The sequence below is a fragment of the Streptomyces sp. NPDC037054 genome, from assembly GCF_055606745.1.
The window spans coordinates 397,825-455,495 of sequence record NZ_JBVJSJ010000003.1; the positions used below are offsets into that span (position 1 = coordinate 397,825).

Consider the following 57,671-nt stretch of genomic DNA (forward strand, 5'->3'; position numbering starts at 1 on the left):
GGGCGGGACCGGGGTCGAGGCGGGGGAGACCGGCGAGGATGTCGGCCGTCCGCAGCCCGAGGCAGGCCGGGACGATCAGCACGTCCCAGAACCGCCCGGCGGCCAGGAGATGGACGCCCGTGCTGCCGTTCTGCCAGTCGTTCTTGCAGGAGCGCGGGTTCCGTGCGGCGGCGGCCAGCCACTCCGTCGCGTTCACCCATTGAGTCAGTGGCATCGCGGACCTCCTGTGTGACGTCTGCGCCCCCTGGCGCGGCAGGCACGGGCCGACTGGCCGGATCGGATCGCAGGATCGTGTCGGCCGGTCCGCCGAACAGGTGCGAGGGGGCGGGGGATGCCCCATGCAACGGCCCGCGCGGGACCATGACCAGAGGGGGCGCGGGCCGTTCACCGCATGGAGCGAGCGCCAGCGCACGGAGGGGGCAGATATATGCAGACGTGCGCCGTCGCGTGCTCCTGACGTCAGCCGACCGGGGGCATCTCGGAGGGGCGCGAGTCGAGGCCCGGGCGCCGGTTGACCCAGGCGCCGCGCGTGAAGTCGGGAACGGCGACCGGACTGCCGCCCGCGGTGAGGGACTTGACGCTCAGCGGAATGGGGGAGCACCAGGCGGCGGAGTCGTACACGTCGATGTCCGGGACGAGCCCCGCGCGCATGAGCTGCACTGTGCGCCACTGCAGGATGTAGTCCATGCCGCCGTGACCGCCGTTGTTGGCCGCGTCGTCACCGATCTTCGTCCAGAGCCAGTGGTCGAACTCCTTGCGGTACGAGGCGAAGTCGGCCCAGGCGTGCTTGGTGTGATCGGGCTCGACGTAGACGCGCGCGCCGGTGGAGGACGTCCCGGCGTAGTCCTCGAGGATGCCGCGGGTTCCGGCGAGGGTGTTGATCCGGCTGTACGGGCGGGGCGAGCTGACGTCGTGCTCGGCGCGGATCACCCGGCCCTTGTCCGTGTCGATGAGACAGGTGATCAGATCGCCGTTGACGTAGGTCTCCTTCCAGGACGGGTGGGACCTGTCGACGAAGCGCGCACGGTAGTCCGCGAGGCCCCTGGGCTCCGTGGCCGTGGCCCGCAGCGTCGTCATGCGGTCGCCGCGGTTGATGTCCATGGCGGCGGCGATGGGGGCGAGACCGTGCATCGGGTAGAACGACGCGATGCTGCGGGTGTGCCAGAGCCGTCGCCACGCGTCGGTGTAGTAGGTGTCGGAGAACAGCAGGGCGCGCAGGTCGTGCAGGTAGCCGCCGTGCCCGTTGGTGATGTCCCCGAACAGCCCGTCGTGCGCCATTTTCAGCATGGCCAGCTCGTTGCGGCCGTAGCTGCAGTTCTCGGCGAGCATCAGGTGTCTGCGGGTGCGTTCGCAGGTGTCGACGAGGTCCCACAGCTCGTCCAGCTCGGTGGCGACGGGCAGTTCGACGACGACGTGCTTGCCCGCGAGCAGCGCGGCTCTGCCCTGCTCGTAGTGGAACTCCCACGGGGTGGCGATGTAGACGAGGTCGATGTCGTCGCGGCGCAGCATCCGCTCGTAGGCGGTGGCGCTGCCTCCGTACTCGGCGGGCCGCGGTTTGCCCAGGGAGACCAGCCGGTCGGCGGTGCGCCTGGCGCGGTCGGCGCGGATGTCGCAGACCGCGGTGACCGTGCAGCCGGGAACCGCGGACCAGCCGCTGCTCATTCCTGATCCGCGGTTGCCCAGTCCGATCATGCCGACGCGTACCGTCGGGTGGGGATCGAAGGCGACGTTGATCATCGACTTCTGCCCGCTGCGGCGGCTCGGATCGCGGTCGCCCTCGGGCGGGCGCGAGGACGAGGCGGGGGCCGTGGGGGTCGCGGCGGCGGGGGAGGCACCGGCGAGCCCGGCCAGGGACGCGCCGGTGACCAGGGCTCCGCCCATGACGGAACGACGGGAGACTTCGGGGATCTCGGGCATGCGTACGACGCTCCTCGTGAGTGACCGGCAGCTCCTGCGCAACGACTCTGACGATCCGGCAACTGGGTGTCAATAGTTGCTCATTGAGAGGTGTGAAGAATCAAAAACAAGCATCTGGTGACACGTTGAGTGCGCGGTCCCCGCCGAGCCGCCGGTCCCCCGGCCCTTGACCTCAGCTCCTGTCCGGCCCGCCATCGTTCGCCATGGACCTCCACAGCTCCACCGTCGTCTCCTCCAACTGGTCGAAACGGCGGGTGATGCGGGTCAGGACCGAAGGGGAGGACGTCGCTTCGTAGCGCAGGGCGAGTACGCCCATCGCCTCCCAGTGCCGCATCGCGGCCTCGTGCAGGTCGAGGGTCGCCCGCGAGGCGCCTGCGGCCTCCAGGGAGCGGGCCATGAGTGTGAGGCTGGGGACCGCGTACAGGACCGAGGCGTGGTGGAAGAGACGGCGGGCGCCGTGGGCGGCGCGCTCGGGCGGGCCGGCGAAACACTCCTCGCACAGGGCCTGGTAGCGGCGGATCGCCTCGCGGAATCGGGCCTCGGCGAAGAAGCGCTCCGACTGGCGCGTCAGGGCGCCGCTCAACTCCCCGGCCCCGGACCGAGACGCGTCGGGAGGCGACACGGCGTAGAAGAAGCCCATCGCGTCGTGGGCCTCGCTCTTGATCCGGTCGGAGGCCGACCGGGCCAGGTCGGCGAGCGTGACCACGGCGCGGCAGCTGAACGGCTTCAGGTCGACCACGAGGGTGTCGTGGACCTCGACATGGCCGTGGTCGGCGGCGACGGTGTCGACGACGACCGCGTGCAGGTAGGGCGCGTTGTCGCGGTACACGTCGGCGTAGTTGAGGTGAGCCGTGTTGACCCACACGACGACCGCCCGGTGCCGCTGAACAAGCGCGGCGAGCTGCGCGCCCATGGCGTCGAAGTCGATGGGCTCCTTGTGCACCGTGAAGCCCGACCGCTCCATGCCCAGCGCGCCGGCCTCCTCGACCGGGAAGATGTACTCCGGGTAGCCCGACTCGTCCAGGCCCGCCTGGAACAGGTAGCCGTCGCCCCGCTCGAAGACGGCCTGTTCCCCGACCGGGCGGCCGGCGAGGGAGGCGAGGACCGAGTAGCTTCCGGTCAGACAGTTGACGGCGGTGCCGTCGTACCGCTCGACGATGTGACTCTGCATCGGTGTCAGCCCCGCAGTTCGAGCGTGCAGCACTTCACGCTGCCGCCGGCCTTGAGAAGTTCGGTCAGGTCCACTCCGATCGGCTCGAAGCCCCGCTCGGCGAGCTGCCGCGCGAGCCCCGTGGCCGCCTTGGGCAGCAGCACGTGCCGGCCGTCGGAGAACATGTTCAGGCCGAACACCGCCGCGTCCTCGTCGCTCGCCAGGATCGCGTCCGGGAACATCTCGCGCAGCACGGCCCGGCTGCCCTCGGAGAACGCCTGCGGGTAGTACGCCACCTCGTCGTCGGACAGCACCGACAGCGCCGTGTCCAGGTGGTAGTACGACGGGTTCACCAGCCGCAGACTGGTCACGGGCAGCCCGAAGAACTCCTGGGCCTCGAAGTGCGACCGCTGGTCGGTGCGGAAGCCGGTGCCGGCGAGCAGCCGCCGGCCCACGACCAGGTAGTCGCCCTCGCCCTCGTTGATGTGTTCCGGCCAGTGCAGCTCCTCGAAACCCTGCCGCCGGAACCACTCCAGATAGGCGGGGCCCTCCGCGGTGCGCTCGACGTGCCGGAAGCGGGCGCCGAGCACCTTGCCGTCGACGACGGTGGCGCCGTTGGCGGCGAAGACCATGTCGGGCAGCCCGGGCACCGGCGCGATGTCCAGCACGGTGTGGCCCAGCTCCCGGTACAGGGCGCGCAGCCCCTCCCACTGGCGCAGGGCGAGCCCGCCGTCCACGGGCTTGCCCGGGTGCATCCACGGGTTGATGGAATAGGTGACGTCGAAATGACTCGGGGGGCACATCAGGAGCCGGCGCGGGGTCGCCGTGCGGGTCCTGTGCTGTGTGACGGACTGGGTCCCAGTCATGGGTGCTGCTCTCCTGAGTAGGGGAAACGAGACGTGCTGAGGTCTTCATCGCCGCTGTCTGCGGGCGCGGCATCACCGCTGTGCGCGGGCGCGGCGCGGGAGACGGCGGTGGCCACGAGGCGGCCGTCCGCGCCGCTGAGGTCGAGGAACCGCCAGCCGGGCGCCGCCCGCGGGTCCGTGAGGTCGAGTTCGCGCAGGCGCCCGAGCGTCGTGACCCCCACCTTCACCAGGGCCTCCTTGCGCACCCACAGGCGCAGGAAGGCCCGGGCCGGGTCCGGGTCGCCGTGCACCGCCGCGAGTTCGGCCGGGGCCAGGGTTCGGGCGGCGATCCGCGGGTCGAACACGGCCGCCGAGGCGTCCTCCACGTCCACACCGACCGGGCCCGGGCCCGCCGCCGCGGCGACGAAGCCCGCGGCGTGGGAGAGGCTGACGCCGATACCGGGACGGCCGGGCAGGTAGGGCCTGCCGTGGTCCTCGCCGCCGCAGTCGCCGCAGGTCTGTCCCAGCGTCAGGGAGTCCGGTGGCGCGCCGGTCACCCGCGCCGCGCACAGCCGCGCCAGGACGTGCGCGGCCAGGAAGTCGTCACGGCGGGGACCGGCGGGCAGCCGCGCGGCCCGCGCCCGCTCGTACGGGGCGAGCCCGACCTCGTCCACGAGCGGCAGGACGTCGGCCGTCGCACGGACCATGACGAGCGGACCGGCGACCGGCCCCGAAGGCCCGCGCCGGGCCAGGCCGATGCCGCGGTCGCCACCGAGGACCAGGGCGGTACGGGGCACGTTCATCTCCGTTCAGAGCAGTGGAGCGAGAGGGCCGGGGCGAGCGGGCCGAGCAGCACCGTCCGCCCTCGGGGCAGTGCCGTCGGGCGGGCGCGGGCTAGCGGCTGCCGCGCGGCGCCGCCGGGTCGAGCGCGTGCAGCGCCTTGCCCAGCAGGTCGCCGATCTCACGGGCGGGACCGGCCTTCATCATGGCCAGGTGGGCGCAGGCGATCCGGTGCTCCACCAACTCGCCCTCGACATACGGCACCCACGGCTCGCTTACCGAATGGGGCCGGTCCGGTTCGAGCGCGGCGACGAAGTGCAGCACGTCGCCCCGGAACCGGGCGGGACGGAACTGGGCGCGCAGCCGGATCAGGTTCTCCACGACCGTCAGCAGCCGGCCCGCGTCGGGGACGACCTGGCGCACGTCGGCGATCTCCGCCTCGATGAGCCGCCGCATCTCCTCCGGCTCCAGCTCCTCGTCGGTGCCGACCATCACCGTGTCCAGCATCGCGAGCAGTTCGACCTCGTCGCCCTCGGCCTGGAGCCGGGTGGCCAGCGAGTGGGCGACCAGACCGCCGAAGGACCAGCCGAGCAGCCGGTACGGTCCGTGCGGGCGGACCGCACGGATGTGCCGCAGATAGTCGTCGAGCAACTCCTCGTAGGAACCGGGCAGTTCGTCGTCCGAGGCGACACCGCGCGCCTGCAGCGCGTACACCGGCTGGTCGGCGTCGAGCCTGCGCATCAGGGCGGCGTAGCTCCAGCTGAGCCCGAATCCGGGGTGGAAGCAGAACAGCGGGGGCCTGTCGCCCCGGGTGCGCAGCGGCAGCAGGACGGCGAAGTCGTCGGCCGGGATACTCCCGGACGCGGCACCGTCCCGGCGCAGCCGCTGCGCCAGCCCTTCGACGGTCGGCGTCTCGAACAGATCGCGGACGGTCACCTCGGCGCGCAGCTTCGCGCAGACGCGGCCGACGAGCCGGATCGCCATGAGCGAGTGCCCGCCGAGGTCGAAGAAACTGTCGGTGGCCGACACCCGGTCCAGGCCGAGCGCCTCGGCGAACAACGCCGCGAGGGCGATCTCGTCGGGCGTGCCCGGCGCCCGGCCCTCGGAGGTGCCGAAGCCGGGGGCGGGGAGCCGGCCCCGGTCCAGCTTGCCGCTGGGCGACAGCGGCAGCACGTCCAGGGGCACGACGGCCGCCGGAACCATGTACTCGGGCAGCAGGCGGGCGGCGGCGGCGCGCAGCCGCGCCGGGTCGGGCACCGCGCCCCGTGCGGGAGTGACGTAGCCGACGAGCCGGCGTTCGCCGTGCCCGTCCTCGTGCAGGACGACGACGGCCTGCGCCACCTCCGGCTGCTCGGCGAGGACCGCCTCGACCTCGCTGGGCTCGATGCGGAACCCGCGCAGCTTGACCTGGTCGTCGGAGCGGCCGACGTACCTCAGCTGCCCGTCGGGGCGGCGCAGCACCACGTCCCCGGAGCGGTACATGCGCGCGCCGGGCGGCCCGAAGGGGTCGGTCACGAAGCGGGACTCGGTGAGTTCCGGGCGGTGCAGATAGCCCTGGGCGACGCCGGCGCCCGCGATGTACAACTCGCCGGGCACGCCGACGGGCACCGGCCGCATCCGGTCGTCCAGGACGTACAGCCGGGTGTTGCGCAGCGGGCGGCCGATGGGCGGCGTGTCCTCCTCGGCCGTGCCCTCGCCGTGGCGGCCGCTGGTGGAGGCGCTGGCGTACACGGTCGTCTCGGTCGGTCCGTACGCGTTGACCAGCCGGGCCCCCGGCACGGCGGCACGCAGCCGCGCGGCGACCTGAGCGGACAGTGCCTCGCCCGCGAGAACGAGGTAGTCGGCGCGCAGGTCGGGGGCGCTGTCGGTGATCAGCCGGGCCAGGACCGAGGGGACGCCGCTGACGAGCGTGCCCCGCCACGCGCCGCGCTCGCCGATCTCCAGAAGGTCGCGGACGATCTCGATGGAGCCGCCGTTGAGGAGCGGTCCGAGGATCTCGAACACGGACACGTCGAAGTTGAGGGAGGTCGCGGCGAGCACCCGGTCGAGGCCGGCACCGAAGGCCTCCCCCGCCCACGCGGCGAGGTTGACGACGTTGCGGTGCGTGACGGGCACGCCCTTGGGCCGCCCGGTGGAACCGGAGGTGAAGATGACGTACGCCGTGTGGTCCGCGGTCACCTCCCGCCGGAACGTGCCGTCGTCCGGCGAGTCCAGGACGGCCGCGACCGCGGCGTCGTCCAGCAGGAGCACCGACGGCGCGCCGGACCCGGCCGGGAGCCCGGCCACGGCGGACGACTCGGTGACCACCAGGGCGGGGGCGGCGTCCTCCACCATGAACGCCAGCCGCTGCGCCGGGTAGACCGGGTCGAGCGGCACGTAGGCGGCACCCGCCTTGAGCACGGCGAGCACGGCGACGACGACGGCGGGGGAGCGGTGCAGCGAGATGCCCACGAACGAGCCGGGGCCCGCACCGCGCTCGGCGAGCAGCCGCGCCAGACGGGCCGAACGCCGGTCCAGGTCACGGTAGGTGAGGCTCTCGCCGCGGCACACGACGGCGGTGGCGTCGCCCCGCCGGGCGGCCTGCCGGGCGAACAGGGAGACGACGGTGTCGTCGGTGAGCGGCGCGCCGGTGTCGTTCCAGTGGTGCAAAACCCGCTGTCGTTCCGCGTCGTCCATCAACTCGACGTCCGTGAGCGGGAGTCCGGGGTCGGCGGCGACCCCGGCCAGCAGGTGGGCCAGGTGGTCCGCGAGGGCGCGCACGGTGTCCTCGTCGAACCGCTCGGTGTCGTACTCGACGAACACCCGGACGTCGTCGTCCGACTCCTCGAAGGTCAGCATCAGTTCGAAGGCGGCCGTCGCGTTGGCGACCGGAATCGACTCGACGAGCAGCCCGTCCCCCGCTGCCGCAGCGGCACTGGTCCGCAGGTGGTTCAGGCCCAGCTGGAACACCGGTTGCCGGCCCGCCGAGCGGGGCGGGTTGAGGGCGTGGACGAGCTCGTGGAAGGGCACGCCCTGGTGCCGCAGCGCCTGGAAGGTGCGGCCCTGCACGGTCCGCAGCAGCGGCAGGAAACCCTCGCCGGTGTCGAACCTGGCGCGCAGCGGCATGGTGTTGACCGTCAGCGCGACCAGCCCCTCGGAGCCCGCCTCCAGCCGCGTGGACAGGGGAACGCCGAGCACGATGTCGCTCTCGCCGGTGTAGCGGCCGAAGAGCGCGAAGGCACCCGCGGCCAGCACGGAGAACAGGCTGCCGCGGTGCTCGTCGGCGAGCGCGCGCAGCCGCGCCACGAGGGGGGCGGGCAGGTCACGGCGGTGCGTGGCCGCGTGCCGGCGCGTGGTGCCGCCCAGCCGGGCCATGGGCAGGTCGAGGGTGGCGGGGGCGCCGTCGAGTTCGGCGCGCCAGTGGTCCAGGGCCCGCGCCCGGCGGCGTTCGGAGCCCCCGCCGGCCGCGGCGGCGACGTGCTCGCCGTAGCGGAGGGCGGGCGGCGCGAGCGGGCTCGGCCGGCCCTCGGCGCACGCCCGGTACAGCGCCTCGAACTCGCGCGCGAGGACCTCCAGGGAGTGACCGTCGGCGACACTGTGGTGCAGCACGAGCAGGAGTACGTGCCGCTGCTCGCCGAGCCGGTACAGGGTGGCCCGCAGGAGCGGCGCCCGGTCGAGGCGGAACGGCCGGTCCTGCGCCTCGGTGAAGCGCCGGCCGAGGACGGCGTCGGTGACGTCCTGGCCCGAGGCGGCGAGGTCGACGTCCTCGACGGTGACGGTCACGGCGTCGCTGATCACCTGCGCCGCGACGCCCTCGCGCTCGACGATGCCCACCCGCAGCGCCTCGTGCCGCGCGGTCAGTTCGACGAGCGCGGCCTCGAGGGCGCCGCGGTCGAGCGGTCCGGTGAGCCGGAGCGCCAGGGCGAGGTTGTGGGTGCCGGGCCGGCCGTGCGCCGTCTCGGCGAACAGCACGCTCTCCTGGGCGGGGAGCAGGGGGAGGCAGCTGGCCTCGTGGGTCATGGGAAGTCCCGTCGGCAGGGGCGGGCAGCGGTGCGGTGAGCGCGGGGGTCCGGGCGGTGCGGTGCGGGCCGCGCTCCGGGAGGCACGGCCCGCGGTCGGACTACGCCCGGCGGGGCGTGTTCGGGTCCGTGGCGAGGATCTCGGCCGCGCGGGCCGCGAAGTCCTCCAGCGTCTCGTCCGTCGTCGCGGCGGACACGTACATCGGCTCCTCGATGTCCGGAGCCAGGTGGTAACCGGCTTCGCGCATGCCCCGGTACAGCGTCGTGTACGGCGAGTGCGCCTGCGCGGCGACGTCGGCCTTGACGCGGATCGGCGAACCCTGCGGGACGAAGATGAACGCGAAGATGCTGCCGGTCCGGGTGAAGGTGAAGTCGAGCCCCTTCGCGTCCCTGTGGCGCTTTACGGCGGCCTCCAGCAGCGCGCCCTTGCGCTCCAGCTCCTCGTAGAAACCGGGAGCCGCCAGCACGTCGAGGGTGGCGAGGCCGGCCGCCATGGTCAGCGGGTTGCCGGACAGGGTGCCGCCCTGGAGGACCCGCTCCTCGTCGAGCAGCCGCATGATGTCGCGCCGTCCGCCGAACGCGCCGACGGGCGTGCCACCACCGATGATCTTGCCGAAGGCGGTGAGGTCGGGAGCGACGCCGAGCAGGTTGCTCGCGGGGCCGTAAGTGAGCCGGAAGCCGGTGATGACCTCGTCGAAGACGAGCACCGCGCCCTCGCGGTCGCAGATGCGCCGCAGGTCGGCGAGGAAACCGTCCTCGGGCAGCACGAGGGACATGTTGCAGGCGACCGGCTCGACGACGACGGCCCCGATCTCGCCGGGGCGCTCGGCGAACGCCCGCTCCACGCTCGCGGTGTCGTTGTACTCCGCGAACACGTTGGAGCGCATGGCGGCCGGGTCGAGCCCCGCCTCGCGCATGCGCGTCTCGTCCTTGTTCTGCACCAGGTCGAAGTGGCCGTGGTAGCCGCCGTTGAAGCGCAGCACTCCGGTGCGCCCCGTGTAGGCGCGGGCCAGCCGCAGGGTGGACATCACGGCTTCGGTGCCGCTGCACACGAAACGCAGCTGGTCGAGGTGGTCGGCGGTCGCCGTGATGCGCTCGGCGAGCTCGATCTCCTGCGTGCAGTACGTGCCGAACAGCGTGCCGTTGGCCGCCTGGCGGGCTATCGCGGAGCTGACGGCCTCCGGCGCGTGACCGAGGATCAGCGGCCCGAACCCGTACATGAAGTCGACGTACCGGGTGCCGTCGATGTCGTGGAGGTACTGGCCGTGCGACTCGGCGACGACGAGCGGGTCGCTCTCCACGTTGCGGCAGGCGCGCAGCGGCGAGCTGGCGCCGATGGGGATGGTGTGCTGGGCGCGCTTGATTTCCGGCCTCATGAGGATTTTTCCGTTTCGGTGTCGATCGTGCAGTCGGTCATCAGGACATCCAGCAGGGCCTCGGCCTCTTCGCGGGTGTCGCGGGCGAAGTAGGCGGTCAGCACCGTCTCGAAGTTGAGCGGCGGGGCGAGCACGAACTGGCCGTCCTGGCGGTGCAGATGCACGGTGGTGACGTCGTTCTTGCGGCACACCTCGACCGCCCGGCCGGTGTTCTTCAGGAAGCCGCTGCGCTCGATGGGCGCGTCGTACTCCAGGGCCACCCGGTGGTGCAGCGGCTCGGGGGACAGGCTCTCCCGGCCCAGCCGGTGCAGCAGGTCGTAGGCGTCCAGGCCGGTGCAGATGCGCAGTTGCTGGTAGGTGGTGGTGCCGCCGCCGCACAGGCGGGGCGCGAGTTCGAGGATGCGCAGCCGGCCCCGGCCGTCGAAGCGGAACTCCGCGTGGAAGGGCGAGTTGTCCAGGCCGACGCCCGGCACGACGCTCTCCAGCAGGGCGGTGAAGTCGCGGCCCAGCTCCGCGTCGAACGGCTCGGTCAGATAGGCCACTTCGTGGAAGAGGGGGCCCACCAGCGGTGGCAGCTTGCGGTGGATCTGGAGGGGGACGATCCGGCCGTCGCTGACGATGCCGTCGATGGCGTACTCGTTGCCGTCGAGGTACTCCTCGGCCAGCATCCGGGACTGGCCCGAGCCCTCCCGCAGGACCGTGCAGACCCGCTTGGTCTGGAGGTACGCCTTCGGGAAGTCCGCGGGCGTCTCGGCCTTGACCACGCCCGCGCTGTAGAAGCCGTTCGACGGCTTCACCACGACGGGGAAGGACAGGGCCTCGGTGACCGCGGCCAGCGCGGCGGGCGCCTTCGCCGAGGGGTCGAGCTCGATGTGGCGGGTGATGTGGTCGCGGACCGAGGGGTGCGCCTTGAACCGCGTCTTGTCGGCGAGGCACAGCAGCGTGTCGATGTCGCGGGTGGGCATGCCCAGTTCGCCGCGCAGCAGTTCCAGCTGGATCTGGTAGCTGTCGTGGAAGGAGATGACGTCGTCGACGCCGCTCAGGTCCACGGCTTCGCGCGCGGAGTCGACGACGCTGCGTCGCCAGGTCTCCCGGTCGTCGCCGGTGAGCTGGGGCGGGTCGAAGAACCGCACGGTGAAGCCCCGCTCGCGCGCGTAGTCGAGGTAGTCACGGCAGTCTTCCTCACGGCCGAGGAGCAGTACGTTCACGGAAAGGGCCACGCTCTCTGTCTGGTGCTCGTCTGGTGGTGGATCAGGCGGTCTGCTGGACCCGTTCGTCGGAGTGGAGCCGGTTCTCCTGGTTGGCGACGGCCCGCCGGATGCGCCACAGGCAGACCGCGGCCATGACGGCCTCGAAGGCGGAGAAGATCACCCACATGACCGGCAGCATGTCCGGGTCGTCCCGGTTGAGCAGGACGAACGCGATGATCGTGGGGACGCACAGGCACCACATCAGGACGATCCGCGCCACGAATCCGAACCGCGCGAGGCCGAGGCACTCCAGGACGGCGGAGCCGACCATCGAGAACATGAACGCGAGGGAGTACGTCCACAGCACCCGGGAGGTGTCCACCGCGTGGGCGGTGACGGCGGAGTCGGCCCCGTCCAGACCGAACGGGCTCAGCAGCAGGGTCGGTGCGCCGATCTGGAAGGCCGCGACCACGGCGACGTACAGGCCGGAGACGGTCAGGGTGACCCGCATGATGTGCGGGATGTTGCGGTGCAGGCCGGCGCCGACGGCCTTGCCGCACAGGATGTTGCAGCCCATGCCCAGGCCGATCAGGGGGATGACGGCGGCGTAGTTGAGGGCCAGCGCGACGTTGTTGGCGGCGAGCGCCAGCGAGCCGAGCACACCGGCCAGCCACACGAACGCGGTCTGGCCCAGCTCCTCCAGGCTGAGGGAGCCGCCGGCGGGCGCGCCGCGCCGCAGCCGCAGCCACAGCACCGCGGCGACCTGCCGGCCGCCCTTGCGCAGGAGCCGGGCGAAGCCCGCGGCGTAGCCCTTGGGCAGGGCGACGGCGTACCCGGCGAACATGACGGCGACGGCGCTGAGCGTGCCGAGCGCGGAGCCCCGCATGCCCAGCTCCGGCAGCCCGAAGCGGCCGAAGACCAGGCCGATCGTCATGACGATGCCGGCGACCTGGCCGACGATGCCGACGACCATCGGCACGCGGGTGCGTCCCATGCCGTTGAAGTACGAGGACAGCGCCATGTTGAGGGTCATGACGGCGCCGAACAGCGTGGACAGGCCCAGGAACTGCGCCTCCAGCTCCTGGATGCGCTCGGGCTGCCCGCTGAGCGTCGGGACCCACATCAGCAGCGGGGTGGACATCAGCAGCAGCGCGGAGAGCAGCAGGCCGAGGGCGAAGCCGTTGGCTCCCTCGTCCATCGCGTCGCGGTCGTCGCCGCGGCCGTGGGCCTGCGCCACGTAGGAGCGGGTGATGCCGACCGCCCCCGTGGTCACCATGATCACCGTGGTGGCGGTGAAGACGGCGGGCCCGGACGCCTTGAGGGCGTCCTCGGAGTAACGGGCCAGGCAGATCCGGTCGACGAGCATCAGGAGCAGGTTCCCGACCATGCCGAACATCAGCGGGACGGAGACGCGGACGACCTCGCGCACCGTGTCCAGGTCGAGCAGCCGGGCCCGGGTACCGCTCATCGGTCGTTGCCCCGGCGGGGGCGCACGCCCCGCCGGAGCGGGGCGTGCGGACGGACAGCGGTCACAGGTCCACCCCGGACTCCACCAGCAGTTCGTGCACGCTCTTGAGCAGCGCGTCGCGGTCCGACAGGTCGAAGGGCAGCACGTCGCCGACGTCGAGCATGGCGTCGAGCCGCTCCTCCAGGCCGACCAGGAAACGCATCTGGTCGAGGGAGCTGACGATGATCCGCGACGGTTCGGCGTCGGCCGGGACGTCCCGCGCGGCCGCGAGTTGCTCCAGCAGGTCGTCGACGACGTTCCTCAGGTCTTCCATGGGTTTCATTTCCTCGATGGGTCAGGTGCGGGTTCCGGCCGGTCGGGCCCGATTGCCGAGCAGGCCGTACGACAGCAGGGCGTAGGTGAGGCGGTCCAGGCCGATGCCGGCGCAGCAGGTGGCGTCGGCGCCGAGGCCGCGCAGTCCGAACGAGTCGGCGAACACCTCGCCGTGCGCGTTGACACTGGCCACGGACAGTTCGCCGTCGGCGAGCGGCACCCGCACCTCGAACTTGCTCTTGTTGAGCAGCTGGGCCTCGCGGGTCATGGTCGGCGCGTCCCCGAAGAACGCGTCGGAGGCGCTGACGACGCGGTGCGGCACGTCGAGCTCCGCGAAGAACGCGGTGAACGCCTTCATCATCCGCTCGTAGTCGTGCGCGACCTCCTCGGCGCTGCCCAGCCGGACGAGTTCGAACATCCTGAACTCGCCGAGCCGGGTGGCGCTGTGGTTGTGCGACTCGTGCCGGAAGACCGGGCCGTCGATCGCGAACGTCCCCGTGCCGTAACGCTCCTTGAGCTCGGCCGCGTTGGCGTACACGTGGTAGCAGGTGACCGGCGTGAGGACGGTGTCGGCCGGCGTGTAGAAGGAGTCCAGCGCCTCGCTCTGGCCGGGCCGCAGCTGGGAGACGGTGACGCCGTCCCAGTAGTGGTCGCGGATGCGGGCGACCGCGTTCACCAGGTTGGGGAACTTCTGGTAGTAGCCCGCCCGCACCAGCACGTCGCGGGAGATCTGTGCCGATCCGGCCAGCAGGGGCGCGCCGAAGGCGTCGGCCAGCCGCTCCCGGCACAGCCGGCGCACGTGGTCCATCGCCGCCGTCCAGTCGGGCCCGTGCAGGTAGGCGCCCCTGGCGACGGCGATCCGGTCGTCGTCGGGGAGCGTGCAGGCGAGGCCGGGGCGGCCCGGGTTGTCGGTGACGACCGTGGCCGGCACCTCGCGGTGGCCGCGCAGGAAGTGCCGGACCATCTCGCCGAGTTCGCGTTCGCCCGGCCCGGCGGGCACCACGACCTCGACGCCCTTGTCCAGCAACTCCACGGTGACGTCGCCGTAGTAGAACCCGAGGGCCTTGCGCAGTTCGTCGGCGGTCCCGGCGTCCACCGGGCGCTCGTGGCGGTAACGCACGCCGTTCAACATCGTGCCCTTTCAGATGCGGTGACGCATCGGGACCCAGTCGGCCAGGAGGATGGCCCGCTCGCCGGGCTCGGGGGCGCTGCCCTTGCGGATGGGGCCGACGTAGTGGCTGACGAGGTGGTCCGTGATGGCGTACGCCTCCAGCGGGCGCTCCATCTGGAACTCGGCGAGGCGGTCCGCCGGCGGGACGTCCTCCGGCTGCTTGCCGCGGTAGTCCGGGGTGGCGATGAGATTGCCGCCGCCCTCGGCGTTGTGACGGTAGATCAGGTGGGCGAAGACGTAGGGCTCGCCGTCCTGGTGCAGCTCGTTCGGGGAGGACACGGCCTCGTAGCCGTCCTCCTCGATGTGCAGCTTGATGAGGTGGACCCCGACGTAGAGGGGCCAGACCGCGTCGTCCTCGTTCCAGTGCGTCTGGGAGAAGTCGAACTGGATCAGGTCGAGGAGGACCTTGTTGTTGCACACCTCGTCGCTGATGGCGGGGAGGTTCCGGGTGACGTTGACGTACTCGGGATTGTTGTCGCCCTGGTAGTAGCCGTTCATGCCCTCGCGGGCCTGGCTTTCCGAGGCCGGCATCCAGAAGAATTCCCTGGACCAGGGCAGGAAAACGCCGCGCGCATAGCGGCGGTATCGGCCCGAGCCGACTGCGTACGGGTCCTCGGGAAGATCTTCGTAAGCCGCCCTCAGTGCCTTGTAGTCCGCGTTTTCCTCGTCGATTCCGAAATGGGACTGCAGGTCCCATCGGTCGTATCCCTGGCGGGCGAGGGTGGAAATGTTTTCGGACACGGCAGAATTCCCCCCATGAGTCAATGAATCTGTCGGCCCGGCAGAGAGTAGTTGAATGGAGCACGGGGCGACAACGTGGCAAGCGTCACAAGATTTTCTGCCGGTTTCTGCAACCGGCGAGAAAAGGTGCCTATGTTGGCCGAAAATGCGTGAGGCATTCCCGTGGATGGCTGAAAGATGCCTGCCAGGGCGGGATTTGAGGGCGATTTTCGGCCGTCACTGTGGTGTCGCAACGCAGGCGTTCCCGACATCCTGCTTCCGGAGAGTTCCCTCGATGTTTCGTTGACATGGCCGCCCGCTCCGTGATTCGATCCGTGCTCGAAAGGCAGCCTTAAACACATTGGGGGAAGAGTGTCGAACAGCCTCGTCGACGAGCGCATTTGCGAAGTCCTCAAGCAGATCGCCGAACTTCCGGAGTCGTTCGAGATCTCGGCGGAACAGGACCTCAAGGCCGATCTCAACATCGACTCACTCAAGCTGATCGACGTCGTCGTGCAGGTCGAGGCGGTGCTCGACATCGAACTCGGGGATGAATTCTCCCGTGACCTCGTCACGGTCGGAGACCTCCAGCGCCAGGTGGGCGAGCAGATCGGGGCGTGAAACCCGCGCCCCCGCCCACCCGCATTCCAGCGCCACGGAGAAGTGTGTTGTTTGAGTTCACCCTTGGCCCGGTCGCCCTGTGCGCGCCCGGGCCGGCGGACGGCCAGGACGAACACGGCGGCCTGCCGCCCGACCTGCCCGACGTGATCGGCACCGCCGGCGACCAGTTCCGCGACCCGTTCACCCGCGTCTGCCTCTATCTCGCCCTCGGCTCGGCGGACACCCCCGAGGAACGCACCGACGACACTGTCGTGATCGGCACCGAGTACGGCAACACCGCCGCGCTGGCCCGCCTGCAACGTGCCGCGGAGGAGAAGGGGAAGCTGCTGTCCGCCCAGTACTTCCCCAACGCCACGTCCAGTTCGGCGTCGGCGTTCGTCAACCTCCGCATCGGCGCGACCGGACGCAACATGACGGTCAACGCCGGCGCGCTCACCCCGGTCGTGGCCCTGTGGCAGGCGCTGTCGGCCCTGGACCAGAAGCGCTCCACCACCAGCCGGCTCCTCGTCGGCGACGTCTACGCACCGGAGGCCGTCCAGGACGCGCTGCTCGACGCGCCCGACGTGCCCTGCCGGGACGGCGTCGCCCACGCCTTCCTGCACAAGGGCGACGAGCTCACCGCCGAGTTCGCCTTCGGCGCAGCCGACGAGCCCCACCCGGACCCGGTGCGCGCCGTGTGCCGCGTCGGCGCGTCCGACGCCGAGCCCGTCGCGTTCGCCGAGCGCAACAGCGCCTTCGCCACCCGCGCCTTCCTCGACCTGGTCCACTCCCTGGAACCCGCCGGGCAGGCGGTCCTCGAATGCCGCGCACCGGACGGCCGGCACGCCACCGTGACGGTGACCCGGCAGCAAGCGAACAGCACGGACGGGAGGTCCCGGTGAACCAGGGAACGACAAGGGTCTTCATCACCGGACTCGGCGTCATCTCGCCCGCCGGCGCCGGAGTCGAGCCCTTCTGGGACGACCTGTGCGCGGGCCGCAGCCGATTCGAGGAACTGCCCCCGCTGTACGCGGGAATGAAGCCCGGCATCCTGGGCGGACGCGTCCCCCGCGAGGCCCGCGACATCGCGCTCTCCCAGGTCGACGCCGTCACCCGCGAACGCCCGCGCGCCGCCTCGCTGTTCGCGGAGTCCGCCGCGCTGGAGGCACTGCGCGACGCCGGACTGACCCCCGGGGACGACCGGCTGCGCAACGCCGTGGTGTGCGTCGGCAGCAGCGACGGCCAGGCCGAGGCACTGGAGGACGTGGTCGCCGGACGGCGGGACATCGCCGAAACCGGAGGCTTCTCCACCTACTCCATCGCCCAGGGCGTCGCCCGCACCGTGGGCGCCCACGGCCCCGCCTACCTGCTGCAGAGCACCTGCGCCTCCGCGAACGTCGCCCTGTCCTGCGCGCTGGAGATGCTGCGCGCGGGCATCGCCGACACCGCCGTCGTCGGCGGCTGCGACCCGTACTCCGAGAAGAACATCATCGGGTTCAACACCCTCCAGGCCATCGGCCCCAAGCCCTGCAAGCCCTTCACCAAGAGCCGGCGCTACGTCACGCCGTCCGAGGGCGCGGGCATGTTCGTCCTGCAGACCGAGCGCGCCCTCGCCCCCGGTGCCACGCCGTACGCCGAGGTGCTCGCCACCGCCGTCAGCAACGACGCGAGCCACCCGACCGCTCCCGACCGCGACGGCGTCGCCGCCTGCCACCGGCTCTCCCTCGACGAGGCCGGACTGAAGGCCGACGACATCGACGTGATCTTCGCCCACGGCACCGGCAGCCGCGCCAACGACACCATCGAGGGCGGCATCTTCGCCGAGCAGTACCCGCGGGCCGCCGTCACCGCGATCAAGAGCACCATCGGACACCTCATGGGCGCGGCCGGCGCCGCCGGTGCCGTCGCCGCCTGCCTGGCCCTGCGCCACCGCACGGTGCCCCCGACCGCGGTCGACGCCGACGACGTCGAACTCGACCTCAACCTCGTCACCGGCAAGCCGCTGCACGTGCCCGGCCTGCGGCACGTGCAGAACAACGCCTTCGGGTTCGGCGGCAACAACGCCATCAGCATCTTCCGGAGCGTGTCATGACGCTCCCGCCGTCCCTCGTCGGCGAGAAGGCCGTGCTGCGCCTCACCTCCGACGGCCCGCTCACCGTCCTCACCATGGACAGCCCGCCGCTGAACCTGTTCGACGAGTCCATGTGGCAGGCGTGGGCGGACGCGGTGGCCTGGCTGACGGACCACACCCCCCGCGCCCTCCTCGTCCGGGCCGAGGGCTCGGTCGTCAGCGCGGGCGTCGACGTACGGGTCTTCGCCGAACTGGACGCGGCCGAGGCCGAGTCCTTCTGGCGCGCGCAACTGGGCATCACGCAGGCCCTGGAGGCGCTGCCCTGCCCCACCGTGTTCGCCGCCCACTCGCTCACCCTGACCGCCGCCTTCGAACTGGCCCTGGCCTGCGACCTCGTGGTCGCCGCACCGCAGGCCAGGTTCGGACTCGTCGAGCGGAAGATCGCGTTCACCCCGGCGATGGGCGGCACCCAGCGGCTGGCCCAGCGCGTCGGCCCGTCCCGCGCCCGGGAACTCGTCATGACCGGCGACCTGTACCGCGGGTCCGTCCTCGCCGAGTGGGGCGCCGTCAACGCGCTCTTCCCGCCGGCGTCCTTCGACACGGACGCCCACGCCTACGCGATGCGCCTCGCCACCGGCCCCACCCGCGCCCACGAGGCCACCAAGAGCGTCGTCCGGCACTACCTGGCCGGCGGCGTCACGGCGGCGGACACCGCCCTGCCCGGCATCGCCGCCGAGGTGACCCGCACCACGGACCACCGTCGCGCGGTCGAGGCGTTCCTGACGGAGGGGCCGGAGCACGGGACGGAGTACGCGGGGTGCTGATCGCGCCGTCGTCCGACGGCGAGGCGAACCGGCCGCGGCCGTGCGGGGGAAGGGGCCCGGCACGGCCGCGGGCGGGATCAGCCGTCGGCTCCGCGCAGCCAGCGCAGCGCCATGCGCAGGTCACGGACCACCGCGTCCCGGAAGCCCCGGTGATCCGCCGTCGGCCACGCCCCGGCCTCGCGCAGCGCCGCCTCCAGTTGCCGCACCGCCGCGCCCTTCGCGGGACCGGCCGGGCTGTCCAGCGAGGTCGCCGTCATCGGCGGCGGGCTCCGCGGAGGCCGCCGCGCCGCCCTTCTCGCCGCCCCGTCGACCCGCTCGGCGGCCAGGCGAACCACCCAGCTGGGTACCGGGCTCTGGGCGAGCACCCGTACGTGGAGACGGCGGGCGTCTCCGCCTGTCCAACCCGACGAGCGACCCCGTCCCGACGGGACTCCGGCTGGGAACGCCCGTCGCCGAGGTCGTCAACCTCGACGAGAGCGGCACGGGCCGCCACGTGCCGGCAGACGACGGGGAAATCGAACTGCCGCCCCACGGCTTGATTTCACTGCGCATCCGCTGACCATCCGGAAGGAGGAGGGGAGGTGGGGCCAGGGCTGTCAAGAGTGCGGAACAAGCCTTTCCGGGCTCAGGTCGGTGTGTCGGCGTAGTAACGGCGGCAGGCGCGGAGCATGCCCTCCGGGGAGAGGGTGAAGACGTCCACGAACTCGCGGTGCTGGGGGGCCAGCCGGCCCATGACGACCACGCAGTCGCCGTCCGCCACGATGCGGGTGATCAAGTGCCGGATGCCTGGTCGGCCGGGGTGTTCCAGGTCCGTGTGGCAGGCGTCGGTGTCGAGGAGCGACCCGTAGCCGTCGACGTCGCCCGCGTCGAGGTAGTCGTAGGCGAGACGCACGTGGTCCACCCCGGACTCGGTGACGACGCGGCTCGGCGTGGGGCGGCAGGGGTGCGGGGTGTCCATGGCGTGTCCTCTCGTGCGGCCGCTTGGGGGGACTGTCGGGCGGCCCGGTGACGAGCGGCGCGGCACCGCGGTGTCACCACCGTGGGCGAAAGCCGCATCCCGAAGCTATCGCCCGCCTATCACGGGAGGGAATCACCCACTTCGGTGGGTGATGGGGTGGTGCCGATGGTCGCGCGCCTGCGGTCAAGACGGATCACAACGAGGCTGCTGAGGTGCGGGTTTCAGCCAATGACGCTTCATCAACATGAAGGGTCCGTACCGTGGACAACCTGTGAACATCTCAGCGAGACTGAGTGCCCGCTCCACCACCTGACCGGTGCGGCTTCTGCTGGGAGAGTTATGACTGCTTCGCCCGGCGGGGCTGTGCGCGGTCCTGAATCGGTGGCCTTCCGCATCCTCGGCCCGCTGACCGTGATCGGACCTCACGGGCCCGTACGCGTCCCACCCGGTCGCCAGGAGGTCATCCTGGCCGCGCTGCTGCTGGAGGCCGACCGCATCGTCAACACGGACTACCTCGTCGACCTCATCTGGGACGACGAACCGCCGGACACCGCCCGCACCCAGGTGCAGATCTGCGTGTCGCGGCTGCGCAAACTGTTCACCAAGGCCGACATCGCCGCCGCCATCACCACACGCCCGCCCGGCTACGTCCTCAGGACCGAGCACGAACAGGTCGACGCCCTGCTGTTCGCACGCCGGGTCGCCGAGGCACGCGCCGCCGCCAGGCAGGGCGACCCGGCCACCGCGGCCGACCTCTTACGCGCCGCCGACGAGTTGTGGCAGGGCGGCTGCCTGAACGGCACCACCAGCGAGACCCTGCGCAACAAGGCGCTCCAGCTCGACGAGGAGCGCATGACGGCCGCCGAGACCCGCATCGATCTGGAGCTGCGACTCGGCCGGCACCACCAGCTCGTCGGCGAGATCCGGACCCTCGTGCACGCCCACCCCCTGCGGGAGCGGCTGCGCGGCCAGCTGATGCTGGCCCTGTACCGGTCCGGACGGCAGGCCGAGGCGCTGGAGGCGTACCGCGTCGGGCGCGAACTGCTCGTCGAGGAACTGGGGCTGGAGCCGGGCTCCGAACTCCGCCGCCTGGAGGCGGCCATCCTCGCCGGTGACGTACCTCCCGCCGAGGCGGCCGACGGCGGTTCCGGTGAAGGGCGCCGTGACGCGGCGGGGGAGGGGATGTCCCTCGGCGGCGGGGAGGTGAGGCGTGAGGGTGGTCCGGCGGTCGGGGGCGGTGCGGCGGTCGGGGGCGGTGCGGCGGGTTCCGTCGATGCGGAGGGCGACGCCGAGGGCGCGGCGGGCGCGGCAGCCCGGGTGCGCGGGTCCCGGTCGGTGGAGGCGACCGGCCTCGCCGAGGTTCCCGGACCGGTCCCGACGCCCCAGACCGCAGAGCGACCGGTGCCGTCCATCGGGCCGATCCTGGTCGGTGGGTCCGGTGGGTCCGGTGGGTCCGGTGGGTCCGGTGGGCCGGGCCGTGGCCTTCTCGACGGCCCGTCCTCGGCCTCGCGCGGGGACCGGCACGACGTGCGTCCGACCGCGTACCGCGTCGACGCGCCGCCCGGCAGGACCGGCCCGGCCCCGGCGCCGTCACCCGCACCCGCACCCGGATCCCCGGCCTCCAACGCCTCCTCCGGCGAGGACGTCCCACGGCAACTCCCCGCCGACACCTCCGACTTCGTCGGTGACGAGGAACAGATCGGCGGCATCGAGCGCATGCTGCTCGGTGACGGCTCCCGCCGTTCCGTCGGTCTCGCCGTCATCGTCGGCAAGCCGGGTACCGGAAAGTCCACCCTCGCCACCCACATAGCGCACCGGCTCGCCGAACACGCTTACCTCGACGGCCAGTTGTACTGCGATCTGCGCGGCACCACCGGCGCCCCGGCCGCGGCCGGCGAGGTCCTCGGGCGCTTCCTGCGGGCGCTCGGCATCCCCGGCCCCGTCATCCCCGAATCGCAGGACGAGCGGGCCGAGATGTACCGGACGCTGCTCGCCTCCCGCCGCATCCTCGTGGTGCTGGACGACGCCGTCTCCGAGAGCCAGGTGCGTCCGCTGCTGCCGGGCAGCAGCCAGTGCGCCGTGCTCGTCACGAGCCGCTTGCGGCTGACCGGCCTGCCGGGTGCGCAACGCGTCGAACTCGACGTGATGAGCACCGAGCGCGCCCTGGAACTGCTCGCCCTGGTGATCGGCCCGGACCGGGTGGAGCGGGAGCGCGCCGCGGCCGAAATGCTGATCCGGACCGTCGGCGGGCTCCCCCTCGCCCTGCGGATCGTGGCCGCCCGGCTCGCCGCCCGCCCGCACTGGAGCCTCGCGTCGATGGTGCAGCGGCTGGCCAACGAACGCCACCGCCTCGACGAGCTGACGCACGGCGAGATGACCATGCGCGCCAGCCTGTCCCTCACCCACGACGGCCTGGCCCCCGAGGACCGCCGACTGCTGCGGCTGCTCAGCCTGTCCCGGTCGGCGACCCTGCCGGGCTGGCTGGCCGGAGCCCTCCTGGACGACCACCGGCCCTACCCGTCCGACCTGCTGGAACCACTGGTCGACGTGCAGATGCTGGACGTCGTCGGAGTGGAGTCCACCGGCGGCTTCCGCTACCGCTTCCACGAGATCATCCGGGTCTTCGCACGGGAACAACTGCTCCTGCACGACGAGCCCGCCGTACAGACGGCGGCCCTGGAACGGATGACGGGCGGCTGGCTCTCCCTGGCCGAACAGGCCCACCGGCGCATCTACGGCGGCGACTTCACCGTCCTGCACGGCACGGCGCCTCGCTGGGTGCCGCCGGCGAACTGCGTGGACGAACTGCTCGTCGACCCGCTGGAGTGGCTCGACAGCGAGCACGCCTGCCTCGTCGAGGCCGTCGAACAGGCCGCCGCCGCGGGCATGGACGAGCTGTGCTGGGACCTGGCGACCACGCTCGCCACCCTGTTCGAGGGCAAGGGCTACTTCGACGACTGGCTGCGCACCCACCAACTCGCCCTGGAGTGCGTCCGCGCCGCCGGAAACACCCGCGGCACCGCCGCGCTGCTCAGCTCGCTCGGCGTGCTGTACCTCGGACGCAGCCAGCACGAGGAGTCGCTGGGCGTGCTCACCTCCGCGCTGGACATGTTCCAGGTCCTCGGCGACCGCCAGGGGCTCGCCCTGTGCCACCGGGACCTGGCGCTGCTCGCGCGGATGCGGGGTGACGACGACCGGGCCCTCACCCTGTACGACCGCGCGCTGCGGGATTTCGACCAGGCCGGTGACGTGGTGGGCCGTGCCATCGTGCTGACCCAGAGCGCCCACATCTGGATGCGGCGCCAGCAGATCGAGATGGCACAGTCCCGGCTGGACGAGGCCCTCGGCATCTACCGCTCCGTCGGTTACACGGGAGGCGAGGCCCGCACCCTGCGCCGCGCCGGGCAACTGCAACAAGGCCGGGGGGAGCACGCGGCGGCGGTACGGACGTTCACCGAAGTGCTGGAACTGTGCCGGGACTCCGGCGACGTGATCGGAGAGGGCCACCTGCTGCGGGACCTGGGGCACGCGCACGCGGAGCTGGGGCGCGGCCGGGAGGCGCGCGGCTTCTACGCGCAGGCGCTCGCGGTGCGCGAGCAGATCATGGACCTCGGGGGTGCGGCGCTGGTGCGGCTGGACCTGGCGCGGCTGCTCGCGGCGAGCGGTGACGCGGCCGACCGGGCGTGGTCACGGGAACTGCTGGAGGTGGCGACGGGGGCGTTCAGGGAGCGGCGGATGGGGCCGGAACTGGCTGAGGCGCAGCGGCTGCTCGACGCCGCGGGCGCCGAGCCGTCGGGCGGCCTCGCCGTGGGCGGGGCGGCCACCGGGTGACCGTACGGCCGGTCCGGGGTTCCACCGCGTACTGACACCGGTGTCCTCGGCGGGATCAGTCCCACGGGTTGGTGTCACCGGTGGCCGTCGCGGTGGGGGTCGGGGTGCCCTGCGGAGCGGTCACCCCGGTGCCGGAGGAGACCGGGCCGTCGGCCTGGGCGATCTGGGCGCCGAGGAGCGTGGCGCCGGCGACGGCGATGGTGACGAGAGCGGCGCGGGCGGCGGGAACGAGAGCCATGACGGTGTCCTTCCGGTGGGGCGTCCCGGCCTTTCCGGGGCGCTTCCTTCTTCGTGGGCACCACGCTAGGAACGGCCGGAATCCCGGCACCGGCCCCGGCCTTATCGCCGCGCTATCACGTGCCGGCGGGGACGGGGAGGGCGGGCGATAGCGGCCCGCCGGCCGCGCGCTCGCCGCGGGATGCCCACGGGATAGTCGCCTGCCGACGATGGGGACCAGGGAACGGACCTCTTGTCCCGCCCCCGCCACCCTCCACCGCACCCACCGGGAGCGTCACCATGGACACCCTCGCCGCCCACCCCCTCACCACCCGTCCCGTCTCCGTCCCGGCCGGCGGCCTCGCCGCCGCCCTCGCTCCCGCCCCCGTCCCCGCCCTCGCTCCCGCCCCGCCCGCCGCCGCGCAGGAGACGACACCGATCGGCGCCCTGATCCGCTCCCACCGCCTGCGCATCGGACTCACCCAGCGGGAGCTCGCCGACCTGTCCACGATCAGCGTCCGCGCCATACGCGACCTGGAGCACGGCAAGGCGAGACGGCCCCGCTCGGCCACCGTGCAGCTGGTGGCGGACGCGCTGCGGCTCGGCCCGCGGGCCCGGGCGGCCCTTGAACAAGCGGCGCACCAGGGCCGGTTCATGACGTCGGACCACCAGGAAGCCACGGCGCCGCCCACCGCCCTGCACGCGATGGCGGGCCGCGAGGGCGAGACGGACGTCCTGGTGGCGGAGCTGTCGGGAAGCGGCACGGAGCGGCTGATCACCATGGTGGGCCTGACGGGCGTCGGCAAGACCCGGCTGGCGCTCGCGGTGGCCGAGCGGCTGCACGACGCGGGACTTCCGGTGCTCTGGCACGCCTTCCCCGGCGGCCGTGCCGAGTACCTCGCCCCCCGCGACGAGACCACCGCCGCCGTGGCGGCAGTCGTCGACGACCTCTACGACGCCCCGGGCCACGGCGGGCGCACCGGCACGGGTACCTCGGCAACGACTCTGGTCGAACTGGTGGGCGACGGCGGCGCGTTGCTCGTCCTGGACGGCGCCCCGGCCGCACCGCCCCGGCCCGACCGGCTGACCGCGCTGCTGCGCGCCTGCCCGGGGCTGCGCCTGCTCGTGACCTCGGACGCGCCTTGGCGAGTGCCCGGCGAGCGCGTCTTCCTGCTGTCCCCGCTGGAGGTCCCGGCACGGGCCGCCGCCGACTGCGGTGCCCCGGCCTTGCGGGTGTTCCTTGACCACGTACGCCGGGCGCGGCCGGACTTCGTGGCCGGGCCGGCCGACCTGGAGCGCGCCGCCCGCGTCTGCCGCCTCCTCGACGGGCACCCCGGCGCACTGGCCGCCGTCGCCTCCTGGCTGGTGGTGTACGACCTGCCGACGCTGTGCCACGCCCTGGGCACGGACCCGGCCGCGCTGCTCCACCACCTCGGCGAGGCGGGCGGCGCCGGCGACCTGCGCACCGCGCTGCACGACAGCCTGGCCCGCCTGTCGACCGGCGCGCGCACCCTGCTGGACGCCCTGTGCGCACCCACGGCGGGCCCCCGCGCGAACGCAGGCGCGGACGCGGTCCCCAGCGCGGACAGCGGCGCGCGTCCCGGCGCCGACGACCCGGACCAGGGCCGTGAACTGACCGAACTCGCCGCCCTCACCGGCCTGTCCCTCCCCGAGGCCGGCCGCCTCCTGCGCGAACTGCTGATCAGCGGCGCCGTACGCGCCGAGTACCGGGACGGCGTCTCCTGCTTCCGCGTCCTCGGTCTGGCGCGGGCCGCCTGGGCGCACCCTGCCGCGGCAACTGCCGCCGCCCGCTGACCTGCTCCCGCATTGCCGCACCAACTGCCTCCCCCGGCCGCGGGGCGGGGCTTTGATGACACACGTCCGCAGACGACGACCCGCCAGCCGGCCCCGAACCTCTCGCCGCCCCACGGGTCCCGCCACCCCCGAACCCCTCCCTCGCCACCCCCGATCCCGAGGAGCACCCCCATGTCCCCGAACGCGTCTGAACACGGCACCGCGTACGGGCCCGCCACGGTGCGGCTGCCCATGTCGGCGGCGCAGCGCGACATCTGGATGGCGCACGGACTGGACACCTCGGGCTGCCGCTACAACATCGGGGAGTACCGGGAACTCACCGGCCCGCTGGACGCCGGCCTGGTGGCCTGCTGCTGGTACCGGCTGGCCTGTGAGGCCGACGCGCTCCGCATCCGCGGCGTCGGCTCCGACGAGGACGGCACCCTGTGGCAGGAGGTCCACGCCAAGCCCGTCGGACGGGGCCTGCGGATGGTCGACGTGAGCGACGAGACCGACCCGGTGGCGGCGGCCCGGGCCTGGATGGACGCCGAACTCGCCCGCCCCTTCGACCTCGCGCACGACTGGCTGACCCGCCACGCGCTGATCCGCGCCGGCCGCACCGACGCGGGGGAGGACCGCTGGTTCTACTTCCACTCCTTCCACCACCTCGCCGTGGACGGCATGGGCATCGCGCTGCTGGACCAGCGACTGGTCGAGCTGTACGAGCAGGCCGCCGCGGGACTGCCCTGGGAGGAGTCGCCGTTCGGCAGCCTCGCCGAACTGCTCGCCGAGGACGCCGACTACCGCGCCTCGCAGGACGCCGCGACGGACCGCGCCCACTGGGCCGAGCACTTGGCCGACGCCCGGCCGGCCCCGCGGATCGCCGAGGGCCACACGGCCAAGGCCCGCCCGGGTCACCTGCCGTTCACCCGCCGCACCGTGCTCCTCGGCCCGGAGCGGACCGAGCGGCTGAAGGACCTGGCCCGCGCGCACCGGGCACCGTGGACCATGCTGGTGCTCGCCCTCGTCGCGGCCTACGTCCACCGGATCTCCGGAACGGCCGAACCGGTACTGGCCCTCCCGGTGACCGCGCGCCGCACCGAACTCGCCCGCCGCACACCCGGCATGGCGTCCAACGTCGTCCCGCTGCGCGTACCCGTCCCCGCCGACGCGTCACTCGCCGGACTCCTGGCGACGGTCGTGACCACGGCCCGCCGCGGACTCAAGCACCAGCGGACCCGGTACGAGGACATCTGCCGCGACCTGGGCCTGCCCGAGGGGACCCGGCGCCTCGCCTCACCGCAGGTGAACATCATGGCCTTCAACCCCGGCATGAGCTTCTTCGGCCTGCCGACCGTCCAGCACAACCTCGGCAACGGTCCGGTGGAGGACCTGGCGGTCGGCGTCTACGACCTGGGCCCCGAACACGGTCTGCGCGTCGACTTCGACGCCTCGCCCGAGGTGTGCGACCTCGCCGCCGTCGCCGGCCACCAGGACCGTTTCCTGGCCTTCGTGGAACGGCTCATGACGGCCCCCGAGGACCCGTTGACCGACGTCGAGCTGCTCGACGGGGTGGAGCGGCGGCGGGTGCTGGGGGAGTGGGCGGGTGGCGGTGGGGTGCCGGTGGTGGGGGTGCCGGTGTTGCCGGCGCGGTTCGAGGAGCGGGTGCGGGCGGAGCCGGGGGCGGTGGCGCTCGTCTCGGGCGGGGTGTCGGTGTCGTACGGGGAGCTCAACGCTCGTGCGAACAGGTTGGGTCGTCATCTTCGTGCCCGGGGTGTGGGCCGGGGTGATCTGGTGGGGGTGTTGCTGGACCGGGGTGTGGAGTTCGCGGTCGCGGTGCTTGCTGTGGTGAAGGCCGGTGCCGGGTATGTGGTGCTCGATCCCGAGTTCCCCGACGAGCGGCTGCGGGGCATCGCCGCAGATGCCGGACCGTGCGTGCTGGTCACCGACAGCGTTCACCACACACGTGCGCTCGGTGGCTCGTGGCCCACGGTGCTCGTTGACGGCGACAGCGCGGTGATAGCGGCGTGCGGGTCGTCGGATCTGCGGGTTGCGGTGGGTGGTGAGGATGTCGCGTGTGTGATGTTCACGTCGGGGTCGACGGGGCGTCCGAAGGGGATTTTGTCGACGCATCGCAATCTGGTGTCGACGGTGTCGGGGCAGTCGTATGCGGACTTCGGTCCTGGTGAGGTGTTCCTGCAGTGTTCGCCGGTGTCGTGGGACGCGTTCAGTCTGGAGTTCTGGGGTGCGCTGTTGCACGGTGGTGCGACGGTGCTTCAGCCGGGGCAGCGTCCGGAGCCGGCTGTGGTGGCGGAGCTGGCGGTCCGGCATCGCGTGACGATGCTCCAGCTCTCCTCAAGCCTCTTCAACTATCTGGTTGACGAGCACCCGGAGGCTTTCGCCGATGTCCGGGTGGTGTTCACCGGGGGCGAGCCGGCGTCGCCGACTCACATCCGCAGGCTCTACGGACTGCATCCGCACCTGAGGATCGTCAACGGCTACGGCCCGGCCGAGTCGTTGGGCTTCACGACCACGTACTCGGTGGACGCCGAGGCCGGTGTGGCGGGCGCCGCCGTGCCGATCGGGCGCCCGGTGGCCAACAAGTACGCCTACGTGCTGGACGGGCGTCTGTGTCCGGTTCCGGCCGGTGTCATCGGCGAGGTCTACCTCGCCGGGGAGGGTCTGGCGCACGGCTATCTCGCCCAGTCGGCCGTCACCGCGACCCGGTTCCTGCCCAACCCCTTTGGGGAGCCCGGCAGTCGTCTCTACCGGACGGGTGATCTGGCGCACTGGGACCGTGACGGCAACCTGCACTACGCCGGCCGCACCGACGGCCAGGTCAAGATCCGGGGCTTCCGCATCGAACCCACCGAGATCGAGACCGTGTTGACCACCCACCCCCAGCTCACCCAGGCCGTCGTCCTGGTCACCGACCACCTCACCGCCTACGTGACGGCCGCGCCCGGCGCCTCCGTCACCCCCGCCACCCTGCGGGCCTGGTCGCGCGAGCGGCTGCCCGACCACATGGTCCCCACCCACTTCGCGGTCCTGGACCGGCTGCCGCTCACTCCCAACGGCAAGCTCGACAAGCGGGCGCTGCCGGCCGTCGAGTCGCCCTTGGAGAGCGGAGGCCGGGCGCCGCGCACCGAACTGGAAGAACTCCTGCGGACACTGGTCGGTGAGGTACTGGGCTCGGCCGCGCCCCTGTCCATCGACGACGGCTTCTTCCAGCACGGCGGGCACTCCCTGCTCGCCGCCCGCCTCATCCAGCGCGTCGCGACCACGTGCGGCGTGCGTCTCACCCTCCGCGACGTCTTCCAGCACCCCACCCCCGCCGCCCTCGCACGGCGGATCACCGAGGCGTCCGGCCGTCCGGCGCTGCCCCCGCCGACCCGTGCCGCCGTACACCCCGAGCGGCTGCAGCTCTCCCACGCCCAGCGGCAACTGTGGCTCGTGGCAGGCCTGCACGGCCAGGACACCGCCTACAACGTGCCGATGGCCGTACGGCTGACCGGCGGCGACGTGGACACGGCGGCGCTCAGGGCCGCCGTGGGCGACCTGGTCCGGCGGCACGCACCGCTGCGCACCCGCTTCGCCACCGCCGACGGACAGCCGTACCAGGTCGTCACCCCGCCCGAGGACGCCGCCGCCGACGTGTCCTTCGACGTCCGCGACATCCGCGACGCTGCGCCGGAGACCGCCGAGGCCGAGCTGCGCGCCGCGGCCCGGCACCCCTTCGACCTCGCCGCCGAACACCCCCTGCGGGTCACACTTCTCCGCGAGGGCGACGGACGGTCCACGCTGCTGCTCCTGCTGCACCACATCGCCACCGACGGCCAGTCCCTGCGCCCCCTGTTCGTCGACCTCTCCGCCGCCTACGCCGCCCGCGCGGCAGGCCGGGCTCCCGACTGGCAGCCGCTGCCGCTCGAATACGCCGACTACGCGCTCTGGCAGGGACCCGCGCTGGCCGGCGAGGTGCTCGACGGGCAACTGGCGTACTGGCGAGCAGCGTTGACCGGCATGCCCGAGGAACTCGGCCTGCTGACGGACCGGCCCCGACCCGCGGTCGCCGGGCGGCGCGGCGACGCCGTCCGCCTGGACTTCGGCCGCGACCTGCACAAGCGCGTCCTGGGTCTGGCCCGCGCCGAGAGGTGCACACCGTTCATGGTGCTCCAGGCCGCCCTGGCCGCGACGCTCACCCGACTGGGTGCCGGCACGGACCTCCCGCTCGGGTCGCCCGTCGCGGGCCGCACCGACGAGGCGCTCACGGACCTCGTGGGCTTCTTCGTCAACACGGTCGTACTGCGCACGGACACGTCGGGCGACCCCGCGTTCCGGGAGCTGCTGGCCCGCGTCCGCGCGGCGGACCTCGACGCGTTCGCCCACCAGGACGCCCCCTTCGACCTCGTCGTGGAAGCCGTGAACCCGGCACGCTCGCCGGCCCGGCACCCCCTGTTCCAGATCTGCCTCGCCCTTGAGCAAGGACCGGCTGCGGCCCCGGACTTCCCCGGTCTGCGAGCCGGACCCGCGGAGCCCCTGGCCACCGGGTCGGTCAAGTTCGACCTGGAGTTCCTGCTCACCGCCGACGACGACACCGGCCTGACCGGGGCCGTCCTCTACAGCTCCGACCTGTACGACCGGGCAACCGTCGAGCACATGGTGCGCATGCTGGAACGGGTGCTGGAGCACGCGGTGACCGCCCCGGAAGCCCTCCTCTCCGAACTCGAGCTGCTCGACGGGGTGGAGCGGCGGCAGGTGCTGGGGGAGTGGGCCGGTGGCGGTGCGGTGCCGGTGTCGGGGGTGCCCGTGCTGCCGGCGCGGTTCGAGGAGCGGGTGCGGGTGCGGCCGGAGGCGGTGGCGCTCGTGTCGGGTGGGGTGTCGGTGTCGTACGGAGAGCTGAACTCCCGTGCGAACCGGCTCGCTCGTCATCTTCGTGCCCGTGGCGTCGGCCGGGGTGATCTGGTCGGTGTGCTGCTGGACCGGGGTGTGGAGTTCGCGGTCGCGTTGCCGGCTGTGGTGAAGGCCGGTGCCGGGTATGTGGTGCTCGATCCCGAGTTCCCCGACGAGCGGCTGCGGGGCATCGCCGCAGACGCCGGGCTGCGCCTGCTGGTCACGGACACGGTTCACCGTGGCCGGCTCACCGACGAGGCCCTGGGCCGTGTCCTGGTTGACGGCGACAGCGCGGTGATAGCGGCGTGCGAGTCGTCGGATCTGCGGGTTGCGGTGGGTGGTGAGGATGTCGCGTGTGTGATGTTCACGTCGGGGTCGACGGGGCGTCCGAAGGGGATTCTGTCGACGCATCGCAATCTGGTGTCGACGGTGTCGGGGCAGTCGTATGCGGACTTCGGTCCTGGCGAGGTGTTCCTGCAGTGTTCGCCGGTGTCGTGGGACGCGTTCAGTCTGGAGTTCTGGGGTGCGCTGTTGCACGGTGGTGCGACGGTGCTTCAGCCGGGGCAGCGTCCTGAGCCGGCTGTGGTGGCGGAGCTGGCGGTCCGGCATCGCGTGACGATGCTCCAGCTCTCCTCAAGCCTCTTCAACTACCTCACGGACGAGCATCCGGAGACGTTCGGCACGGTCCGGGTCGTCTTCACCGGCGGTGAACCCGCGTCGCCCACCCACATCGGCCGGCTCCACGGACTGCATCCGCACCTGAGGATCGTCAACGGCTACGGCCCCGCGGAGTCCCTCGGCTTCACCACGACCCATGCGGTGGACCCGGAGGCCGCCCCGGATGTGAGCGTGCCGATCGGGCGCCCGGTGGCCAACAAGTACGCCTACGTGCTGGACGGGCGTCTGCGTCCGGTTCCGGCCGGTGTCATCGGCGAGGTCTACCTCGCCGGGGACGGTCTGGCGCACGGCTATCTCGCCCAGTCGGCCGTCACCGCGACCCGGTTCCTGCCCAACCCCTTCGGGGAGCCAGGCAGTCGTCTCTACCGGACGGGTGATCTGGCGCACTGGGACCGTGACGGCAACCTGCACTACGCGGGCCGCACCGACGGTCAGGTCAAGATCCGGGGCTTCCGCATCGAACCCACCGAGATCGAAACCGTGTTGACCACCCACCCCCAGCTCACCCAGGCCGCGTTGGCGATCCACCCGGACGGCGACGGAACGCCCCAACTCGTCGCCTACACCGTGGCCCACGACCCGGCCGGTGCCGAACCGCAGGACATCCGGCGCTGGTTGCGCGAGCGGCTGCCCGACCACATGGTGCCGGCGTTCGTCGTGCCGATGGAGCGGCTGCCGCTCACCCCCAACGGAAAGATCGACAAGCGTGCGCTGCCCGCCCCGAGGGCCGTGGCGTCCACCGGCGGCCGGGCCCCGCGCACGCCTCTCGAAGGGACCGTCCTCGACGCGTTCACCGAGGCGCTGGCCGCGGCCGGACCGCTGACGATCGACGACGACTTCTTCGAGCACGGCGGGCACTCCCTGCTCGCCGCCCGCCTCACGCACCGGCTCGGGGACGCGCTCGGCGTGACCCTGACCCTCCGCGACGTCTTCCAGCACCCCACGCCGGCCGCCCTCGCCCAGTGCGTCGAGTCCCGGCAGGCGGCCGGAGCCACCAAGCCCCGGCGGGCCCGGCCCGCGCTGCGCCGCCGCACCACCGACCAGGAACGGAGATCCTCATGACCGCCCCGACCGACCCGAACGGCCTCACCGTCACCGACCCGACCGCCCCGGCCGACTCGAACGGCCTCACCGACCACGCCCCGTACGCCCTGGACGAAACGGGACCCGCGCCCGACGACGTCGTGTGGGACCTCCCCGGCGAGGGCCCGCAGCGCACCACGCTCCTGGTCCTGCCGCACGCCGGCGGCAACGCCCACGGCTACGCCGACTGGCGCGAGCACCTCCCCGCCGACGTACGGCTGCTGATCGGCCAGTACCCGGGGCGCGGCGCCCGCTACGCCGAGGACCTGCCGCGCGACATCGCGGACCTGGCCGGGCCGGTGGCCGCGTGCCTGCCCGACGGCGTCACCGACGACCTGGTGGTGCTGGGCCACAGCATGGGCTCCCTCGTCGCCTTCGAGGTCGTACGGCTGCTCCAGGCGGCCGGCCGCACCCCGCGGGCCCTGATCGCCTCCGCGTGCCGGGCGCCGTTCCTCGCCAACCCCGCCGTGGTCCACCCCGAGCGGCTCGACGACGACCAGCTGGTGGCCGCCATCAAGGAGCGCGGCGGCACCGACGACGGCATCCTCGACGACCCGGAGCTGCGCGAGATCGTCATCCCGTCCATCCGCGCCGACTTCGCCATCGACGACGTGTACCAGTGCGCGGCGGCCGAGGCCCGCGTGGACTGCCCGGTGACCGTGATCGGCGGGGACGCCGACCCGGTGGCGCCCGCGGACTCGCTGCACCACTGGTCCGCCGTCACCGACCACTGCTTCGCCCACCACGTCCTGCCGGGCGGCCACTTCTACTACCAGGACCGGCTCCCGGAGTTCTTCACGCTGCTGTCCACGGTGCTCGACGGCCACGTCACGGCCACCGTCACCGCCACCGCGGCCTGAGCCCGCGAGCACTTCTCCCTCTCCCTGCGACCGCGCAGACGTTCTCACCCCGAGGAATCCTCATGACCATTCACGCAGACGCCCCCGCCCTCGCCTCCTTCGCCCCGGACCCGGTCGTCCCGGTCCGTGAGCCCGGCAAGCCCGTCGTCGTGCACGTCCCCGCCACCGCCGGCCTCGACGAGGCGGTGAGCTGGCTGACCGCCCACCGCGACGCGATCCAGACCGAGCTGCACCGCTCGGGCGCCGTCCTGCTGCGCGGCCTGCCCGTGCACGACGCCGCGAGCTTCGCCGCCGCACGCGACGCGCTGATCAGCCGCCGCGCCGGCTACAAGGAGAAGGCCACCCCGCGCACCGACTTCGGCGAGGGCGTGTTCTCCTCCACCGACCTGCCCGCCGTCCAGCCGATCCGGCTGCACAACGAGAACAGCTACACCCTGGACTTCCCCGGCGTGCTGCTGTTCGGCTGCGTGACCGCGCCCGAGGAGGGCGGCGCCACCACGGTCGGCGACATGCGCGAGGCGCTGCGGCTGCTGCCGCCGGAACTGGTCGCCCGCTTCGAGAAGACGGGCTGGCTGCTGGTCCGCAACTACTCCGAGCTGGCCGGCCTGCCGTGGTACCGGACCTTCGCCACCGAGGACAAGGCGGTCGCCGAGGCGTACTGCACGGACAACACCGTCGGGTACGAGTGGCTGGACGACGACTCCCTCGTCACACGCCAGCGCCGCTCCGCGATCATCACGCACCCCGTGACGGGCGAACGCTGCTGGTTCAACCACTTCGCGTTCTGGAACAGCCGCACCCTCGACCCGGACGTCCGCGAGGTGCTCGTGGAGACGTACGGAGAGGACGGCCTGCCGTTCAACACCTACCTCGGTGACGGCAGCCGCCTCACCGACGAGGAGGTCGACGCCGTCAACGCCGTCTACGACCGGGTCACCGTGCGGGAGACCTGGCAGGAGGGCGACGTGATGCTGGTCGACAACCTGCTGTGCGCCCACGGCCGCGAGGCGTTCAAGGGCGACCGGAAGATCCTCGTCGCCATGGGCGAGCCGATCGCGCTCGCCGACTGCGCCCCCACCTCCCAGCCGTCCACCACCGTTCACACCGGAGAGTGACCACCGCCATGACCGCCGTCCTCCCCGAGCGCACCCGCACCGCGCCCGACACCGCGCCCGACACCGTCCCGCACCCGCCCTTCGCCGACCTGCTGGACCGCCTGGCCCTCGCGCCCGCCGACCGAACGGCCGTGGTCGCCGCCGACCGTGACCTGTCCTTCGCCGCGCTGCGCGCCGAGGCCATGCGCGTCGCCGGCCGGCTCGCCGCGCGCGGCATCGGACCCGAGAGCGTCGTGGCGCTCTGCCTGCCGCGCGGCGCGGACCTGGTTGCCGCGCTGATCGGCACCCTCACCGCGGGCGCCGCCTACCTGCCCGTCGACCCGAAGCTCCCGGCCGACCGCCGCCGCTACCTGATCGAGGACTCCGGCGCCGACCTCGTCGTCACCGCCGACGGCACGTACGCGGCACCCGGTACCTCTGAGGTGCCCAGTACCTCCGAGGCACCTGGTACCTCTGAGGCGCCCGGTCCTTCCGAGGTGCCCGCCGGCTCCGACGCGCCCGCCGCTCCGCACATCGCCGTCCGCGACCTCCTCGCCCCCGGGGACACCGCCGACCCCGGCCCGGCCTACCGGCCCGTGCCCGTCAGCGGCGGCAACCTCGCGTACGTCATCTACACCTCCGGCTCCACCGGCCGCCCCAAGGGCGTCGAGATCGGCCGTGCCGCCGCCTCCGCCCTGCTCGCCGAACTGGAGTCCGAGGGCATCGCCGCCCCCGGCCTCGGCCGGGTCGGCTGGAACGCCTCGCCGTCCTTCGACGCCTCCGTGCAGCAGTGGACCCGCCTGTGCCGCGGCGACACGCTCGTCATGATCGACGACGAGACCCGCGCCGACCCCGTACTGCTGGCCGGGTTCGTGGCCGAGCAGCGCCTGACCGACCTGGACATCACCCCCTCGCACGCCGAGCCGCTGCTCGACCTGCTCACCCCCGACGACGGCCACCGCCCCCTGACGCTGCTGATCGGCGGCGAGGCGATCAGCCCCGCCCTGTGGCGCCGCATCGGCGACCAGGTCGCCGCCGGGACGCTGCGCGCCGTCAACCTGTACGGGCCCACCGAGTGCACCGTCGACTCCACCGCCGGCTGGATCGACGCCGCCGACGAGCCGCACATCGGGTCGGTGCTGCCCGGCCTGCGCATGCGGGTGCTCGACGAGAAGCTGAACCCGGTCCCGGCCGGCGGCAGCGGCGAACTGTACCTGGCCGGTCCGCGCGTGGGCCGGGGCTACCGGCGCCGCCCGGCCCTCACGGCGGAACGGTACGTGCCCGACCCGACGGGCGACGGCGGCCGCATGTACCGCACCGGCGACCGCGTCCGGCTCCTCCCGGAAGGCCGGCTGGCCTACCTCGGACGCGCCGACGGCCAGATCAAACTGCGCGGCCACCGCATCGAACTCGCCGAGATCGAGGCCGCGTTGACGGCGCTGCCCGGCATCGCCGAAGCCGTCGTCGTGCTGCGCGACGAGGTCAACGGCGCCCCCGGCCTGGTGGCCTACCACCGCCCGCGGGACCCGGCCCGCACGGCAGACCCGGCCCAGCTGCGCGACCGCCTCGCCGCCGGACTGCCCGCCTACATGGTGCCCGCCGCGTTCGTCGCCGTGGACCGCTTCGCCACCACCACCCAGGGCAAGCTCGACAAGGCCGCGCTGCCCGCCCCGACGGCCGGCGAGGCCCCCGCCGAAGCCGCCGGCCCGGCGCTCAGCCCTTCCCAGGCACTGATCGCCGGCGTGTGGTCCACCGTGCTCGGCAAGACCGGCATCGGCCCCGACGACAACTTCTTCAAGCTCGGCGGCCACTCCCTGCTCGCCATCAAGCTGGCCTCGCGCGTACGCGCCGAGCTAGGCGTCACCCTCCCCGTCAAGGCCGTCTACGCCAACCCCCGGCTGCGCGACCTGGCCGTCCACATCGACACGCTCGTCGCCGCCGCGGCGGGCCAGGACACGTAAAGGACGATGACCGTGATCCCGCTGTCGTTCGCCCAGCGCCGGCTGTGGTTCCTGGGCCGCCTGAACGGACCCTCCGCCGCCTACAACGCCCCCGTCGTGCTCCACCTCGACGCCGTCCCGGACACCGGCGCGCTCCGGGCCGCCCTGGCCGACGTGGTCGAGCGGCACGAGGTGCTGCGGACGGTCCTCACGGCAGACGCCGACGGGGAGCCGTACCAGCACGTCCGGGAGGCCGGCGCCGTCGGCCCCCTCACCGTCGAGGACACCCGGCCCGGCGAACGCGACGAGGCCGTCGCCGCGTTCGTCCGGCAGGCGATCGACATCCAGTCCCAGCCACCCCTGCTCGCCCGGCTGTTCCGGACCGGCGACGACACCCCGGGCGCGTCGGACGCCCGGGGCGCCGCGACCCTCGTGCTGCTGATCCACCACGTCGCCACCGACGGCTGGTCCCTGCGGCCGCTGCTGCGCGACCTGGCAGCCGCGTACGACGCGCGCCGCGCGGGCCGCGCCCCGGGCTGGGAGCCGCTGCCCGTGCAGTACACGGACTACACCCTGTGGCAGCACGACATGCTCGGCGACCCGGACGACCCGGAGAGCCTGGCCGCCGAGCAACTCGCCTTCTGGCGCGACGCCCTGACCGGCGCGCCACCCGTGATCACCCTGCCGGCCGACCGGCCCCGCCCCGCGGAACCGTCCGGGCGCGGCGCCACCGTCACCGGCCGGCTCGACGCGGCGGCGCACGGCGGGCTGCTGGCCCTGGCCCGCGGCCGGCGGGCCACCCTGACGATGGTGGCCCGCGCCGCGCTCGCGGCGACGCTCGGCGCGGCCGGAGCGGGCGAGGACGTGGTGATCGGGACGCCCGTCGCGGGCCGCCCCGAACAGGACCTGTACGAACTGGTCGGGTTCTTCGTCAACTCCCTCGCCCTGCGCACCGACCTGTCGGACGCCCCGACCGTGGCCGGACTCGTGGACCGCGTCCGCGACACCGACCTGGCCGCCTACGAGCACCAGGACCTGCCGTTCGACGTGCTGGTGGAGAAGCTGGCACCCGAACGGGCCCTGGGACACCACCCGTTCTTCCAGGTGATGCTGACCGTCGCGGCGGACGGCACCGAGGCCGGAACGGTCCGGCTGGCCGACGGCATCACCGGCCGTACCGCCGAAACGGGCCTGGACGCCGCCAAGTTCGACCTGACCTGGTACTGCGCCGAGCAGCACACCGCCGACGGCCGCCCGGACGGCGTCACCGTCGCCGTCACCTATGCCGAGGACCTCTTCGACGAGGCCACCGCCCGCCTCCTGCTCGGCGCGTTCCTGAAGACCCTCGCCGCCTTCGCCGACGAACCCCTGCGCCGCGTGCCCGACCTGGGCACGTTCACCGCCGAGGAACGCGGCGCCCTCGCGGCACGGTGCGAGCGGGCCGGACGGGTGGCACCCACCGGCAACGACGGGCCCGCGCCGGTACGGGCCGACGTCCTCACCCCGCGCGAGGAGATCCTGTGCGGACTGTTCGCCGAGGTGCTCGGCCGCGAATCCGTCGCCGCCGACGCCAACTTCTTCCGCAGCGGCGGCCATTCCCTGCTCGCCGGCAGGCTCGTCAACCGTGTGCGCGGCGCGCTCGGCGTCCAGCTCGGCATCCGCGACCTGTTCCTCGCCCCGAGCCCCGCCGCACTGCACCGGCGGCTCACCGAAACGGCCGACGGCGCCGGAACCTCCGACCGGCCCGCGCTGACCGCCGTACCCGCGGCGGAACGCCCGACCCCGCTCCCGCTGTCGGCCGCGCAGCGCGCCCTGTGGCTGCTCGGCCGCATCGAGGGCACCACCGCCCGCTACAACGCGCCGCTCGTGCTGCGCCTGGACGCCGTGCCCGACCGGCGGGCGCTGACCGCCGCGCTCGCCGACGTCCGCGAACGGCACGAGGTGCTGCGGACGGTGTACGGCTCCGAGGCCGGCGAGCCCCACCAGCGGGTGCTGCCCGCGGCCCTCTGCCCCGGCGGAGTCCCGGAGTGGGAGGAGTGTCCGGCCGCCGAGACCGACGCGCGGGTCGCCGCCTTCGGTCGTGAGCAACTCGACCTCACGGCCGAAGGGCCCCTGCGGGTACGGGTGTTCCTCCCGGACGACGGCACGGCCGTGCTCGTGCTGCTCATGCACCACATCGCCACCGACGGCTGGTCCCTGGCGCCGCTGCTGCGCGACCTGGGCGCGGCGTACGAGGCACGGCTCGCCGGCCGGGCACCGCAGTGGCGGGCCCTGCCCGTGCAGTACGCCGACTTCGTCCTGTGGCAGCGCGCGCTGCTGTCCGGATCCGCCCACGAGCGGCTCCTGTCCTTCTGGCGGCGGACCCTGGACGGCCTGCCCCCGCGCACCGATCTGCCGTACGACCGGCCACGCCCGGCGGAACCGACCGGGCGCGGGGCGGCGGTCACCGCGACACTGGACGCGGGCACCCACCGGGCCCTGACGGCGCTGGCGCGGGAACGGCGGGCCAGCCTGTTCATGGTGGCCCGCGCGGCACTCGCCGCCGCGCTGTCCGCCGCCGGAGCAGGAGACGACCTCGCGATGGGCACGCCCGCCGCCGGCCGCTCCCACCAGGACCTGCACGACCTCGTCGGCTGCTTCGTCAACTCCCTCGTGCTGCGCGCCGACCTGTCCGGCGACCCGGCCGTGGGTGAACTGGTCGACCGGGTCCGCGACGCCGACCTGGCCGCCTTCGACCACCAGGACCTGCCCTTCGACCTCATCGTGGAGGAACTCGGGGATCCGGACCGGGCGTTGGGCGAACACCCCTTCTTCCAGGTCATGCTGACCGTGCAGGAGGCCGCCGCCGAACGAGCCGCGCTCGGCGCGCTCACCGCCGAGGCCACGAGCACCGACCTGGGCGCCGCCAAGTTCGACCTCTCCTTCCACTGCGCCGTGCGGCGCACCCCGGACGGCGGGCCCGCCGGTCTTGACCTGCACCTCCAGTACGCCCGCGACCTGTTCGACGCGGGCACGGCCGCCACCCTCCTGGACGTGTTCGCACGGGCGCTGCGGGCCTTCGCCGCCGACGGCGCCACGGCGGTGCACCTGTCCCGACTGCCGCTGGTCACGGCCGAGGAGGACCGCGCTCTCGCGGCCCGCCGCAAGGCCCTCACGGTGGCCGCCGCCCCCGCGCCCGGCGACGTTGGCGGCGACCCCCACAACCCCCGCGTGGAGATCCTCACCGGCCTGTTCGCCGAAGCTCTCGGCAGGGGCGAGGAGTTCACCGCCCGCAGCAACTTCTTCAAGTCCGGCGGGCACTCCCTGCTCGCCGGGAAACTCGCCAACCGCGTACGCTCCGTCCTCGGCGTCGACGTGGGCATCCGCGACCTGTTCCTCGCCCCCACCCCCGCCGCCCTCCACCGGCGCCTCACCGAACACGGCACGGACACGGCGGCCAGGCCGGCACCCACGGCGGTGCCCCCGGCCGAACGCCCCGAGCGACTGCCCCTGTCGTACGCCCAGCGCCGACTCTGGTTCGTCGACCAGCTCCAGGGACCCTCCGCCACCTACAACATCGCCCTCGTACGGCAGTTGGACCGGCACCTCGACCCGATGACCCTCGCCGACGCGCTCGCCGACGTCGCCGAACGGCACGAGGTGCTGCGCACGGTCTACGGCACCGAAGGCGGCGAGCCCCACCAGCGCGTACTGGAACACGCCCGCCCCCACCTCGAACTGGGCCGGCCCGCGGACGTCGCGGCGGCCGTCGACGCCGCCGCCGCGCACGTCTTCGACCTGGCCCGGGACATCCCGCTGCGGGCCTGGCTGTTCCACCCGCAGGGCGCGGGTCCGCAGACCCTCGTGCTGCTGCTGCACCACATCGCCGCCGACGGCTGGTCCACCGGACCGCTGCTCGCCGATCTCTCCGCCGCCTACGAGGCCCGCGCCGCGGGCCGGACACCGGACGGAGCGGCGCTGCCCCTCCAGTACGCCGACTACACCCTGTGGCAGCACGGACTCCTCGCGGACGGCGGAGCCGATCCGGACCTGCGCTTCTGGGAGGGCGCCCTGGCGGGCCTGCCGCCGCTGACCGACCTGCCGACGGACCGGCCCCGGCCCGCCCTGCCCTCCGGCCGCGGCGCGCTCACCGGGTTCACGGTCCCCGCCGCCACCCACCGCGCCCTCGCCCGCACGGCACGGGCCCGGGGAGCCACCCTGTTCATGGCCGTGCAGGCCGCCCTCGCCGCGTGCCTGACCCGGCTCGGCGCGGGCACCGACCTCGCGATCGGCACGAGCGTCGCGGGACGCTCCGACGACGCGCTGTCCGGGCTGGTCGGCTTCTTCGTCAACACCCTCGTGCTGCGCACCGACACCTCGGCCGACCCCGACTACGGGACGCTGCTGGACCGGGTCCGCGACGCCGACCTGGCCGCCTACGACCACCAGGACCTGCCCTTCGACCTGCTGGTGGAGCACCTCAACCCGCACCGCTCCGCCGCGCACCACCCGCTGGTGCAGGTCATGCTCCGGCTCGACACCCTGTCCGGCACGGGCACGGCGCCCACCGGTCCCCTGGCCGGCACCGAGCTCGCCCACCGGTCGGGCACCGCCAAGTCGGACCTGACGTTCGCGCTGACGGAACAGCCCGACGGCACCCTCGCCGGCGTACTGGAGTACGCCACGGACCTGTACGGGCCCTCCGGGGCGACGCGGCTGACGGAGCTGCTGACGACGGCGCTGGACCTGTTCGCCGCCGACCCGGGGGCCCGCGTCACGGACCTGCCCGCCCCGCCCGACCGGCGCGGCGAGCGGCCCGTGGCCAACGGCTACCGGATCGACGTGCGGCACGTGGCGGCGGTCCTGGGCGACCACCCGCGGGTGCGCGAGGCCGACGTCCGCGTCGAGGCCGACCGGGTCACGGCACGGGTGACGGGTCCGGCCGTCACGGAGGCCGAACTCCAGGCGTGGGCCGCCGAACGCCTCCCGGAGTACATGGTGCCGGCCGCCGTCACCCTGGCCGGGCCGGCGCCGGAACCGGCCGCCGAGGACGCGCCGGGCCCGGGGGAGACCCTGCTCACGGGCGTGCTCCGGCTGTTCGCCGAGGTGCTCGACGGGCGTGCCATGGGCCCCGGCGACAACTTCTTCAAGGCGGGCGGTCACTCCCTGCTGGCGGTCCGCCTGGTCAACCGGATCCGGACGGATCTGGGCCGCGAACTGACCCTGCGGGAAGTGTTCCGCCACCCGACCCCGGCGAAGCTCGCCGCCCACCTGGCGGCAGGCACCGGCCCGTCCGGGGCCGGCCCGGTACCGCCGACGCCACCACCCCTGCGCCGCCGTACCCGGGGCGGCACCCCGGCCCACCGGCTGTAGCCCACCGGCCGCAGGGCCACCGGCCACCCGGCCCCGCCCGGCGTACGTGACCGTCCGCGTCACGTACGCCGGGCTTCGGCACGTCCGGCGGACGGGACCGGGACGTCAGGCGGCGGCCACCCGCCTGCGGCAGATGCACCGGCAGTACCCCACCGCCACCGGCAGCGCGCCCCCGCCCGGACGCCGCGCAGCTGCCCCGGTGACTGCCTCTCGGGGCCGCCCCGCGTCCCTAGCGTGGGAGCACACCAGCCACCCGTCCCTCCCGACCCCTTCGCCTGGAGGCCACGCGATGCCCTCGACCGACCCTGCCGCGTCCGCCGTCCTGGACGGCGGCCCGGCGCCCCACCCGGCGCCCCGCGTCCTGGACCGGATCGCCGGGCAGGACGCCGAGCGGATCGCCCTCGTGCACGGCGAACGCCGTCTGACCTACGGCCAGTTGGCGCTGGCGGTCGCGTTCCGTGCCGACGAGCTGATCGCGCGGGGCGCGGGTCCGGGCCGCCTGGTGGCCGTCAGCCGGCCGCGCGGCATCGACGCCGTCGTGGGCCTGCTCGCGGCCCTGCGCACGGGAGCCGCCTACCTGCCGCTGGACCCCGCCGCCCCCGCCGCCCGGACCGCCGCCGTCCTCGCCGACTGCACGGGCACCGGCCTCGCGTCCGTCGACGGCGAGGAGGTACTGCCCGGCCCCGGAGTGGACCCGGAGGCCGCGTACGTCATCTACACGTCGGGCTCCACCGGCACTCCGAACGGCGTGGTCGTCGGGCAGGACGCCCTCGCCCGCTTCACCGCCGCGGCCACCGCCGTGTACGGCGTCACCGCCGACGACGTCGTGCTCCAGTTCGCCCCGCTGCACTTCGACGCGAGCGTCGAGGAGGTGTTCCTGACGCTGTGCGCGGGCGCCACGCTCGTCCTGCGCGACGACGACATGCTCGACGTGCCGGGACTGCTGGCCGGCTGCACCGCCCACGGCATCACCGTGCTCGACCTGCCCACCGCGTACTGGCACGAGCTGGCGCACGCGCTGTCCACCGGAGTCGCCGGACTGCCGCCCACGCTGCGGACCGTGATCATCGGCGGTGAGGCCGCGCTGCCCGAGCGCGTGGCCCAGTGGTGCGCGGCCGTCGACCCGGACCGGGTGCGGCTGCTGAACACCTACGGGCCCACCGAGGCGACCGTCGTCGCCACCGTCGCCGACCTGTCCCGGCACGCGGGCGGCCCGGTTCCGATCGGAACCCCCCTGCCCGGCGTACGGGCCGCCGTCGTGGACGGCGAGCTGTGGCTGCTGGGCGGCGCGCTCGCCCTCGGCTACCTGGGCCGGCCGGACCTGACGGAACGCCGCTTCACCCGGCTCGGTGGCGAACGCGCCTACCGCACCGGCGACGTGGTGCGCGTCCGGGAGGACGGGCAGCTCGGCTTCGTGGGCCGCGCCGACGACGAGGTGAAGATCAACGGCCACCGGGTCGACCCGGCGTCCGTGGAGTCGGTGCTCTCCGGCCACCCCGCCGTGCGCGAGGCGGCCGTGGTCGCCGTGGACGCCCCGGGCGGCGGCAAGCAGCTGACCGCCTTCGTCGTGGGGGAGTGCGCCGCGGACGCCCTGCGGGAGCACACCGCGCGTTCCCTGCCCGCCGCCGCCGTGCCCGGGACGTTCACCGTCGTGGACGCGCTGCCCCGCACCTCGTCCGGCAAGATCGACCGCAAGGCGCTCAGGGCCCGCGCCGCACGGCAGGTCCCACCCGCCCCGGCCGCCGCGCCGGACCCCGCGTACGACGTGTTCGCCGGGGAAGCACCGGCCGCCGAGGACCGCGTTCCGCTGTCCTACGCGCAGCGCCGACTGTGGTTCCTCGCCGCGCTGGAGGGGCCGTCCACCACCTACCACCTGCCGGTGGTGCTGGAGTTGGACGAGGAGCCCGATCCGGCGGCGCTGGAGGCGGCCCTCGGCGACCTGGTGGAGCGGCACGAGGTGCTGCGGACCGTGTACCCGGCCGTCGACGGGGAGCCGTACCAGCACGTCCTCGACGCGCCGCCGGTCCCCCTGTCCGTGCGGACCTGCGCCGCCCGGGACGTCTCGGCCGAGGTGGCCCGCTTCACCTCCGCCACCTTCGATCTCGCGTCCCAACTCCCGCTGCGCGCCGCCCTGTTCCTCGCCGGCCCGGACGCGGACGGCGACCGGCGGGCGACGCTCGTCCTGCTCACCCACCACATCGCCACCGACGGCTGGTCCGTCGGCCCCCTGCTGCACGACCTCGGCACCGCCTACGCCGCCCGCCGCACGAGCAGGGCGCCCGACTGGCAGCAACTCCCCGTGCAGTACGCCGACTACACCCTGTGGCAGCGGGACCTGCTCGCCGACCCGGAGGCGTACCTGGCGCACTGGCGGGCCGCGCTCGACGGCATGCCCACCGTGCTCGACCTGCCAGCCGACCGTCCCCGCCCGGCCGAGCCCACCGGCACCGGCGCCACCCTCACCGCCCGCCTCGCCCCCGGCACACTGCGGCGGCTGACCGACCTGGGCGAGGAGCACGGGGCGAGCCTGCTGATGGTGCTCCAGCCGGCCCTCGCGCTGGCCCTGGCCGCGGCGGGTGCGGGGGAGGACATCGCCATCGGCACCCCGGTCGCGGGCCGGGGCGACGAGGCCCTGGACGGCCTCGTCGGCTTCTTCGTCAACACCCTGGTGCTGCGCACCGACGTGTCGGGACCGGCGTCCTACGCCGAACTCGTCGACCGCACCCGTGACGCGGACCTCGCCGCCTACGCCCACCAGGACCTGCCCTTCGACCTGCTGGTGGAACACCTCGCACCGGAGCGCGGCCTCGCCGTGAACCCGTTCTTCCAGGTGATGCTCACCGCCGAGACCGACGACGGCTCCGCCGGCGGCGTCGGCGGTCCCCTGGCCGGACGGTTCGCCGAACCCGGCCTGGAGGCCGCCAAGTTCGACCTCAGCGCCTCCTGCGTGGCCCTGCCCGACGGCGGGCTGAAGGTGTGGTGGCAGTACGCCGCCGACCTGTTCGAACCCGAGACCGCCCGGCTGCTGCTGGACCTGTTCGTGCGGGCCCTGGAACGGGCCGCCGCCGACCCGCACGCCCCCGCCGCCGGACACCGGCTCACCACCCCCGCCGAACAGGCCCGCATCACCGCCCTGCGCGCCGGACTCGAACGCGCGCGACGACAGGAGGAGACCGCCCGCTCCCGCGCCGTGACCGCCGGGCGGCCCGAGGCCGAGGAGGCGCTGCGCGCCCTGTTCGCCGAGGTCATCGGCCGCGGCGAGGTCGGCCCGGACGACAACTTCTTCACGGTCGGCGGGCATTCGATGCACGGCGTCCGCCTGGTGAACCGCATCCGCGCCACCTGGGGCGTCCAGGCCCGCATCCGGGACCTGTTCCTCGCCCCCACCCCCCGGCAGCTGGCGGCACGCCTGGCCGACCAGGACCCGCCGGCCGGGCGCCCCGGACCCGTGCCCGTTCCGAGTCACCTGCGGCCCGAACGCGTGCCGTTGTCGTACGCGCAGCGCCGCCTGTGGTTCGTGGACCAGATGGAGGGCCCGAGCCGCTCGTACACCATCCCCTTCGCCCTGCGCCTGGACCGGCCCCTGGACGCGGACGTGCTCACCGAGGCGCTGGCCGACGTGACCGACCGGCACGAGGTCCTGCGCACCGTCTACCCGGCGGTCGACGGCGAGCCGCACCAGCTCGTGCTGACCGGCGACGCCGCCCGCCCCCGGCTGGACCTCGTGACCTGCCCGGCCGGGGACGCCCCGGCCGCCGTGGACGCCGCCGCCGGTCATGTCTTCGACCTGGCCGCCGAGTTGCCGCTGCGCGCGACCCTCATCACCGAGGAGGGCGCCGGCCAGATCCTCGTCCTCCAGGTCCACCACATCGCCGCCGACGGCTGGTCCACCGGGCCACTGCTCGCGGATCTCGCCGCCGCCTACGAGGCACGCGAGGCCGGGCGGGCCCCTGACCGCGAACCGCTGCCGGTCCAGTACGCGGACTACACCCTGTGGGAACGCCGCGCCCTCGACGCGCCGGCCGCCGACGAGCACATCGCCTTCTGGCGCGACACCCTCGCGGGCGCCCCCGAGGCGCTCACCCCCACCGTGGCCAAGGTCCGGCCGGCTCAGGCGTCGGGCCGCGGCGCGTACGTGCCCCTGCGCCTGGACGCCGACGTGCACGCCCGCCTGGAGCGGCTCGCCCTCGACCACGGCGCCACCCTCTTCATGGTCGTCCAGGCCGCACTCGCGTCGCTGCTCACCCGGCACGGGGCGGGCACCGACCTGCCGCTCGGCACGGTCGTCGCCGGCCGCGACGACGAAGTCCTCGACGACCTGGTCGGGTTCTTCGTCAACACCCTCGTGCTGCGCTGCGACACCTCCGGCGACCCGACGTTCGCCGAGCTGCTGGACCGGGTGCGCGCCACGGACCTGGCGGCCTTCGCCCACCAGGAACTGCCCTTCGACCTGGTGGTGGAACGCCTCAACCCACGCCGCTCCGCCGACCGCCACCCGCTTGTGCAGACCATCGTCCAGGTGGAACCGGCCGACCCCGCGACGGCGGCGCGCACCGCCCTGTCCGGCACCCCCCTGGGCAGCGACTCTGGGTTCACCAAGTTCGACCTGACGGTGTCCCTCAAGGAGACCCGGACCGCGGACGGCACCGCCGCCGGGCTCGCCGGGGTGCTGGAGTACGCCACGGACCTGTACGACGCCGCCACCGCCGAGATGCTCACCGCCCACCTGGAGCGGACCCTGCGGGCGGTCGCCGAGGACCCGGCGCGGCGCCTGGCCGACATCGAACTGCTCACGCCCGAGGAGGCGTTCCGGCTGCTGACCGAGTACAACGACACGGCCGTCCCCCGCGCCGCCTGCGGCCTGCCCCACGAGAGGTTCGCCGCCCAGGCCCGCCGCACCCCCGACCGGACCGCCCTCCGCCACGGCGACGAACAGGTCACCTACGCCGAGCTGGACGCCCGCGCCAACGCCCTCGCGCACACCCTGCTCGCCGCCGGCGTCGGCCCGGACGCGGCCGTCGGCGTGCTGATGGACCGCACCCCGCTGCTGGTGGTGGCCGCGCTCGCCGTGCTCAAGTGCGGGGCGGCGTACGTGCCGATGGACCCGAGACTGCCGCAGGCGCGGGTGCGGACGATGACGCAGGACACCGGCGCGACGGTGCTGCTCACCCAGGAGGCGCACCTCGCCTCGCCGTCGGTCACCGCCGAGACGGCCGCCGGGGTACGAATGCTGGCGGTGGACGCGCCCGGCACGGTGGACGACGCCCGCACGGACGCCCCGGACGTGACCGTGGGCGAGGACGCCCTGGCATACATCATGTTCACCTCCGGCTCCACCGGCCGGCCCAAGGGCGTCGGCGTCACCCACCGCAACATCGTGGAACTGGCCACCGACCGCTGCTGGAACCGCGCGCACCACCGCCGCATACTCGTGCACTCCGCGATCGGCTTCGACGCCTCCACCTACGAACTGTGGGTGCCGCTGCTGTGCGGCGGGGAACTGGTGTTCTGCCCGGGGGACGGCACCGACCTGGCCGAGATCGACCGGACCGTCCGCACCTACGGAGTGACGGCCGCCTACTTCACCATGGGCCTGTTCCACATCCTCGCCGACGAAGGGCTCGACACCCTCAAGCTGCTCGACGAGGTGTGGACCGGAGGCGACGTCGCGTCCCCCGAGGCGCTCCAACGCGTGCTGACGCACTGCCCGGACACCGTCCTCGTGCACAGCTACGGCCCGACCGAGACCACGTTCGCCTCCCACTACCAGCGCTTCACCGTCAACCAGCGCACCCTGCACGGCGTACACCTCGGCGTGCCCCTCGACAACACCCGCGTCCACGTCCTGGACGAGCGGCTGCGGCCCGTGCCGCTGGGCGTGGCGGGCGAGATGTACATCGCCGGAACCCAGGTGGCGCGCGGCTACATCGGCCGGCCGGGGCTCACCGCCGAGCGGTTCGTGCCCGACCCGTTCGGCGCCGACGGCGGGCGGATGTACCGCACCGGCGACCTCGTGCAGTGGACCCCCGACGGGGAACTGCGCTTCCTCGGCCGGGCCGACGGCCAGATCAAACTGCGCGGCTTCCGCATCGAACCCGGCGAGATCGAGGCGACCCTCGCCCGCCACCCGGCCGTCGGACAGGCGGCCGTCGTGGTCCACGACGACGGCCCGGGCGGCAAACGGCTCGTCGCCTACGCCGTGCCGCGCGCCGGCCACCACCTGACCGGCCCCGACCTGCTGCGGTGGGCGGCGGACGAACTGCCCGAGCACATGGTGCCCTCGGCGGCCGTGCTCCTCGACGCCATCCCGCTCACCGTCAACGGCAAACCCGACCGCGGTGCCCTGCCCGCCCCCGCACCGGCCGAACGCACCGACGGCCGCGCCCCGCGCACTCCGCGCGAGGAACTCCTGTGCGGCCTCTTCTCCGAGGTGCTCCGCGTCGACGGCGTCGGCATCGACGACAACTTCTTCACCCTGGGCGGCCATTCACTGCTCGGCGTGCGCCTCGTCAGCCGGATGCGGGCGGTCCTCGGCCTCGACCTCGGCGTCCGGGACCTGTTCCGCACCCCGACGGTCGCGGGCCTGCTCGCCGACGAACCGAGCGGCTTCGACCCGATGGGCGTCCTGCTGCCGTTCCGCACCACGGGCGGCCGGCCCCCGCTGTTCTGCCTCCACCCGGGCACCGGCGTCGGCTGGTCGTACGCCGGCCTCGCCCGGCACCTCGGCCCCGACCAGCCGCTCTACGCCGTCCAGGCGCGGGCCCTGAGCGAACTGGGCCACTCCTCGCAGTCCGTGGAGGACATGGTCGAGGACTACCTGCCGCTGATACGCGAGGTCCAGCCGCACGGCCCCTACCGCTTCCTCGGCTGGTCCTTCGGCGGCATCCTCGCCCACGCCCTCGCCGCCCGCCTGGCCGACCTGGGGGAGCGCACCGACCTGCTGGCCATGATGGACGTGCACCTCCTGCCGACCGAGCCGCGGCGGCGCGCCATGACCCCGGCGCAGAAGCGCGACATGCTCGTCGGCGACGCCTGCGACGAACCCGAGGACGCCCCCTTCGACGTGGCCGCCCTCATCGGCCTCGTCCGGCACACCGACCCGGTGCTCGGCGCCTTCTCCGACGACGAGATCCGCTCGGTGATCGGCGCCGCCGTCAACCACGCCGAAATCATGCCCCTGTATTCCCCCCGCCCCGTGAAAACGGACCTCGTGTTCCTCGGTGCGCTGGAGGAAGGAGAAACGGAGAACACCCTGGCGCAGAACTGGATGCCCTATATCGACGGCACCGTCGCGAATCATCTGATCGGGGTTCCCCACACCAGAATGGGAGAACCCGAACCGCTCGCCCTGATCGGCCGTATCCTTTCCGAGAAACTGAGGAGCCTGTCATGACCAACCCCTTCGACGACGCCGACGGCACCTTCCGCGTGGTGGTCAACGCGGAGGGCCAGCACGCCCTGTGGCCCGTCTTCGCCGACGTTCCCGCAGGCTGGGACAGCGTGTGGGGACCCGGCACACGGGCCGACGCCCTCGACCACGTGGCGGCGAACTGGACCGACATCCGCCCCCGCAGCCTTGTCGCGCAGTATTCCTGAAACACCCCCGCGAAAGCATTCGCACCGCCGGCCGCACCCCGTGACCACCACGGGGTGCGGCCCTTTTTCCTGAGTGTCCCGCCCTTTTCATCTGCCGTCGGACTGCCGCCGTAACTTCCCCTCGGGAATCCTTCCCGAACCTATATTTCTGACCATGCGACGACGGAATGTGCAGACCCTGCTGAGCGGTACGGCCTCGGATTCCCACACGTGGAACCTGGCCTACCTCCAGCTGTTCCTGGAGGAACTGGGACACCAGGTGCGCAACCTCGGTCCCTGCGTCACCGACGAGCTGCTGACCGCCGCCTGCGCGGCCGAGCGGCCCGACCTGGTCGTCATCAGCAGCGTCAACGGGCACGGGTACCGCGACGGGCTGAACGCCGTGCGCGCCCTGCGCGCGGCCGGCCTGCACACCCCCGTCGTCATCGGCGGCAAGCTGGGCGTCGCCGGCCTGGCCGACCCCGAGCGGCGCCACCGGCTGCTGGAGGCCGGGTGCGCGGCCGTCTTCGACGACGGCGACACCGCCGCCCTGCGCCACTGGCTGTCCGAGGCCTTCGACCGACGGGCCGCCGCGTGAACACGGCAGCCGCGCCCGCCGCCGCGGGCCCGGCCCCGCCACCCGCACCGGCCGACGTCACGTCGTTCGGGCAGTTCGTCGCCGCCGCGGCCCGCACCGGCCGGCTCGTGGTCCAGCCCCGCATGGGCTTCAGCGACCCGCGCGCCATGGGAGCCGGCCTGGAACGGACCCGCTCCGCCGCCGCCACCACCGTCGGCACCCTCACCATCGACAGCTACACCCGCGTCGGCGACCTCGCCGGGGCACGGGCCGCGCTCGCCGAGGGCCTCCCGCTCAACGGCTACCCGATCGCCACCCACCCGGTGGACGTCACCCGCGACCTGCTCCACGCAGGCCTCGCCTTCCCCGTCCAAGTACGGCACGGCTCCTCCCGGCCCGAGCCGATCATCCGCGCCCTGACCGCCGCCGGCCTCGACGCCACCGAGGGCGGCCCCGTCTCCTACTGCCTGCCCTACGGCCGCACACCGCTCGACGAGTCCGTGGCCAACTGGGCCCGAGGCTGCGAACTGCTGGCCGACCTGGTACCCGCGCCCCGCGTCCCGCACCTGGAGAGCTTCGGCGGCTGCATGCTCGGCCAGCTCTGCCCCCCGGGCCTGCTGGTCGCGCTCAGCCTGCTGGAGGGGCTGTTCTTCGTCCGGCACGGCATCCGCAGCGTCTCCCTCAGCTACGCCCAGCAGACCGACGCCACCCAGGACGCCGAAGCCGTCCGGGCGCTGCGCCGGCTGGCCGACGAGTTCCTGCCCGCCGGCGTCGACCGGCACGTGGTGCTCTACACCTACATGGGCGTCTTCCCCCGCACCCGGCACGGCGCCACCCGTCTCCTCCAGGACTCGGCGCGGCTCGCCGTACGGGCCGGGGCGCAGCGGCTGATCGTGAAGACGGCCGCCGAGGCGCACCGCATCCCCACCGTCGAGGAGAACGTCCGCGCGCTGGAGACGGCGGCGGCAGCGGCGCGGCTCGCCGCCCACGAACCGCCGTGTCCCGACGGCGCCGACAGCGAGGTCTACCGCGAGGCCCGGACCTTCCTGGAAGCCGTGCTGGAACTCTCCGACGACCCGGGCCGCGCCCTGCGCACCGCGTTCGCGCGCGGCGTGCTGGACGTGCCGTACTGCCTGCACCCGGACAACGCGGGCCGCAGCCGCAGCTTCCTCGGCCCCGACGGACGCCTCCACTGGTCCGCCGTCGGGCGCATGCCCGTGGCACCGCACGCGGCACCCGGCGCCCGCGCCCCCATGACCTCCGCCGCTCTGCTGCGCGCCCTGGACGCGGTCGCCGACCGCTACGACGGGCCGCCCGGCCCCGTCCCGCTCCCCGCGCACGCCCGTCCCGCCCCTTCCCCCACCGGACAAGGAGACGACATGGACCTCACCACCCCTCCCGCGCTCGGCGCACACCTGGCCTCACCGACCCTGCGGTCCGCGATGCTCGTGCAGCAGGAAGCCCTGTACGCGGCAAGGGAGTTCCTGCGCGGCGAAGGCTTCGTCGAGCTGCTGCCCCCGCTCGTCGGCCCGGTCACCGACCCCGGCGGCCGGGGCGCCAAGGCCCTCGACGTCGACTACTACGGGCAGCCGTACAAGCTGATGACCAGCGCCATCCTGTACAAGCAGGCCTCCCTGAAAGGCTTCCCGCGACTGTTCTACATCGCGCCGAACGTCCGCGTGGAACCCCCCGAGACCGCCGGCACCGGCCGCCACCTCGTCGAGTTCCACCAGATCGACGTGGAACTGGCGCACGGCACCCGCGAGGACGTGCAGGAGATCGCCGCGGGCCTGCTCACCCACGTGGTGGAGCACGTCTGGACGGCCGTGCCCGACGTGCTGCGCGAACTGGGCCGCGACGAGCTGGACTTCGCGGAGCTGCGGTCCGGCAAGTTCGACGTCCGCACCCACGAGGAGGCCGTCGCCCGGCTGCTGGCGAGCGGCCACCCGCAGAGCCCCGACGCGGAGATCGACTGGGCCGGCGAACGCCTGCTGTCCCTGGAGGCCGACCGCCCCTTCTTCGTCAACGACTACCCCAAGGGATCGCGCGGCTTCTACGACCGCGAGGACCCCGAGAACCCGGGCGTCCTGCGGAACTTCGACCTCCTCGCCCACGGCGGCTACGGCGAACTGGTCAGCGGCAGCGAACGCGAGTCCCACTACGCGACGCTCGTGACACGCATGCGAGAGAGCGGCGAGAACCCGGCCAAGTACGCCTGGTACCTGGACCTGGCCCGCGAAGGCCTCAGCCCCAGCGCCGGCTTCGGCATGGGCCTGCAGCGCCTGGTCCGCTTCCTCACCGGCCTCGACGCCCTCTGGCAGGTCAGCGCCTACCCGAAGCTGCCGGGGGTGATCGCGCCGTGACCGGACTGCACGCGCACGGATTCCCGGAGGAGCAGGTACGCGCCCGGGCCCGCACCGGCACGGCGACGGTCTTCCCGGCGCCCCAGGCGTACGGCACCGAACTCTTCGGAGCCACGCACCACGCCCCGGACCCCCATGACGCCCCTGGCCCCGGGCTCGCCCCCGACGACCTGGACCTGCTGCGGATCGTCCCGCCGGTCTTCATGCCCCGCCGCCTGGAACAGCTCATCGAGCTCGGCCGCGAGCCCTCCCACGACGACGTCGACCTGACCGGCAGCACCGGCGGCTTCACCACCCGACTGCCCTTGTACCTCTCCGCGTTCGGCTCCACCCGGGCCGGCAGCGGCGACCTCGGCCCGGCCTCCGCCCGTCAGGCGGCCCGGCTCGGCATCCCGATGGTGATCGGCGAGAACATGGTGCCGGTGCACGGCTACCGGCGCGGCCCGGACGCCGACACGGCACGCTCGGCCCTCCTGGAACGGATCGCCGCCTACGCGGACGCCGTGCCCGACGGCGTCGGCGGAGTCGTCGTACAGCAGTCCACCGAGGACGCCGACTCCGAGGTGTGGAACCTCCTCTACAGCGACCCCGGCACCCGCGCCCTGCGCGACTCCGGCCGGCTCGGCTTCGAACTCAAGGTCGGCCAGGGCGCCAAACCCGGTCTCGGCGGCATGACCGTCGTCGACACCGCCGAAGCCGCCCGCCTCGCTGGGCAGTTCGGCGTGCACGACGTGCTCGGCGATCCGGAACGGCGGCTGCGCTGCGCCACCCCGGGCACGTTCACAGAGGAGATCGTCCGCCAGCAACTGCGCTTCATGCGGAACAACTTCCCCCTCGCCCGCACCTGGGTGAAGTTCCACCCCGGCCGCGACATCGACCGGGCCGCCGCCACCGCCTGGGCGGCCGGGGCCGACGCCGTCACCGTGGACGGCGCGGAGGGCGGCACCGGCTGGGCACCGCGCGTCTTCCTCGACCACGTCGGACTGCCGCTCGGCGAATGCCTGCGCCGCATCGGCCCGCCCGCCGGCGACCTGCTGGTCACCGGCCGCGTCTGGGAGGGCGGCCGCACGATGCGGGCCCTCGCCCGCGGCGCCACGGCGGTCGGCCTGGGCCGCGCGGCCCTGCTCGCCGTGGACGAGGACCCCGAGGAGGGCCTGATCCGTCTCGTCGACGCGCTCGTCCTCGAACTTCGGCTGCTGACCAGCGCGGTGGGCAAGTACCGCACCGCCGACCTGGACCGCGCCGACCTGTGGGACCCGGCGCAGGCCCCCGCCCCGCACCCCGCGGAGCCGCCGTCCACGACCCGCGCCGGGGACCGGCGGTGACCGGCCACGACGCGACCGCGTGGGACGGCACGCCCGAGCCGGCGCGCGCGTCCGAGCCGGACCGTTCACCCGGAGGCCGGCCCCGAAGCCGGCGTCGCGCTCGCACGCGCCGCGCCCCGGCGCGAGCCGCCCGTGCGGTGCGCCGGCCGCGAAGCGGGCCGGCCCGTCGTCACCGGAGGCGGTGGCCGACAAGCCGGCGCGGCGCCGGACGGAGCCTGGTGCGGGCCCGGTTCAGGCTGGCCGGCCCCGACGGACTGCCGGGAGTGGTCGTCGACTCCGCCCCCGGCCCCGGACAGCTCGGCGCGGTGGTCACCCGGGCCCTGGCCGAAGCGGGCCTCGGCCACCTCGGCGGCCACCTCCGCCTGCGCACCTACGGACGGCCGCCCGCCACCGCCGACACGGCACGAGCCGTGCGCAGGGCGGTACACCGAGCCCTGAGCGAGGCCTGACGCCCGCCCCCTTCCTCCCCTCTGTTCCCCCTCCCTCCTTCCTCCTCCTTCGCTTCAGTCACTCCCACAGAACGGGTACGTCCATGGACACCACCGCGCACCCCCCGGTCCCCTGGGGACGGATCTCCTCCCTGGTCGGGGGCCAGGCCGCCGTCCAGTTCGGCAGCTTCGCCCTGCTCATCGCCATGAACTGGACCGCCGTCGAACTCGGCGGCACCGGCGCGGTCACCCTGCTGACGCTCGCCGCCACCGTGCCCCGCGCGCTGATGCTCATCTTCGGCGGCGCGGTCGCCGACACCCTGGGCCCGCGCTTCGTCCTGCTGCGCACCACCACCGCGCGCGTGGTGCTGCTGGCCGTCGGCACCGTGATCACCGCCACCACCCAGACCCTGTGGCCCCTGGTCGCCATCGCCCTGGTCGAGGGCATACTGCTGGGCCTGGCCGGCCCCGCCTCCGGCGTGCTGCTGCCGATGCTCGCCCGCGGCGACCAGTTGAGCCGCGCCAACTCCCTGTACGCGATGGTCCTTCGGGTGGCCCCGATCCTCGGTGCGCCCACCGGGGCGTTCCTGATCGCGGCGGGGGACCTGTGGGTCGCGATGGCCGCCGGCGCCGTGACCGGGCTGATCTGGCTCGGCTGCCTGCTGCACGTCACGCACGGCTTCGCCCGCCCCAAGCCGGAGCCCGGCGTCTCCCTCGTCCGCCGCTCGGGCGACGGTTTCCGGCTGCTGGCCGGGCACCCGCGACTGCGCTGGATGTTCATCGCCGCCCTCTCCCTGGACATGGCGTTCAGCTGGCCCGCCGAGGTCGCCCTGCCGCTGCTGGTCTCCGAACGCGGCTGGGGCGTGGGCACGGTCGGCGTGGTGCTGGCAGCCTTCAGCGCCGGCGCCCTCGGCTCCAGCGCGCTCGGCGCGATCCTCGCGCACCGCATCCCGATGTACGTGCGCCTGGTCGTCACCGGCGCCGGGCTGGCCGCAGGCATCCTGCTCATGGCGCTGATGCCGTCCACGCTCACGCTGACCGCGGTCGCCGCCGCCGTAGGACTGCTGTCCGGGCTCAACGGACCCGCCATCGTCACCCTCTACCAGGAGGCCGCGCCGGAGGAACGGATGGGCGCCGCCATGTCGACGCTGGCGCTGGCGGGCATCGGTACGGCGCCGATCTCCATCGCGGTGTTCAGCTCCCTGTCCCTCGCCCTGGGTGTGCAGACCACGTGGCTGCTGTGCGGGACGATCGCTTTCGTCTCGCCCCTGGCCGCGGTCCTCGCGCTGCGCCACCCGGCGAAGGTGGAGGAGCCGACGGCGACGGCCGAAGAGACCCGCGCGACCGGGCAGTCGACACCGCAGGACGCGCAAACGCCCGTGTCGGCCGCCAAGCCGCCGGTGCCGGCCGCCTGAAGGAGGGCCATGACCACCCTGACCATTCCCCGACTGCTGCTCCCGCGCCGGCTGACCGGCCCGGGCCCCGGCCCGGGACCCGATGCCGGCGGCGACCCGGCAGCCGTACCCGCCCACGGACCGGAGGTGTGGCTGGTGGACACCACCACCTACCGGTCGCATGCCCACCGGCAGGCGCCCAGCACCCTGGACGCCCAGGAACTGGCGCGGGCGGCGGAGTTCGTCCGCTCGGCCGACCGCGACTCCTACGTCTGCGCGCACGTGGCCCTACGACGCCTGCTCGGCGCCTACCTGGACATCGCCCCGGGCGACGTGACGGTCGAACGGGCACCGTGCCTGCACTGCGACGAACCGCACGGCAGGCCCGTACTGCCGGACGGGATGCTGCACTTCTCCCTCTCGCACTGCACGGACCTGAGCCTGCTGGCCTTCGCCACCGCGCCGGTCGGCGTGGACGTGGAGGAACTGGTGTCGCCGGCGACCGTGCTGGAGGCGTCGGACGTGCTGCATCCCCGGGAGGCGGCGGAACTGGCGAGGCTCCCCGCGGCGGAGCGGCCCGCCGCCTTCACCCGGGTGTGGACCCGCAAGGAGGCCTATCTGAAGGGACTGGGCGTCGGCCTCTCCGCGGACCCGTCGGCGGACTACGTCGGCTCCGGCCACGACCCGGCCTTCGTCCCCGGCTGGCTCCTCACGGACGTGACGGTCCCCGACGGCCACTGCGCCGCGGTGGCACTGCGCACGCCGTGAAACCCCGAGGACACGGCACACCCAGGACGGCTGCGACCCCACGACCCCGGGAAAGCAGCCGTCCTCGAAATCCGCGATCAACCACGGTCGTTCAGGTCATCCGGGTCAGCCAGGTCGCCCGGGTCGTCCCGGTCGTCCAAGCGGTCGAGACCCTCCCGCCCGAGCACGGCTCGGATCTGACGAAGCCACTCCGCGGCCGGCCGACGCCCGTCGGGCAGTTGGTCGCCCCTACCTCGGGCGCCCGCATCTCTGCCGGACCCCTCTCCGTTGAGCGCTGCCGCAGACTCCAGGCCCGACCTAGCCGAGCTCCAGGTCCGCGTGCAGCACATGGTGGTCCGACACCCCGGTCGGATGCACCTGATGCTTCAGCGGGACGACGCCCCGCAGGAAGACGTAGTCGAACTTGCTCTGCCAGTCCGTGGTCACCTTGCAGGCGCCGGTGGACGAGGGGTGGCACTCGGGGTCGGCGTCCGTGGCCAGCGCCCACATCCCGGCGAGTTCGGGGGCGTACGGCACGGCGTTGAAGTCGCCGATGACGATCGCCCGGTCGTGCTGGGCGACTTCCTCGGCGAGTACGCGGGTCTGGTCCGCGCGGATCTCCTCCTGGCGCCGTTGGGCGAGGTGCGTGTTGAAGACGCGGACGGACTCGCCGTCCACCTCCGTGGTGACGGCCAGGTAGCCGCGGTCCTCGGAGCCGCCGTCGGGGTATTCCACCAGCACCGGGTCGGTCATCGGCGCTGCCGAGAGGATCGCCTGGCCGTAGCCGCCCGGACTCCACGGCGCGCCCCCGCAGCGGCCCCAGCTCTTCAGGACCGATCCGTACTCGACGTGGTAGACGAGGCCGTGCAGGGCCTCCAGGTAGTCCCGGATCTGCTTGACGTCGGGCGCGCACGCCTCCTGGAGGCCGACGACCTGGGGCGCGAACGCGGCGATCTCCGCTGCCCGGTCGACGTTGCTCTCCTCGCAGGGATTGCAGAGGTTCCACGTCATGACGCGGTTCGCGACCGTGTCCCGGACGACATCGACGCGCGACGACCCGGCGGACTGCGCCCCGCCCGGTGCGCTGGGCCCGACCAGGACGATCCAGGTCACGACCACGGCACCCGTGAGCAACCACGTGCCCTTCTTGAGCACCTTCGCCTCCTGAAAACGCGCGCACATGCCGTCCGACGACTCCCATGAACCAGGTTATGGGACGGGACATATGGAGGAGTTAACCGATCACGGCGTGCGGCCGGTGGCCTCCCAGCCCGCGATCAGCGCGCCGAGGGCGTCCGCCCACACCGGCGCGCTGTCCGGCCGTCGCTGAGGCGTCAGCATCCGCAGGTCCACCGCCGCGAGCCCCTCGCACAGCGCGTGGAACTGCCAGGTCGCCTCCCGTACGCTCCGGCCTCCCGTGCCGCCGTGGGCGTGGAGACGGCGGATCCGCTCGTGCAGTGCCTGGAGGGCCTCCGCCCGGGCCGGTGCGAAGCGGCTGCGGATCTCCGGCGGGACGGTGACCTGCTGCTCGAAGGTGACCCGGAACAGCGCGGGGTGGTCCAGCGCCCATTCCCGGAACCCCGACGCCCCCGCCGCGACCAGGTCGGCGGCCGGATCGCCGGTCGTGGGCAGCGCCGCGACCTTGGCCCCCAGCAGGGCGAAACCCCGCACGCCCAGCCCGACGATCAAGGCGTCCTTGGAACCGAGGCTCGTGTAGACGGCCCGCGTCGTCGTCCCCACCGCTTCGGCCAGCCGTCGCACGGTCAGCGCCTCCAGCCCTTCGGCCAGGAGGATTCGCTCCGCGGCGTCCAGCAGCGCTTCGGCCGTCGCGTCGTCGTGCACCCGTTTGCGTCCCATGTCGACAGGATATCGGAACGGTGTTACGTTACGACGTAACGGAATGTCGTGACGCGCACGCGGACGCTCACGCGGGCGACCGCGCGGACGTCTCCGAGGAGGTGCGTGCACCATGGCGACCGCGACCGACCTGGAGACGGGGCTGGCCTACGACATCGAGGGCGCCGGCCCACCCGTCGTCCTCCTGCACGGCATGACCTTCGACCGCCGCACCTGGCGCCCGATCACCGCACAGCTCGGCCCCGACGTCACCGGCATCGCCGTCGACCTCCCGGCCCACGGCGACA

The 57,671-nt window shown here is 73.4% G+C and carries 37 protein-coding genes (2 of these 37 only partly in view); 20 read left to right on the top strand and 17 right to left on the bottom strand.

Going from position 1 to position 57,671, the window contains the following annotated elements; genetic code table 11:
* The 12 genes from ACZ7D7_RS10215 to ACZ7D7_RS10270 all read right to left on the bottom strand — a co-directional run.
* Positions 1-214 carry the start of a hypothetical protein gene (locus ACZ7D7_RS10215; protein WP_470823554.1) on the bottom strand. It extends 308 nt beyond the left edge of the window, so 214 of the gene's 522 nt are visible here — the first part of the coding sequence; the start codon lies at positions 212-214; its stop codon lies off the left edge, out of view.
* Between the two features lie 245 nt (positions 215-459).
* Complete coding sequence (locus ACZ7D7_RS10220; RefSeq protein ID WP_470823555.1) at positions 460-1,917, bottom strand: Gfo/Idh/MocA family protein; 1,458 nt, start codon at positions 1,915-1,917, stop codon at positions 460-462.
* Between the two features lie 172 nt (positions 1,918-2,089).
* Positions 2,090-3,088, bottom strand: coding sequence for a hypothetical protein (locus tag ACZ7D7_RS10225; RefSeq protein ID WP_470823556.1), 999 nt, complete (start codon positions 3,086-3,088; stop codon positions 2,090-2,092).
* 5 nt (positions 3,089-3,093) lie between these two features.
* Positions 3,094-3,933, bottom strand: a complete 840-nt coding sequence (gene ddaH, locus ACZ7D7_RS10230; protein ID WP_470823557.1) for a dimethylargininase — start codon at positions 3,931-3,933, stop codon at positions 3,094-3,096.
* Complete coding sequence (locus ACZ7D7_RS10235) at positions 3,930-4,709, bottom strand: 4'-phosphopantetheinyl transferase family protein (protein WP_470823558.1); 780 nt, start codon at positions 4,707-4,709, stop codon at positions 3,930-3,932. The genes ddaH and ACZ7D7_RS10235 overlap by 4 nt, the downstream gene beginning before the upstream one ends.
* A gap of 97 nt (positions 4,710-4,806) precedes the next feature.
* Positions 4,807-8,691, bottom strand: a complete 3,885-nt coding sequence (locus ACZ7D7_RS10240; protein WP_470823559.1) for a non-ribosomal peptide synthetase — start codon at positions 8,689-8,691, stop codon at positions 4,807-4,809.
* A 100-nt stretch (positions 8,692-8,791) separates the two neighbouring features.
* Positions 8,792-10,066, bottom strand: coding sequence for an aspartate aminotransferase family protein (locus ACZ7D7_RS10245; RefSeq protein WP_470823560.1), 1,275 nt, complete (start codon positions 10,064-10,066; stop codon positions 8,792-8,794).
* Positions 10,063-11,286 (bottom strand): ATP-grasp domain-containing protein, encoded by a 1,224-nt coding sequence (locus ACZ7D7_RS10250; RefSeq protein ID WP_470823561.1) that lies wholly within the window; start codon positions 11,284-11,286, stop codon positions 10,063-10,065. Before ACZ7D7_RS10250 ends, ACZ7D7_RS10245 begins: the two co-directional genes overlap by 4 nt.
* A gap of 31 nt (positions 11,287-11,317) precedes the next feature.
* Positions 11,318-12,724: an MATE family efflux transporter gene (locus tag ACZ7D7_RS10255; RefSeq protein WP_470823562.1), complete on the bottom strand. Its 1,407-nt coding sequence runs from the start codon at positions 12,722-12,724 to the stop codon at positions 11,318-11,320.
* A gap of 61 nt (positions 12,725-12,785) precedes the next feature.
* Complete coding sequence (locus ACZ7D7_RS10260) at positions 12,786-13,037, bottom strand: hypothetical protein (protein ID WP_470823563.1); 252 nt, start codon at positions 13,035-13,037, stop codon at positions 12,786-12,788.
* Between the two features lie 21 nt (positions 13,038-13,058).
* The gene (locus ACZ7D7_RS10265) at positions 13,059-14,156 is read right to left on the bottom strand and encodes a class-II aminoacyl-tRNA synthetase family protein (RefSeq protein WP_470823564.1); all 1,098 of its coding nucleotides are present in this window, start codon (positions 14,154-14,156) and stop codon (positions 13,059-13,061) included.
* Between the two features lie 21 nt (positions 14,157-14,177).
* On the bottom strand, positions 14,178-14,948 hold the full coding sequence (locus ACZ7D7_RS10270) for a 2OG-Fe dioxygenase family protein (RefSeq protein WP_470823565.1): 771 nt from the start codon (positions 14,946-14,948) through the stop codon (positions 14,178-14,180).
* Positions 14,949-15,299: 351 nt separating this feature from the next.
* Between ACZ7D7_RS10270 and ACZ7D7_RS10275 the strand changes: the two genes are divergently transcribed.
* From ACZ7D7_RS10275 to ACZ7D7_RS10290, 4 genes are read left to right on the top strand one after another with little or no spacing between them, the layout of a single operon-like run.
* Complete coding sequence (locus tag ACZ7D7_RS10275) at positions 15,300-15,548, top strand: acyl carrier protein (protein WP_470823566.1); 249 nt, start codon at positions 15,300-15,302, stop codon at positions 15,546-15,548.
* 47 nt (positions 15,549-15,595) lie between these two features.
* Positions 15,596-16,429: a hypothetical protein gene (locus tag ACZ7D7_RS10280; RefSeq protein ID WP_470823567.1), complete on the top strand. Its 834-nt coding sequence runs from the start codon at positions 15,596-15,598 to the stop codon at positions 16,427-16,429.
* Positions 16,426-17,619, top strand: coding sequence for a beta-ketoacyl synthase N-terminal-like domain-containing protein (locus tag ACZ7D7_RS10285; protein WP_470823568.1), 1,194 nt, complete (start codon positions 16,426-16,428; stop codon positions 17,617-17,619). Before ACZ7D7_RS10280 ends, ACZ7D7_RS10285 begins: the two co-directional genes overlap by 4 nt.
* Entirely contained in the window at positions 17,616-18,422 is an 807-nt protein-coding gene (locus ACZ7D7_RS10290) for an enoyl-CoA hydratase/isomerase family protein (RefSeq protein ID WP_470823569.1), read from the top strand. The genes ACZ7D7_RS10285 and ACZ7D7_RS10290 overlap by 4 nt, the downstream gene beginning before the upstream one ends.
* Before the next feature lie 77 nt (positions 18,423-18,499).
* Here ACZ7D7_RS10290 and ACZ7D7_RS10295 read toward each other — a convergent pair whose 3' ends face one another.
* On the bottom strand, positions 18,500-18,679 hold the full coding sequence (locus tag ACZ7D7_RS10295) for a hypothetical protein (protein ID WP_470823570.1): 180 nt from the start codon (positions 18,677-18,679) through the stop codon (positions 18,500-18,502).
* A gap of 368 nt (positions 18,680-19,047) precedes the next feature.
* On the bottom strand, positions 19,048-19,380 hold the full coding sequence (locus ACZ7D7_RS10300; protein WP_470823571.1) for a nuclear transport factor 2-like protein: 333 nt from the start codon (positions 19,378-19,380) through the stop codon (positions 19,048-19,050).
* 339 nt (positions 19,381-19,719) lie between these two features.
* Between ACZ7D7_RS10300 and ACZ7D7_RS10305 the strand changes: the two genes are divergently transcribed.
* On the top strand, positions 19,720-23,211 hold the full coding sequence (locus ACZ7D7_RS10305; protein WP_470823572.1) for an AfsR/SARP family transcriptional regulator: 3,492 nt from the start codon (positions 19,720-19,722) through the stop codon (positions 23,209-23,211).
* Positions 23,212-23,266: 55 nt separating this feature from the next.
* Here the strand turns inward: ACZ7D7_RS10305 and ACZ7D7_RS10310 are convergent, their stop codons facing one another.
* The gene (locus ACZ7D7_RS10310) at positions 23,267-23,449 is read right to left on the bottom strand and encodes a hypothetical protein (protein WP_470823573.1); all 183 of its coding nucleotides are present in this window, start codon (positions 23,447-23,449) and stop codon (positions 23,267-23,269) included.
* Positions 23,450-23,727: 278 nt separating this feature from the next.
* Between ACZ7D7_RS10310 and ACZ7D7_RS10315 the strand changes: the two genes are divergently transcribed.
* From ACZ7D7_RS10315 to ACZ7D7_RS10380, 14 genes are all read left to right on the top strand, one after another.
* Positions 23,728-25,242 carry a helix-turn-helix domain-containing protein gene (locus ACZ7D7_RS10315; protein ID WP_470823574.1) on the top strand — a complete coding sequence of 505 codons (1,515 nt, stop codon included), beginning with the start codon at positions 23,728-23,730 and terminating at the stop codon, positions 25,240-25,242.
* Between the two features lie 171 nt (positions 25,243-25,413).
* Positions 25,414-31,851, top strand: coding sequence for an amino acid adenylation domain-containing protein (locus tag ACZ7D7_RS10320; protein WP_470823575.1), 6,438 nt, complete (start codon positions 25,414-25,416; stop codon positions 31,849-31,851).
* A gap of 89 nt (positions 31,852-31,940) precedes the next feature.
* Positions 31,941-32,732 (top strand): thioesterase II family protein, encoded by a 792-nt coding sequence (locus ACZ7D7_RS10325; protein WP_470823699.1) that lies wholly within the window; start codon positions 31,941-31,943, stop codon positions 32,730-32,732.
* A 62-nt stretch (positions 32,733-32,794) separates the two neighbouring features.
* Positions 32,795-33,847 (top strand): TauD/TfdA family dioxygenase, encoded by a 1,053-nt coding sequence (locus tag ACZ7D7_RS10330; RefSeq protein WP_470823576.1) that lies wholly within the window; start codon positions 32,795-32,797, stop codon positions 33,845-33,847.
* Entirely contained in the window at positions 33,844-35,787 is a 1,944-nt protein-coding gene (locus ACZ7D7_RS10335; RefSeq protein ID WP_470823577.1) for a non-ribosomal peptide synthetase, read from the top strand. Before ACZ7D7_RS10330 ends, ACZ7D7_RS10335 begins: the two co-directional genes overlap by 4 nt.
* Positions 35,788-35,799: 12 nt before the next feature.
* Entirely contained in the window at positions 35,800-41,118 is a 5,319-nt protein-coding gene (locus tag ACZ7D7_RS10340; RefSeq protein ID WP_470823701.1) for a condensation domain-containing protein, read from the top strand.
* Between the two features lie 289 nt (positions 41,119-41,407).
* Complete coding sequence (locus tag ACZ7D7_RS10345) at positions 41,408-48,511, top strand: amino acid adenylation domain-containing protein (RefSeq protein ID WP_470823578.1); 7,104 nt, start codon at positions 41,408-41,410, stop codon at positions 48,509-48,511.
* Positions 48,508-48,714, top strand: coding sequence for an MbtH family protein (locus tag ACZ7D7_RS10350; RefSeq protein WP_470823579.1), 207 nt, complete (start codon positions 48,508-48,510; stop codon positions 48,712-48,714). The genes ACZ7D7_RS10345 and ACZ7D7_RS10350 overlap by 4 nt, the downstream gene beginning before the upstream one ends.
* A 154-nt stretch (positions 48,715-48,868) precedes the next feature.
* A complete protein-coding gene (locus ACZ7D7_RS10355; protein ID WP_470823580.1) occupies positions 48,869-49,291 on the top strand; it encodes a cobalamin B12-binding domain-containing protein in 423 nt (140 codons plus the stop codon).
* Positions 49,288-51,633, top strand: coding sequence for an amino acid--tRNA ligase-related protein (locus tag ACZ7D7_RS10360; protein WP_470823582.1), 2,346 nt, complete (start codon positions 49,288-49,290; stop codon positions 51,631-51,633). Before ACZ7D7_RS10355 ends, ACZ7D7_RS10360 begins: the two co-directional genes overlap by 4 nt.
* A complete protein-coding gene (locus tag ACZ7D7_RS10365; RefSeq protein WP_470823583.1) occupies positions 51,630-52,958 on the top strand; it encodes a glutamate synthase-related protein in 1,329 nt (442 codons plus the stop codon). The genes ACZ7D7_RS10360 and ACZ7D7_RS10365 overlap by 4 nt, the downstream gene beginning before the upstream one ends.
* A gap of 218 nt (positions 52,959-53,176) precedes the next feature.
* Positions 53,177-53,407 (top strand): hypothetical protein, encoded by a 231-nt coding sequence (locus ACZ7D7_RS10370; RefSeq protein WP_470823584.1) that lies wholly within the window; start codon positions 53,177-53,179, stop codon positions 53,405-53,407.
* A gap of 83 nt (positions 53,408-53,490) precedes the next feature.
* Entirely contained in the window at positions 53,491-54,801 is a 1,311-nt protein-coding gene (locus ACZ7D7_RS10375) for an MFS transporter (protein WP_470823585.1), read from the top strand.
* Positions 54,802-54,810: 9 nt separating this feature from the next.
* Complete coding sequence (locus ACZ7D7_RS10380) at positions 54,811-55,548, top strand: 4'-phosphopantetheinyl transferase family protein (RefSeq protein ID WP_470823586.1); 738 nt, start codon at positions 54,811-54,813, stop codon at positions 55,546-55,548.
* A 297-nt stretch (positions 55,549-55,845) separates the two neighbouring features.
* Here the strand turns inward: ACZ7D7_RS10380 and ACZ7D7_RS10385 are convergent, their stop codons facing one another.
* Both ACZ7D7_RS10385 and ACZ7D7_RS10390 read right to left on the bottom strand, forming a co-directional pair.
* On the bottom strand, positions 55,846-56,709 hold the full coding sequence (locus ACZ7D7_RS10385) for an endonuclease/exonuclease/phosphatase family protein (RefSeq protein WP_470823587.1): 864 nt from the start codon (positions 56,707-56,709) through the stop codon (positions 55,846-55,848).
* Positions 56,710-56,769: 60 nt separating this feature from the next.
* A complete protein-coding gene (locus ACZ7D7_RS10390) occupies positions 56,770-57,384 on the bottom strand; it encodes a TetR/AcrR family transcriptional regulator (RefSeq protein ID WP_470823588.1) in 615 nt (204 codons plus the stop codon).
* Positions 57,385-57,496: 112 nt separating this feature from the next.
* Here ACZ7D7_RS10390 and ACZ7D7_RS10395 point away from each other — a divergent pair, with 112 nt between their 5' ends.
* On the top strand, positions 57,497-57,671 hold the start of the coding sequence (locus tag ACZ7D7_RS10395) for an alpha/beta fold hydrolase (RefSeq protein ID WP_470823589.1). It continues 623 nt past the right edge of the window; 175 of the gene's 798 nt are visible here — the first part of the coding sequence; the start codon lies at positions 57,497-57,499; its stop codon lies beyond the right edge, outside the window.

Excerpts from the sequence above, each read along its gene's own strand:
- ACZ7D7_RS10220 (WP_470823555.1), bottom strand. The coding sequence starts at position 1,917 with ATGCCCGAGATCCCCGAAGTCTCCCGTCGTTCCGTCATGGGCGGAGCC.
- ACZ7D7_RS10225 (WP_470823556.1), bottom strand. The coding sequence starts at position 3,088 with ATGCAGAGTCACATCGTCGAGCGGTACGACGGCACCGCCGTCAACTGT.
- ddaH (WP_470823557.1), bottom strand. The coding sequence starts at position 3,933 with ATGACTGGGACCCAGTCCGTCACACAGCACAGGACCCGCACGGCGACC.
- ACZ7D7_RS10240 (WP_470823559.1), bottom strand. The coding sequence starts at position 8,691 with ATGACCCACGAGGCCAGCTGCCTCCCCCTGCTCCCCGCCCAGGAGAGC.
- ACZ7D7_RS10245 (WP_470823560.1), bottom strand. The coding sequence starts at position 10,066 with ATGAGGCCGGAAATCAAGCGCGCCCAGCACACCATCCCCATCGGCGCC.
- ACZ7D7_RS10255 (WP_470823562.1), bottom strand. The coding sequence starts at position 12,724 with ATGAGCGGTACCCGGGCCCGGCTGCTCGACCTGGACACGGTGCGCGAG.
- ACZ7D7_RS10260 (WP_470823563.1), bottom strand. The coding sequence starts at position 13,037 with ATGGAAGACCTGAGGAACGTCGTCGACGACCTGCTGGAGCAACTCGCG.
- ACZ7D7_RS10290 (WP_470823569.1), top strand. The coding sequence starts at position 17,616 with ATGACGCTCCCGCCGTCCCTCGTCGGCGAGAAGGCCGTGCTGCGCCTC.
- ACZ7D7_RS10295 (WP_470823570.1), bottom strand. The coding sequence starts at position 18,679 with ATGACGGCGACCTCGCTGGACAGCCCGGCCGGTCCCGCGAAGGGCGCG.
- ACZ7D7_RS10300 (WP_470823571.1), bottom strand. The coding sequence starts at position 19,380 with ATGGACACCCCGCACCCCTGCCGCCCCACGCCGAGCCGCGTCGTCACC.
- ACZ7D7_RS10305 (WP_470823572.1), top strand. The coding sequence starts at position 19,720 with ATGACTGCTTCGCCCGGCGGGGCTGTGCGCGGTCCTGAATCGGTGGCC.
- ACZ7D7_RS10310 (WP_470823573.1), bottom strand. The coding sequence starts at position 23,449 with ATGGCTCTCGTTCCCGCCGCCCGCGCCGCTCTCGTCACCATCGCCGTC.
- ACZ7D7_RS10315 (WP_470823574.1), top strand. The coding sequence starts at position 23,728 with ATGGACACCCTCGCCGCCCACCCCCTCACCACCCGTCCCGTCTCCGTC.
- ACZ7D7_RS10320 (WP_470823575.1), top strand. The coding sequence starts at position 25,414 with ATGTCCCCGAACGCGTCTGAACACGGCACCGCGTACGGGCCCGCCACG.
- ACZ7D7_RS10330 (WP_470823576.1), top strand. The coding sequence starts at position 32,795 with ATGACCATTCACGCAGACGCCCCCGCCCTCGCCTCCTTCGCCCCGGAC.
- ACZ7D7_RS10345 (WP_470823578.1), top strand. The coding sequence starts at position 41,408 with ATGCCCTCGACCGACCCTGCCGCGTCCGCCGTCCTGGACGGCGGCCCG.
- ACZ7D7_RS10350 (WP_470823579.1), top strand. The coding sequence starts at position 48,508 with ATGACCAACCCCTTCGACGACGCCGACGGCACCTTCCGCGTGGTGGTC.
- ACZ7D7_RS10355 (WP_470823580.1), top strand. The coding sequence starts at position 48,869 with ATGCGACGACGGAATGTGCAGACCCTGCTGAGCGGTACGGCCTCGGAT.
- ACZ7D7_RS10375 (WP_470823585.1), top strand. The coding sequence starts at position 53,491 with ATGGACACCACCGCGCACCCCCCGGTCCCCTGGGGACGGATCTCCTCC.
- ACZ7D7_RS10380 (WP_470823586.1), top strand. The coding sequence starts at position 54,811 with ATGACCACCCTGACCATTCCCCGACTGCTGCTCCCGCGCCGGCTGACC.
- ACZ7D7_RS10385 (WP_470823587.1), bottom strand. The coding sequence starts at position 56,709 with ATGTGCGCGCGTTTTCAGGAGGCGAAGGTGCTCAAGAAGGGCACGTGG.
- ACZ7D7_RS10390 (WP_470823588.1), bottom strand. The coding sequence starts at position 57,384 with ATGGGACGCAAACGGGTGCACGACGACGCGACGGCCGAAGCGCTGCTG.